Origin of the sequence: Ruegeria meonggei (assembly GCF_900172215.1) — a bacterium.
Lineage (GTDB): Bacteria > Pseudomonadota > Alphaproteobacteria > Rhodobacterales > Rhodobacteraceae > Ruegeria > Ruegeria meonggei.
This window is the reverse complement of the sequence record NZ_FWFP01000001.1, coordinates 57,378-113,273: the sequence shown is the minus strand read 5'-3', so window position 1 is coordinate 113,273 and position 55,896 is coordinate 57,378. Positions and strand designations below refer to the sequence as shown.

Below are 55,896 nucleotides of genomic sequence, written 5' to 3'. Positions count from 1 at the left end.
CATCATCGGCAGCATGGCGTTGGTCAGAATCAACACTTCGTAGCCGCGCTCCAGCGCGGCACGGGTCATGTCGATCATCTCGGGGTTCATGAACGGCTCGCCGCCGGTGAATCCGATTTCGCGAATGGGCCAATTGCGAGTTTCAATCTGATCCAGATAATCGCGCACCTCATCCGCCGAGATATAGACCAGCGCATCATTGGTCGGGCTGCTGGCAATATAGCAATTGACGCATTCGATATTGCACAGGGTTCCGGTATTGAACCACAATGTCTCGGGGTTGCTCAGCGCCACGGAGGCCCGCGTTTGCCCGTCAGCTGTTACTGATTTGTCCTGAAATTTGCCGATATTGGCGCTCTGAGGGGCGTTGTCTTTCATTCCGGTATCCGGTTCTTTGAAGTCGTCAAACTGACTTAGCCCTTCGATACAGGATAGTTAAGTGGGTCCGCGGCGACCTGACAGAGTTTTGATGAGGGGAAATCCGCTTGATTGATTGCGCTAACATTGGACATGTCTCTGGGGGCAAGGTAAGGAAAACGCATGGTTTCTCGTGTTATACCCGTTGATCCGTTCGATCTGGTCATCTTTGGCGGCACCGGAGATCTTGCGCAGCGCAAGATCCTTCCGGCGCTGTTTCGGCGTTTTTGCGCAGGACAGTGGCCCCAACAGGTGCAGATCATTGGTGCAGCGCGGGCCGGTCTGGACCGGCAGGGCTTTCTTGGCATGGTCACCGAATCGTTGCGTACCTATGCCGAAAACCAGTGTCGGGACGCCAGTGCACTGAGTGCGTTTTTGCAGCGGGTCGACTATGTCGCGCTGGATGGGCTGTCGGATGAAGGCTGGGATCAGCTTGCCGGCAAGCTGACCGCCGACCGCGTACGCGCGTTTTATTTCTCGGTTGGGCCCAGCTTGTTCGGGCCGCTGGCCGAGCGGATCAAATCCCACGATCTGGCAACCCAGGAAACGCGGATTGTTGTCGAAAAACCCTTTGGACACGATCTCGACAGCGCAAGGGCATTGAACGCCACGCTGGCTGCGCATTTCTCAGAAAGCCAGATCTACCGGATTGATCATTATCTGGGGAAAGAAACGGTTCAGAACCTGATGGCGGTTCGGTTCGGGAACATGCTGTTCGAGCCGCTTTGGAACAGCCAATACGTCGATCACATCCAGATCACGGTGGCTGAATCCGTCGGTATCGACGGGCGCGAAGAGTATTATGAGCGCGCAGGTGCCATGCGCGACATGATGCAAAACCACCTGATGCAGCTACTGTGCCTGATCGCGATGGAGCCGCCAGCCAAGTTTGACCCCGACGCGGTGCGGGACGAAAAGCTCAAGGTTATCCGCGCGCTGGATCCGGTAAAGCCGCATCATATCGTGCGCGGCCAGTTCGAAGGCGGGGCTGGCAATCCCGGTTATCGCGAAGTAGTGGGCAACCGGCGCTCGACCACGGAAAGTTATGTGGCCCTGCGCGCCCATGTCAGCAACTGGCGATGGGCGGGAACACCGTTTTACTTGCGCACCGGGAAACGTTTGGTGGCGCGGTCTTCGGTGATCAACGTGATGTTCAAGGACGCGCCGCATTCGATCTTTGGCGCCGATGCCGGGCGGCATGCCAACGCGCTTTCGATCCGTCTGCAACCCAACGAAGGCATCACCTTGAAAGTAACAATCAAAGAACCAGGGCAGGGCGGTATGCGTCTGGTTGATGTGCCGCTGGACATGAGTTTTGCCGAGGCGCTGGGGCCCGAAAGTCAAGACCCGCCGGACGCCTATGAACGGCTGGTGATGGATGTGATCCGCGGCAATCAGACCCTGTTCATGCGTGGGGACGAGGTTGAGGCCGCCTGGGCATGGACCGACCCCATCATTGCAGGCTGGCACGCGCGCGGTGACGTGCCCAAACCCTATGATATTGGCAGCACAGGCCCGGGCGACGCCGAGCTGCTGATGAAACGTGACGGTCGCCGTTGGCAAGGAATAAACCCATGAACATTCAAGAATACGCCGACCGGGACATGCTGGCCATCGACGTCGCAAACGTACTGGCCGGAGATCTTGAGGCAGCTTTGCTGCACCATGATACGGTCTCGTTAGCGGTTCCGGGCGGCACCACGCCGGGGCCGGTATTTGACGGGTTGTGTGCGGCGGATCTGGAATGGGACCGGGTGCACGTTCTGCCAACGGATGAACGCTGTGTGCCGGGTGACCACGACCGCTCGAACGAGCGTCTAATCCGTGAACGCCTGCTGACCAACCGCGCTGCGGTAGCGCAGTACCTTCCTTTGTATGTCGCGGGCAAAGCGCCCGAGGACGTGCTGCCCGAGGTTGAAAGCCTGATCAATCCGGTGCTGCCTTTGTCGGTTCTTGTGCTTGGCATGGGCGAGGATATGCACACCGCCTCGCTGTTTCCCGGGATGGACGGGTTAGAGGCCGCGCTAGACAGTCACGCGCCTACCTTGGCGGTGGCGCGCACCGATGTTCAACCTGAGGCGCGGATCACGCTCAGCGCTCAGGTGTTGGATGGTGCCTTGTCGAAACATCTGATCATCTTTGGCACAGCAAAGCGCGACGCGCTGGAACGGGCCATGTCTTTGCCACCCGAAGACGCCCCGATTGCGGCGGTTCTGGGTGGCATGACAGTACATTGGGCGGAGTGATGACGATGAACCTGGAAACGCTCAATAAGCTTGCCCTGGAACGCAATGACCAAACCATTCTTGGGTTGTTTGATACAGACACGGACCGTGCACAGGGTTTTTCGATCTCGACCGGCGATCTGCTGTTTGATTACTCCAAAACTCAGATCGACGCCGATATTCGGAACGCCCTGATCCGCTTGTGTGACGAGGCCGGGTTGGCCGACCGTCGCACCGCGATGTTCGATGGGGCGAAGATCAATGAGACCGAAGGACGTTCGGTGTTGCACACCGCGTTGCGCAATCTGGATGGCGGTCCGGTTGAAGTCGACGGACTGGACGTCATGCCCGATGTTCTGGACACGCTGCACCGCATGCGCGTCTTTGCCGAAGAGGTACGCGGCGGCGCGGTGATCGGGGCAGGGGGCAGCTTAACCGATGTGGTCAACATAGGGATCGGCGGCTCTGATCTGGGCCCGGTGATGGCCACCCACGCGCTGGCTCCGTATCATGACGGCCCACGGTTGCACTATGTGTCCAACGTGGACGGTGCACATATCGCCGACACTCTTCGCCAGCTTGATCCGACGCGGACGCTGGTGATCGTGGCCTCTAAGACCTTTACTACTATCGAAACCATGACCAATGCCCGCACGGCCCGGGCCTGGATGGCGGATGGTGGTGGTGATCCGGCCAAACAATTCGCCGCAGTGTCCAGTGCGCTGGACAAGACCCAGGCCTTTGGCATCCCGTCAGAGCACGTATTTGGCTTTGCGGACTGGGTCGGTGGGCGTTACTCGGTCTGGGGGCCGGTGGGATTGCCGGTCATGATCGCGGTCGGTTCCAACGCCTTTGATGCGTTTCTGCGGGGTGGTCAGGCGATGGATGTGCATTTCCAGGCCGCCGCTTGGTTCGAGAACATGCCGGTGCTGCTGGCGTTGGTCGGCATCTGGCACCGTCAGGTTCTGGGCCATTCCAGCCGGGCCGTTTTGCCCTATGATCAGCGATTGCTGCGACTTCCGGCCTATTTCCAGCAGTTGGAAATGGAATCGAACGGCAAATCCGTGGCGATGGATGGCAGCCCGTTGACTGGCCCGTCCGGCCCTGTTGTATGGGGCGAGCCCGGCACTAATGGTCAGCACGCCTTTTACCAGCTGATCCATCAAGGCACCGACGTGATCCCCTGCGAGTTCATGGTTGCCGCCGAGGGTCATGAGCCCGAGCTTGTCCACCATCACCGTCTGTTGCTGGCCAATTGCTTTGCCCAATCCGAGGCCCTGATGCGAGGGCGTGGGTTGGATGAGGCGCGGCAACTTATGGCTGACAAGGGTTTGCAAGGCGAAGAACTGGAACGTCAGGCCCGTCACCGGGTGTTTCCGGGCAACCGCCCATCTTCGACCTTGATCTATCCGATGCTTACACCGTTTGTGTTGGGCCAGATCATCGCGCTGTATGAGCACCGCGTGTTTGTCGAAGGTGTTTTACTGGGGATCAACTCGTTCGACCAATGGGGGGTTGAGCTTGGTAAGGAACTGGCGACCTCGCTGGGCCCAGTCGTCGACGGTGAGATCAGCGCTGATGGCAAGGACGGCTCGACCGCGGCGCTGGTCGCTTATGCGCTGCGCCACCGGGACTAAATCCATGCGGAAACCGTGCCCTGCCGTGGCGGCAGGCCGCATTCTCTTATTGTCAGACAATTAAATGATTGGCAGGGTTCTTCCTGAGGAGAAGCAGCGAAACCGCGCCAGATCGGTCCGCGTTACGCTGCAATAAAATGGTACGGTCACTCAGAAACCGTGCTGACATAGGGAGGATGCCCATGCTGGGACAGATGATGACGCAGCCATTGCTGATCTCGTCGCTGATTGAACACGCCGATCGCTATCATGGCGAGACTGAGATATTCTCGGTCGAAACCGATGGCTCAGTGACAGAGACCAGCTGGTCGCAAGTGGCAGAGAACGCGCGAAAACTGGCATCAGCCTTGAGCAAGCTGGGGCTCGACCCGCAGGACCGGATCGGGACATTGGCCTGGAACAATCGCCGCCATCTTGAGATCTATTTTGCGGCCTCCGGCGCAGGGTTCGTTTGCCACACGATCAATCCGCGCCTGTTTCCCGAACAGCTGACTTACATCATCAACCACGCGCAGGACCGGGTTCTGTTTTTCGACGCGACCTTCATTCCGCTGGTCGCAGCACTGCGGGAGCATCTCACTGAGGTTCAGCATTTCGTGTTTATGGGGCCACGCAATGACGATGCAACCGCCCAGATTCCTGGTGTTCAGTTTTATGATGAGATGATCGAGGCCGGAGATCCCGATTTCCAATGGCCCAGTTTCGACGAAAACACCGCCTCGAGCCTGTGTTACACGTCCGGCACGACTGGCAATCCCAAAGGCGTGCTGTATTCCCATCGCTCTACAGTTCTGCACAGTTTTGGATCGAACACGCGCGATGTCATTGGGTTTTCAGCCATGGATGTGGTGATGCCCGTTGTGCCGATGTTCCATGTGAATGCCTGGGGATCACCTTACGCCTGTGCCATGTCGGGGTCTCGTATGGTGATGCCTGGGCCGGACCTGCATGGCGAGGCCCTGGTGAAACTGATCGACAATTATGGGGTCACTTTGGCGTTGGGGGTGCCGACAATCTGGCAGGGGTTGTTGGCTCATGCCGAGCAGTCCGGCAGTAAACTGGCAAGCCTGGAGCGCACCGTAATTGGCGGGGCGGCTTGCCCCCCATCGATGATCGAAACCTTCCGAGAAACTTATGGTGTCGATACCGTTCATGCCTGGGGCATGAGTGAAATGAGCCCGCTGGGAACTGCCAACCATCCCTTGGCCAAGCACCGGGCGCTGCCGACTGAGGAACAGCACAGAGTGCGAGAAAGCCAAGGTCGCCCCTGTTATGGTGTTGAGCTAAAGATCGTGGATGACGATGGCAACGAGTTACCGCGCGATGGCGAAGCGCAGGGCGATCTCATGGTGCGGGGGTATTGGGTTCTGGACAGCTATTTCCAGATGCAGGATCAAGATCTGCTGCAGGATGGTTGGTTCGCCACCGGTGATGTCGCGACGCTGGATGCGGATGGGTACATGACGATCCGGGACCGCTCGAAAGACATCATCAAATCTGGTGGTGAGTGGATCAGTTCGGTCGAACTTGAAAATATTGCCGTAGCGCATCCCAAACTGGCAACCGCAGCCGTTGTTGGGGTGCCTCATCCAAAGTGGGATGAGCGCCCGATCCTGGTTGCGGTAAAGGCCGAAGGCGAAGACCCGACCGAGGAGGAATTGTTGGCCTTCTTCGATGACAAGATCGCCAAGTGGCAGGTGCCCGACAAGGTTGTCTTCGTGGATGCTCTGCCGTTGAATGCAACAGGCAAAATCCTCAAGCGTACTTTGCGGGCAGAGTTCGAGGGCGTCCTGACCCGTTAACGACCCTTTTGACGTCAGGTTCAGGCCCTTGGAGTTTTGGGCAGGCTACTTGCGCCAAAACTGATGCTCGCGTAATGCAGCGATCACGCTCATTCTGGCCTAAGGCCTGTGGGCGACATTCATTTATACTGGCGTCCTGAAGTAAGTGGACTGGCCGAAAAAGCTGATTAAGAAGGCGGAGTTATTGTGAAGGGCCAGGGGCAGTATTTCAAACATATCGATGGTCTGCGCGCGGTCGCCGTGTTGGGTGTTCTTCTGGCTCACTACGGGATTCCCGGCGTGCCGGGCGGATTTTTGGGTGTAGATGTCTTCTTTGTCATCAGCGGTTACCTGATCACAAGATTGATCATTCAGGAAAAAGGTCGTACCGGAACCTTCAGCTATCGCCGTTTTTATATCCGCAGATTTCGCAGGCTTCTACCCGCCGCGCTGTTTCTTATCGGATTGTGTTTTCTAGTGTTCTACCCGGTGCTTGGAACTGCGAATCTGAGCAGCTTTTTGAGGTCGATACCTCTTTCTATCCTGTCTCTTGCCAATATCGGGTTCTATCGGGAGGTCGGCTATTTCGACACGGCGGCCGAATTCAAACCGCTCCTTCATATGTGGTCGCTCAGCGTGGAAGAACAGTTTTACCTGATCTGGCCGACCGTTCTTTTGGCCGTCCTGTGGGTGCGCCGGTTTGGAACGGGTGTTTTGATTGCTTTGTTTGTGGTCGGGGTACTGGTGGCGCAGATCACGGTGAACAAGGACCCTAGTGCAGCCTATTTCCTGCTTCCCGCCCGCGCGTTTGAATTGCTCGCCGGTGCTTTGTTGGCCGCTTTCCTGGCGCCTTTGTCCCCTTATGCCCGGCCTAGCACATTGTCCGAAAAAACACGAGGCTATCTCGCTCTTGCGGGTATTGTGATGATCGGATTGTCCTTTGCCCTAATGACTGAAGAAAGCCGGCTTCCGGGCCTTCTCAGTTTGGTTCCTGTATTGGGCACGGTTCTGGTCATTGCCTTTGGCGCAAGTGGGGTTGTTGGGAAAGTGCTTAGCCTTCGGCCAGTGGTTTGGATCGGTTTGATCAGCTATTCCCTGTACCTGTTTCACTGGCCGGTTCAGGTGTATTTCGCTTACCGCATGCCGATTGAGCCTTCTATATGGCTGCGCCTTTCGTTCTTCCCGATCTCTATCGCGTTGGCGGCGATCAGCTACTATCTGGTCGAGGAACGATTTCGCAAACCTGCGCCAGGGGACAGTCGATTTGGCAATATTCCCTTCCTGGCGACGACCGCCGGTTTTGCCGCACTGGTTGGCTTTTCTACGTACTCTCTGTTTCTGTCCACACCTCCCAGTGCGGTGCTACCCAAAGGCACAAAGGTGACCAATGTCAGTTATGCAAAGTTGCCTTATCCCGGTGAACCCGAGCACGTGATTTATCGGTTCGAACCAACGGACAGGCCTGTTTCCCGAAAGATTCTTCTGTTGGGTGACAGTCACGCGCACCATCTGCACATTGGGTTCATACAGGAAATTGTCAGCCGTGGCGCACTAGTTGACAGTGCAGAGCTTCCAGCATGCCCCCCGCTTTTTGGGGTGTCGCGCTTTTACGTGGGCGAGAAGATCAGAAAAGACCGTCAGCAGAACTGTTTGAACAACATTCAGAACAAAGAGGCCTTGGCGCTTCAACCCGAATATGACGCTGTGGTTATATCGGCACGCTGGTACTCCATGCTGGAAGAGCCCCCTACAAGCCGGTTCGAAAGGGACAAGCTGACAACCCGTGCCCAGGACGAAATCCCGAGCCTTGAGGACACTCGCGACCTGTTCGAATCGTCTTTGGCCGAAACCGTTTCCAAACTGAAACGGGCTGGAAAACGCGTGGTAATCTTTTCCCAGGTTCCGTCACTGGGGTCCGATCTGACGCAATGCCAAAGCTTGTTTCCGGGGTCTGACACAACCACGATCAGGAAGAATCGGTGTTACAGCCTGACTGCGGAAGAAATGCAAAAACGCGCCGCATACACGGATGGCGTGTTGGCAGAATTCGGAAAGAAGGAAGGTGTTCTTACCGTTCTGCCGATGGACTTATTCTGTGATGAAAATACCTGTCACTTTACAGATCCCGATACAGGCATTGCGCTGTACCAGGATGACAATCATTTGTCAGAGTTTGGCAGCCACAAGCTGATTAAGTGGGCAATTGAACAACGAGATTTGCTTGAGTTCCTGGAGGTGCCCAACCTTGAAAAGGGCATGGCAAAGATCAACTGACCCTGTCGGGGTCAGGCTTGAGACCCCGTGAATCCACTAACGTGGCCCAGAATTTGGTCGGTTTGGAGGAATTGGCTCCGGCGGTAGGGATCGAACCTACGACCAATTGATTAACAGTCAACTGCTCTACCGCTGAGCTACGCCGGAACGGTTCGCGCCGTATAGCAACCCGTTTCTGCGGCGTCCAGAGGGGGGAAGTGATTTTTCGTCGAAAACTCTGACTGTGAGACACAGGCCAATACCCACGTGATGATAGTATGCATACTGTGGGAAAATTGGCTCCGGCGGTAGGGATCGAACCTACGACCAATTGATTAACAGTCAACTGCTCTACCGCTGAGCTACGCCGGAACTGAGGGGCGTATAACAACCCGGATTTTCGCCGTCCAGAGGGGAACGACACGAATTCGCAAAAAACTTCGGGTCGCTTAGGTCTGCCTGAAAAACCGGGCATTGGCAGAGAGTTCTCCGTCAAATTCAACCTTTGATTTCCCCGACAGATCAACAAGATGGGCGAATACGTTCCGCTCGGCTGCAGGCAATAGTGCGGCTGGCGTGTCGGTGTATATGCGCGTGGCCAGGTCCCGGGCCGTGCCCGGCTGATCCTCAAGCGCCGCCAGAATCTGGGCCTCGCGGGCAAGGCGGTGATTGATCAGCCAGTCCAGCCGACCCGCAGGGTCAGTTATTGGTGCGCCGTGACCCGCGTGGAACACTGACCAGTCGCGTGCACGCAGACGGTGACAGGCCTGCATGAAATCTGTCAGATCTCCGTCCGGGGGGGAGACCAGCGAACTGGCCCACCCCATGACGTGATCAGCCGTGAAACACACATCCCCCCAACCCAGTGCGATGTGATTGCCCAGATGGCCCGGCGTGTGGATGACCTCAAGCTGCCAACCATCTCCGGCGATCCGCGCGCCGTCCGCCACTTCAATATCTGGGCGAAAACCTGTGTCGATGCCTTCACCGCCGCCCGCAAGCCCCTGTTGCGCCAGCTCAGACATGATCGCGCTGCGCCCTGCCTGAGGGCCGCCAAAGGCCAGAACCGGCGCGCGAGTGCGCGCGGCCAAAGGGGCGGCGAGGGGCGAATGATCCAGATGGGTATGGGTCACAATGATATGGTTGATGCGCTGATCCGGCTGCACCGCGTTTAGAATCGCCTCGAGATGCGGCGCGCTTTGGGGGCCGGGGTCGATCACGGCGATGTCACGGATGCCCAATAGATAGGTATTGGTGCCGCGATAGGTCATGGGTGAAGGGTTCGGTGCCACTATGCGTCGCAGACCGGGCTGCAATTCAACAGCTTGACCGGGGATTGGGTTGAAATCGTCTGGGGCCTGCATTCTGCACTCTTTCTCTTGTCGTAACAGCCCGTTAGGTTTAGCGCATGTCCGCACAATGGCTCAAACCCTATATGCCGCGCAGCCTGTATGCCCGTTCCGCGCTGATACTGGTCCTGCCAGTGATTGTCCTGCTGTTGGTGGTGGGCATCGCCTTCCTTCAAAAGCACCTCGAAGATGTCACGGCGCAGATGACCCGCGCAGCCTCGCGCGAGGTGACGTTGATTACCGATGTCGTGGCAGTGATGGAAACGCAACAACAGGCTTTGGCGGCCGTGCGCCCCGATCTGGTGGCGCTGGATATGAAGGCTCGGTTTCTGGGTATCAACGAAGAGCCCGTGATCGGCTCTCGCCGGTGGTATGATTTCATCGCGCCACAGGTCGAGTTCGAGCTGCGCGCCTTGTTGCCGGATCTTGAAATGGTTGCTTTGCCTAGTACACATGAGGCGCGGTTGTACCTGAATACAAAGCTTGGCCTGTTGCAACTGACCTTTGATCGCCGCCGCCTGTCGCCGGTGGCGCCGCACCAGTTGATCGTGACGATGTTGTTTTTTGCCGTCGTCATGACCACGATCTCGTTTCTTTACATGCGTAATCAGCTGCGCCCGATAACCCGACTGGCCGAGGCCGCTCAGGCCTTTGGTCGCGGACGCGTGGTGCCGTACTCTCCGGGTGGTGCGATCGAAGTGCGTGCCGCCGGCAGTGCGTTTCTGGACATGCGCGCCCGCATCGAACGCCAGATGGAGCAGCGCACGATGATGTTGTCCGGGGTCAGCCACGATTTGCGGACACCGCTGACCCGGCTGAAACTGGGCCTGTCGATGCTGCCCGAAGATGACGCCGCCCCGCTGCAGCAGGATGTGGACGAGATGCAGTTGCTGTTGGATGCTTTCCTGGAGTTTTCCCGTGGCGCAGCCGAGGGGACACCGGAAGCTGTGAACCCGGAGGTGTTGCTGCAGCAGATCGTCAAGGATGCGAAACGGGCAGGTCACGCGGCGGATCTTGTCTTGGTCGAGGGGGCAGGCACCACCATGCTGCGGCCCACAGCCATTCGTCGGGCGGTGGAAAATCTGATCGGAAATGCGGTTAGATATGGTGCGCATGCCGATGTCAGTTTGACGATCACACCGAAATCTATCCGTATCCGGGTTGAGGATGATGGGCCGGGCATTCCCCCCGAGCAGCGTACTGAGGCGGTCAAACCGTTTTCCCGTCTGGACCCGGCGCGCAACCAAAATCAGGGCAGCGGCGTGGGGCTGGGGCTAGCCATCGTGGCGGATATCGCCCGCGCGCATGGGGGCGTGTTACGCTTGGGCAAAAGTGAGCGGCTGGGCGGGCTGTGTGCCGACATCATCATTGGCCGGTAGGCTTTGGCCCGCGTTGGTATAGCCACCGCATGACCAAGGGCGTCAGGTACATCGGAATCTGATACGCGCCGATGAACACCATGATCGGTGCGGTGACGTCCGGCGGCAACGCCACGAAAAACAGCGCGATATTCCGGTTTGCAGAGATCACAGAAACCGCCGTGGCGCTTGCAGGGGGCAAACGAAATTGTGTCAGCTTGAAAAAGACCACCTGCGCGCCAAAATTCACAACGCAGACAAAGACGATCCAGAACAGGGCCTGCCCGGTGTCCATCAAAAGGGACTCGCTGACCGAAGGCATCAGGCCCACCACAAAGACAGCCAGAGTGATGTTTGCAAGACCTTCCAGGCTAAGCTCGGTGTCTTCTGAGGGGGTCCGGAGCATGGTTTTCCGGAGGGTGATCGCAACTGCCGTTGCAAGTGAGATAGTGATCAGCAGCTTCCCGGCCGCCCAAAGTACGGCACTGAAACTGCCAAGTTCCGGTGCCAGCCAGAACACAGGCGCCATGGTCAACGGCAACAGCGCAGTGCCGACCACCAGCAGACGCAGGGCAAATTCTGGCGAATGCCCCATCATCCGGCACAGGTTCGGGCTGCCGGCGATGGATGGAGCAGCCGTCATGACCAGCAACGCAAACAACACCGGACTGCCGATCCACGCGCCTGCCGCGCCGCCAGCCAGAACCAACAACGGCAGAGCCAATTGCAACGCGACAACAATAGCGATGACCTGGGGCAGGTGCCTGATCGAACCCAGAATGCTCTCGGGCTGCATACGCAACACTGTGACGAACAGCAAAAGTACCACCATCGGCGGTAGCAGGGGGCGCATGGGTTGCGCCAGACCGGGCAACAACAGTCCGGCAATCAAGCCCGCCAACAATACATAAGGTCCGTGGCGAGCGGCGATGTGCAGCGGGTTCAAAGGCGGGCTACCCGGATGGGCTTTGACGCAGGTTTTCCGGTAGCCACGTGGCCAGCTCCGGGAACCAGATCAACACGAACACCATCACAACCATGATCAGGAACATCGGGATCGCAGCGCGCGCGATATAGCCCATCTCGTGGTTGGTCATGCCTTGCATGACAAACAGGTTAAATCCGATGGGTGGCGTGATCTGCGCCATCTCGACCACAACAACGATGAAGATGCCAAACCAGATCAGGTCAATCCCTGCGTCACGGATCATCGGCTCGACCACCGCCATTGTCAGCACGACCGACGAGATGCCGTCCAGAAAACACCCCAAAATGATGTAGAAAACCAGCAGCACCATCAGCAGCTCGAACCGGGTCAGATCCCATCCGGCGATCAGGTCGGCCAGACCACGGGGCAAGCCGGTGAAACCCATCGACAAGGACAGGAACGCAGCACCCGCAAGGATCAGAGCGATCATCGCACTGGTGCGAGTTGCGCCCATCAGGCTTTCAGTGAAGGTCTTCCAGCTGAGCGATCCTTGGCCCGCAGCCAGCAGCAGCCCTCCGATCACGCCAAATGCGGCGGCCTCGGTGGCAGTGGCATAGCCCAGATACATCGACCCGATCACCACGAGGATCAGCAGAATTACGGGCAGTAGGAACCGCGAATTCCTGATCTTCTCAGCAAAGCTCAGCTTAGCTTCCTGGTTTGGGTTCCAATCCTTGCCCATCTTGGAATAGATCGCGACATAGCCCATGAACATGGCCGCCAAAAACAACCCCGGCATGATACCGGCAAAGAACAGTTTGGTGATCGATTCATTGATGGTGACGCCGTACACAATCAGCGTCAATGAGGGCGGAATCATCAGCCCCAGCGTTGCCGCACCCGTCAGAGTGCCGATGATCATACGTTCGGGATAGTTGCGTTTGCGCAGCTCTGGGATCGACATCTTGCCGACCGTGGTAAGTGTCGCGGCGGACGACCCGGACACAGCGGCGAACACCGTGCAGCCCACGATGTTGGTGTGCACCAGACCGCCGGGCAAGGGGACCATCCAGGGTGAGAGGCCCTTGAACATATCCTCGGATAATCGCGTTCGGTACAGGATTTCTCCCATCCAGATGAACATCGGCAACGCCGTCAGGGTCCATGAAGACGAGGCTGACCAGATCGTGGTTATCATGACGTCGCCGACCGGGCGCGTCGTAAACAGCTCCATCCCGACCCATGCGACGCCCATCAGGGCAAGGCCGACCCAGATGCCAGAGCCCAGTAGCGTGAACAGAACAAAGAGAAAGAGGATAATGATTGATGCGTTTTCCATGCGCTCACTCTCCGTGGCTTTGATCGGCAAGATCGCGGGTGATGCGGTGGTCACCTTTGAAGAGCACGTGGAACAGGTGATCAGTCAACGCGATGGCCAGAATGATGGCTCCGATCAGCATTGCCGATTGTGGAATCCACAGGGGCGTTCTGTCCTGCCCCTGGCTGATATCGTTGAACTTCCAGCTCCAATAAACAAAGCGATATGCGTACCAGCAGAAATACCACATCACTGCGGCACCAATGGTAAAGCACCAGATCTCTAGAATTCTGCGGGCCTTGTCCGGAACCGCATTCAACAGAATCGACACACGGATATGGCTGCCCCGGTTCAGTGCGTTGGCAAAGGCCAGAAACGAAGCCGCAGCCATCGCATAGCCAGCGTAATCGGGCGCGCCGGGAAAAACCTCTCCCGTCCAGCGGGCCAGCATCTGCACAACGATCAGCACCAGAATGGCGATCAGGCTCAGCGCCGCCAGGACGCCCGCCGCTTGGTAGATGAAATCCAGTACGGACCGAAGCCCTCGCAATGCCGCCATGCTGTCCCCGCTTTGTTATTATTTGATGGAAAGCGGGCGGCAATTCACACTGCCGCCCCTGTCAGCAAAACTACTGAGCCGAGTTGAAGGTGTCGACGATGGCTTTACCTTCATCGCCAGAGGCTTCGAGCCATTCGTTGGTCATGGTGACGCCGATCTCTTTAAGTTCGTTCGTCATCTGCTCGGACGCGGGGCCCACAGTCATACCGCCGTCCCGTAGACCTTGCAGGGTAAACCCGGTGTATTCCTTGGCCCTCCAGTTGCCCGCGTATTCTGCAAGTTCGGCGCAAGCCTTGATCACGTTCTTGTTGGCATCAGACACGCCGGACCAGATGTCCGAATTGACCATCACATAATTGCGCGGCAGCCAGGCATCGACTTCGTAGAAATAATCTAGGCTTTCCCAGACCTTGCGGTCGTACCCCGTTGATCCAGAGGACACCATGGAATCCGCAACACCGGTGGCGAATGCCTGACTGATTTCTGCAGCTTCGATGGTCACCGGTAGCATTCCGGTCAGTTCGGCCAAACGCGATGTGGCGTTGTTGTACGACCGGAACTTGATGCCCTTCATATCTGCGACCGAGTTCACCTCGTCTTTGAAATACAGGCCCTGCGGTGGCCACGGTACGGCATACAGCAGCGTCAGGTTCTGTTCGGCCAGCAGGTTCTCAATCGACGGCCTTGCAGCGTCCCACAGCTTGGCGCTGTCGTCGAATGAGGTGGCCAGGAACGGGATCGAGTCAAATCCGAACAGCGCGTTTTCGTTCTGGTGGCCGGACAGCAGACGCTCACCAATCGGGGCTTGCCCAGTCTGGATCGCACGCTTGATATCGGCGCCTTTGAACAGCGAGCCTGATGGGTGGGTCACAATCTCAATCTCGCCGCCGGTGCCGGTGGTGACGCATTTGGCGAACTCGGCACCAGTTGCGGAATGGAAATTCGACGCCGAATAGGCCATCGGCATATCCCATTTTTCCGCTGTTGCCGGAACAGCCGCAGCTGCGGTCAGCGCAGTTGCTGCCAAAAGGCTTGTCAGTTTTTTCATCTTTAGTCTCCCTGGTTTAATAAGATGGGCCGGTTTGAGCACCGGCTTTGTTATGTTTTGTATCGTGACGGCGCATAGACGGTCATATCCGTATTGGGTGTTCTTCCTGCGATCATCTGCGCCAAAAGGCGTCCAGTTTTTGGCCCTCCCGTCAGGCCGATATGGTGGTGCCCAAAGCCCATGTAGGCACCTTCCGCTCCGGGGACTTCTCCGATCACCGGGATCGAATCCACCGGGGCGGGCCGGTGCCCCATCCATTCCACTTCGTCCTTCCACGTGATCCCCGGTAACACAGACTGGGCATTCTTGCGCAACAACTCGAACGGAGCCCGCGATGGCGGCGCGTCCAGCCCACCGAATTCGACAATCCCCGCGAGCCGGATGCGGCCCTCCATCGGGGTGGCAACAAATTTGCCTGAGGCCACCATAACCGGGCTTTTGGGCATTGCGGAAGGTTCCACCAATTCAAGATGATACCCGCGTTCGCTTTCCAGTGGAACAGCAACACCCAGTTTGCGGGCCAATGGGCCGGACCAGACGCCTGCGGTGACGATCGCGGTGTCGCAGGCAATGGTGTGGCCGCCAGCGCGCACGCCGGTCACCTTGCCGTTTTCGCGCGCCACATCATCGACCGCAGCCTGGATGATCCGGCCGCCGTTGGCTTCGACATGCGCAGCCAGATCTTTGACATAACGCCCCGGATCGCGGATATGCCCGTGATCGCCCAGGCGTGCGGCAAAGCTGATGTCCTTGCTGAACACCGGGTCATAGTCGTGAAAGGCTTGGCCTTCCAGTTCGTCCCAAGTGAACCCGTTTTTGCGCCGGATATCCCAGCCAAAGGCGTCGCCTTCGAAATGTTGCCTGTTTTCATATAGGAACAAATAGTCCGACGGGGTGATCCATTTCTCAGCCCCGGTTCCTTGGGCCAGCGCTTGATGGTCGTTCAGGCTGTCACCCACGATAGGGGTCAGGGCGGCGGCAATATGGTTTACGTCATCAGTGTTGGCATGTTTCAAATAGCGCAGCAGCCACGGCAGTAACTTGGGGATGTACCCCCATTTCATGAACAAGGGCTGCGAGCGGTCGAACAGCATTCGAGGCGCCTTGCCCAGCAGCCCCGGCACTGTGACCGGCACAACGGAACACGAAGCCAAAACCCCGCCATTGCCGTGTGAGGTCCCTTCGCCGGGCCCGGCCTTGTCGATCAGGATCACTTCGTGCCCGTCGCGTTGCAGCCATACAGCTGCGGACACGCCGACAATCCCGGCGCCGATGATGGCGATGGTTTTTTTCTCGCTCATGCCGCCACCGCCTTGGCTAAAGCGTAGTGGTCCAGCTTGTCCAGATCAGGGCGTCCTCCCAAACCGGGGCTGTCCGGTACGATGACCTTGCCATTCTGCACAAGAAACGGCTCTTCCAGAATGTCCTCCTTCAGGAAGTACGAAGCCTGATAGAACTCGCACCCGAGTGTGATTTCGGGGGTCGCCGCAATCATATGGGTTCCGGCCAGATGGGCCAGGCCAGCCTCGAACATGTCCCCGCCATAAGCGCTGAGCCCATGCGCCGCCGCAATCCGCGCGACGGTCTGCCCGCGGCTCAGCCCGCCGGATTTCATGATCTTGACCGAGACACCGTCACAAATCCCCTCGCGCGCGGCGCGTTCCATCTCTTCGGGGCCAAACACGCTTTCATCGGCCAGAAGGGGCACATCGATCTGACCGCGCAGGGTGGCCATCATTCCGTAATGATGCGCGCGCACCGGTTGTTCGATGAAATCCGGTTTGAACTGCGCGACATCGCGCACCTGCTCTGACGCGTCCTCAACGGTCAGCCCCTGATTATAGTCCACGCGGACCGAGAATTCGGGGCAATTCTGGGCTAAATGCTCTAGCCGCAGAATATCAAAGGCATGATCTCGGAACCCGGTTTTCAGCTTTACGATCCGCACGCCGTCTACCTGCAATTGCTCCAACAGCGCCACATCCTGCGCGAAGTCCGGGTTGGCAATTGAGCAACTGAGCGGGATCGTGTCGCGGCACTTGCCACCTAACAGCGCCCAAACGGGCACGGCGCTGACGCGACCGGCAAGGTCCAGCAGCGCGGTTTCCAGGGCTGCCTTGGCCTCGGTGCAATGGGCAACCGCAAAGGCTGTTTTAGCCATGATGGCGGCACGATCTGCAACGCGTGATCCGACAACCAGCGGTCGCAGATACCGATCCAGCGCCGCATATGTCGCCTCGGGCGTGCCGGTGAAAACCGACCAGGGCGAGGCCTCGCCAAACCCTTGAGTTCCGTCCTCGGATGTCAGGCGCAGGATGACGACCTCGCAGCTTCCTTCAACTGATCCGATTCCATGATCGCGCCGCGAGGTGACGGGCAGTTCAAGATGCCACAGGTCAAAGCCCGTGATGGTCTGGTGCAGGTCGGTCATCGTTACTCCGGTCTGGTAAAAGAACCGTGCCGTGGCAAGTGTATCATTTCAAATACTATGTTATGGCAAGATCATCAGAAAAAATGATGAGTTAGGCCAATGTCTCTTCGGTTTCGGCAATTGCAGGCGTTTCATGCGATCATGGAGACTGGAACGGTGACGGGTGCGGCCTCGGTTCTGGGGATTTCGCAGCCGGGGATCAGCAACCTTCTGGCCCAATTGGAGCGCGAAGCCCGCCTGCCGCTGTTTGAGCGTAACAAAGGCAGGCTGTTACCAACCCCCGAAGCCGAGCTGCTGTTTCGTGAAGTAGACACTGTTGTTCGCGGGCTAGACCACGTGGCACAGGCGGTGACCGATTTGCAGAACAAGCATCCCGGTCAGTTGCAGGTGGCGGCCCCGCATCTGCTGTCTTTTGGCTTTATGCCACAGGAAATCGCCCGGTTCGCTGCCAGCCGGCCCAACCTGTCGGTTAGTTTTCAATCGCAATATTCGTCAAAAATTCAGGAATGGGTGATTTCGGGCCTGTTCGAGGTGGGGGTTGTTGAGATGCCGATCCTGCACGACACGCTCAACTATCAGGAATTCCATTTCGAAACGCTGGCCACATTTCCCGAAGGCAGCCCCTTAACCCAATACGATGTCCTGACCGCGGAATTGCTGGAGGATGAGCCCTTTATCGTCATGGGCCCGGAACATCAGACCCATCGCCGAACCCGCGATATATTTCAGGCGGAGGGTCGCACGTGGCGGACCAAGATTCACACGCACCTGTCCGAAAATTTGCTGAGCTTTGTCAAACAGGGCATGGGCGTTGCAGTGATCGACCCATTTACCGTGACGTTTGACGCGGAAGGCGGCTATCAAACCCGCCCGTTCCGGCCTGCGGTTATGCTGGATCTGGCCATCATCACCGCCAAGGGGCGTCCACTATCTGCAATCGCACAAGAGTTTCTGGCCCAGCTGACACCTTCAATCGCGTCCTACGCCACCCACTCGGACACAGGCGCGGCTGCTTCGTGAAGGGGTTGCGAGTGGATGTCCACCAGGGTGGGACCATCATGTTCGATGGCTTCTTTCAGGACACGGCGCAAATCGTCAGGGTCCTTGACCGTCCATGATTTGACGCCAAAGGCCGAGGCGACGGCCGCGTGGTCCGTTCGATTGAAATCGACATTGTAATATCGCTGCCCGAACCCGGCATCCTGACCGGCCTTGATCCAGCCGAACACGGCGTTCGAGAACACGATTGACGTGATCGGCATGTTGTGCCGAACCATGGTCTCAAACTCGCCACAGGCAAAGCCAAAAGATCCGTCACCCATCACCGCCAATGTCTTGACCGAAGGGCGACCGACATGTGCGCCCATCGCAGCACCCAGCGCATAGCCAAGCGCGCCATGGGCCCGATTGGTAATGAAATGCCGTCCCGGCTTTTGCCAGCGGTAGTGCGCGCTGAAATAGGGGCAGGGGGTGCCCGGATCAGCTACCACAATGGCGTCGTCGTCCAGAATATCCATGAGAGAGGCCATGACGGCCTCGGGCCGGATCGGCGCTTCACGGCTGGCGGCCAGTGGGGCATAGGCCGCCAGTTTGGCGTCCCACGCGGTTTTCGCCTTGGCCGCGCCGCCCTGGGCAGGCAGGTCACCCCGTTCGCCGAGTGTGTTCACCAACGCCTCAAGCGCCAGCCGCGCATCAGCGCAGATAGCCACCTCGGTTTGATAGTTGGCGCCGATGACCATCGGATCGCTGTCGATATGGATCACGGTGACGTCGCGTGTCGGACTGCGCCAACGTTCGGTGGTAACCGATCCGGCGCGGCATCCGATGAACAGAACAACATCTGCCGCGTCCACAACCGAGCGCGTTGCCGGGACCCCGCCATTCGATCCCACGACGCCCAAAGCCAGTGCGTCTCTTTCCGCAATCGATCCCTGACCAGACACAGTTGTCGCCACCGGCATATCCAGCAGCGCGGCCAAATTGTGCAACGCATCCGTTGCGCCTGACAGAACCGGACCTCCGCCGCAGATCGCCACGGCTGAGCTCGCCCCGGCCAGAATGTCGGCCGCAGTTTCAATTGCGGCTTGATCCGGGGCCGCGCGTTCTGCGGGATAGGTTTGGTGCCTTGCGTCGGCCCAAATTTCGGCCTCGTCCACCTGTGCTTTCTGTGTGTCAAACGGCAAGGCCAGATGTGTCGCGCCAGGGGTGCCTGTGGTCATCGCCCGAAAGGCAGCCCGCACCATGGCGGGCAGGCGGGTTGCATCATCTAATGAGGCGTTCCACTTGGACAACGGCCTGAACAGAGCTTCCTGATCCAGCTCGGTCAGCGGGTATTTTCCCCGGCTGGTGGTCGCCACATCAGAAGTGATGGCCAGGATCGGGACCGAGCTTTCATTGGCCTCGATCACACCGGGCAGGATGTATGTCGCGCCGCCGCCAGACGGGCCCTCGCACACGCCGGGCTTGCCGGTCACACGGGCATAGCCGTCGGCCATATAGGCTGCATGCCGTTCGTCGCGGGTCAGGATATGTTCGATCCCATGATCCATCTGCGCCAACGCGTCATAAAAGGGCAGTGTCGTATCCCCGCACAGGCCAAACATGTGTTTCACACCATGCGCGTTCAGCATGTGCACCATCGCCTCGGCTCCGGTCAGATAATTTGTTCCCGACATCTTTTGCCTCGCTTTCAAATTGTGTTCAGAGCTGTATACAGTTTTGTATATTGATTTCAAGCCCCACCTGTGGCAGCTGTGCGGAAAGACAAAAGGCGGTGTTATGGCGGGTCCACGGGTTGATGACATTTATGAGCGCGTCAAAGAGATGGCGGTTTCGTTTCGCCTACGCCCCGGCGATCGCCTGAACGAGGTTGCGCTGTCGAAAGAGCTTGGCGTCAGCCGCACGCCGCTGCGCGAGGCGCTGAACCGGTTGGTAGCCGAAAAGATGTTTGATTTCCGCCCAGGGCAGGGGTTTTTCTGCCGCGCTTTGGACGCCAAAAGTGTGTTCGACCTGTTCGAGCTGCGCCAGATTATCGAAGTTGCCGCTGTGCGGTCAGCTTGCGCCACGGCAACCGATGACGAATTGCAGGCCATGCAGGATGAGCTTTACGCCACCGGAATTGATATCACCGGTCTTACCGTAGAAGAGGCGGTGAATCGGGATGAAGCGTTCCACCTGGGCATCGCCCGCCTGTCGGGCAACTCGGAACTGTTTGAAACGCTGTGCCGCATCAACGAACGTATCCGGTACATCCGTTGGATTTCCATGAGCCTGGACCGGGTGCAGCGGTCGAAAGACGAACATAAACGAGTCATGCAAGCGTTGCTGGAGCGCGACGAGAACAGCGCGGCAGAGGTTCTGAGCCGACATATTGCCAAACGGATGGATCAGGTCCAGGACGCTGTGCGTCATGGTATCTCGAACATCTATATGGAAGGGTCTGAAGACATCTCGGCCCGCATCATTGAAAAGGCCTGAGGAATGATCGCGACTGGTGGAAAATCGATATACGGCGCGTCGGTTGGGATACTGATGCTGGATGCCCGGTTTCCCCGTATTCCGGGTGACATGGGCAACGCGCTGACATGGCCGTTCCCGGTGCATTACCGCATCGTGCGGAACGCCTCGCCCGATCTGGTCGTGCGACGCAGGGCCGAGGGTTTGCTGGATGCCTTTGTGGACGCAGCGCGTGGTCTGGTCGAAGACGGGGTGGACGGTATCACCACAAATTGCGGGTTTCTGTCCCTCTTCCAAAAGGAACTGTCCGAGGCGGTTCCGGTGCCCGTTGTCACCTCATCCCTGATGCAGGTCGAGATGGTGAATCGGCTGTTGCCCACAGGCAAACGCGCCGGGGTGTTGACGATCTCAGCCTCAACCCTCACCACCGAGCATTTGCGCAGCGCTCTGGTACCAGATGGGACGCCCATCGGATCGACCGAAGGCGGACAGGAATTCACGCGGGCGATTCTGGGCAACGAACTGGTGCTGGATATTGAAAAGGCTCGCGCCGACAATGTCGAGGCCGCGCTGGCGATGAAACAAAACCACCCTGAACTGGGCGCGCTGGTGTTGGAGTGCACGAATATGTGCCCCTATGCTGCCGACATTCAAAAGGCGACCGACCTGCCGGTCTATTCCATCGTCTCTCTGGTCAGCTGGTTTCAGGCCGGGCTCAGGCCGCCCGAGTTTTAATGGGCAGGGCTAGCGCAGGCCTGACATCGATTTCTGCATCGCCACAATCAGCGCGTCGCGCGTTTGCGCCAACTCGGCAGTGGACATGCCGCCTGCTTCGGATTTAACGCCTTGAACCAGGGTCTGCGTGACTTCGTCGGTCAGGTGAACCTGCCCCAGATCGTCCCACCAGCCATTGAATGTCTCGGTGAAGTGATCGCAGAACGCCTGCAACCCGCCTTCTCCGGCACCGAGGTTGAACAGCATGGTCGGTCCCATTGCCGCCCAGCGCAGGCCAGGACCTGCCCATACGGCCTTGTCCACATCCTCGACCGAGGCAACGCCGGACATGATAAGGCTAACCGCCTCGCGCCAGATCGCGGCCTGAAGGCGGTTGGCGACATGGCCGGGCACTTCTTTTTGGACACGGATCGTGGTTTTACCGACGGCCTTGTAGAACCGTTGCGCGGCTGCGACCACCCCATCTTCGGTTTGTTCATTTCCCAGAACCTCGACCAGGGGGATCAAGTGCGGAGGGTTGAAGGGATGCCCAAGTACAAAGCGGGACGGATCGGTCCATCCGGGCTGCATCTGGCTGAGTGTCAGGCCAGAGGCTGAACTGGCGACGATGGCATCCGGTGCAAGGGCAGGTTCGATTTGCGCGAAAGTTGCGTGTTTGATGGGCAGCCGCTCGGGGACGTTTTCCTGCACAAAAGCAGCGCCTTCAACCGCGCTGGCTGCGCTGGTGTGGAATGTGATCGCGTCAGGTGCGCCATTGCGGGTCAACCCCAGCTCGGTCATCGCGGGCCAGGCGGTGTCGATGTAGCTACGTACTTTGCGTTCCACTTCCGGGTCTGGATCAAACAGCGCCACCGAACGTCCCGAGGCCAGAAACAGCGCCGCCCAGCTGGCCCCAATCACGCCGCCGCCTAGGCAGGCTGTGTGCTGAAATTCCATCAGAACAGTCCCGGATTGAGAGGCGAGGCCGCGGTCATACCACCATCCACAGTGAACAACTGCCCGGTTGCAAAACCGGCCTCATCTGAGGCCAGCCAAACTGCCATGCTGGCGATATCTTCGGGCTTGCCAAACCGGCGCGTGGCGTGGCGGTTCAGGGCATCCCGCCGTGCGGCAGTGGGGTTGTCCGCAAGTTCAAACGCGGCGTCCAGCATACCTGTTTCGATCCAGCCCGGACAAATCGCGTTGCAACGGATTTTGGGGCCGTGATCAACGGCGATTGATCGCGTCAGCCCGTGCACAAAGGCTTTGGACGCATTATAGAGCGCCATCGACGGGTCTGCGGCGGTGCCCGAAATCGACCCGATATTGATGATCGATCCGCCCCCGGGCATTCGCGGAATAAAGGCGCGGCAGAGGTTGAAGACCCCCCGGCAATTGGTGCCGATCACCGCATCCCAATCCGCGTCCACGCTTTCGGTGACAGTCTTTTCGACCTGTACACCGGCGTTGTTCACCAAAATATCCGTACCGTCTGTGGTCGATGCCAGCTCATTGACCGCGTCCGCATTTGTCACGTCCAGAGTGTACCAGATAAATTGCGCGGGCAGGTCCTCTGGCCTGGGTCCGCGGCCGCAGATTGTGACAGTCGCACCCTCATTCGCAAAGGACTCGGCGATTGCGCGGCCGATCCCTTGGCGACCACCCGTAACCAACGCTCTTTTTCCAGCCAGCCGCATCAGTGAACCTCCAATCCAATTCGCATAGGTGATAATGGCAGGTTTGCTTATAGCTTCATCTGCTGAACCTGCGCGCTCAGACCTCCGTCCAGAACCCATAGCTGGCCGCTGGCATAGCGTGCCTCATCCGAGGCCAGCCAGTTGACCAGATTGGCGATGTCTTCGGGCGTGCCAAAGGTGCGCATCGGGTGAACATCGCGGACAGCTTGCTGCAGTTGATCGATGGATTTACCGGCTGCACCTGACCCCTCACCGGTGAAAAAGCTCTGCAACATCGGGGTATCGACATAGCCCGGACAGATCGCGTTGACGCGGATGCCTTCGGGTCCATGGTCGCAGGCCATTGCCCGCGTCAACGCATGCACCGCACCCTTGGTGGCGCAATAGGCCGCAAGGCCGGGATCGGCGATAAACCCGTCATAGCTGCCGAAGTTGATGATCGAGGCGGTGGTTCCCGCACGTGCGGCCTTGCGCATCAGCGGCAATGCATGTTTCGAGGTCAGGAACGTGCCAGTCACATTTACGGCAAACGAAAGGTTCCATTCCTCAAGCGAGGTCTCTTCGATGGTCTTCTCAATCTCGATCCCGGCGGCGTTCACCAGGATATCCAACTGACCAGCATCTGCGTTGACCTGCGCCATTGCTGCTACGGCATCCACCTCTTGGGTGACATCCAGTTTGACAAAGTGACTGCCGTCGTCGTCATGGGCCGCCAAAGATCCGTGCGGTGTCAGATCAGCGGCATAAACCCGTGCGCCTTCGCGCAAAAAGCGGGCCACGATTGCCCGTCCGATCCCACCGCGCCCACCCGTGACCAGCGCGGTTTTTCCTTGCAACATCATTCGGTTTCCTTCTTCAGCGGCGGATAGCGATAGCGGGTCGCGGCGACGGTCCAGTCCATGTGGTTGCGCACGTATTCCTGCGTGGCGTCCCGGGGCGGTGTATAGTCCCAGGGCTCGCCAGCCCCGGCCTCCATCGCGGCATGTAAAGCGCGCCGGGATTTCTGAGTTGCGATGACATCGGCGCGCAGGGTTTCACTGTCCCATCTTTGTGCGACCTCAGCCGCAAACCCTGCGGCTTGCTCGGCATAGGCCGGGTCGAGGGCGAGATTGACCTTTTCCAGCGGATCATCCGACAGGTCATACAGCTGTGGCGGATCGGGGTCGCAGTGGATGTATTTCAACGACCCACGCCGGATCATGAAAACGGGGTAGGGTGTCATTTCGGCGCAGTATTCACCGATGGCTTCGTCCACCGGATCGAGTTCTCCGCGTGCCAGGGGCATCAGTGACCGGCCATCCACGGGCTCTCCAAACAGGTCGTCTGTGCCTCCGGCTGCATCCACGAAGGTCGGCAGCAGATCGACAAGGGAACAGGCGTTGGGGGCAGTGCCCGAGACCACACCCGGACCAGCCATGATCAAGGGCACACGGGCAGAGTGTTCGAAAAAGTTCATCTTGTACCACAGCCCGCGCTCGCCCAGCATATCGCCATGATCGGCGGTAAGGATGACGAGTGTGTTGTCCAGCTCTCCGATCTCCACCAGCGCCTTGACCATCGCACCCAGCTTGCTGTCGAAATAGCTGACATTGGCCAGATATGCGCGGCGGGCACGGCGGATTTCCTGTTCGGTCAAAGGAACATAGCTGGCCTCAATCCCGTCCATCACCCGGCGCGAGAACGGGTCTTGTTGTTCGGGCCTCAGGGGGAATTCCGGCATCGGCACGTCCGCATCGGAGTAGAGGTTCCACCATTCGGGCTTGGCCACATAGGGATCATGCGGATGGATAAAGCTGGCCACCAGACAGAACGGCGCGGCATCCCCCGCAGCCCGGTCGCGGCCCCGGTCGATCAGCCAGCGGCGGGCGGCAAATTCGACCTCGTCATCATAGTCGGTCTGAAAAGTCGCGACAGCCTCGCCGCTTTCCTTGACCGTTTGCATGTTGTGATACCACTTGTCGATCCGCTCATCCGGGGCCTCCCAATCCGGGGTCCAGGCGAAATCGGCGGGGTAGATGTCGGTGGTCACGCGGTCCTGAAAGCCGTGTTTCTGATCAGGGCCGACAAAGTGCATCTTGCCCGACAGACAGGTGCGATACCCCAATGCTTTCAGGTAATGCGCGAAGGTCGGCACCGAAGCTCGGAACTCACTGGCGTTGTCATAGGCGGCAATGCGACTGATCAATTGCCCCGACATGAATGCAAAGCGCGACGGGGCGCACAGGGGTGAGTTGCAATAGGCTGCATCAAACCGCATTCCGCGCGCCGCCAGCGCATCTATATTGGGTGTCTTCACGGTTGGATGGCCGTATGTCCCGCAAAAATGGGGTGCCAATTGGTCGGCCATAACCACAACAATATTGGGCCGATTCAAGGCGCGGCCTTTGCATAGGCGTCCAGCACCAGCCCGTGGAAATGATGCACTGCGTGTTCCGATTTGCCCGAGCCGTTGGGGTCGTGCACAATCCGCCCCTGGGTAAAGGCGGGCGTGCTCATGCCGCGCTGAACGCTTTCGACAATGTCGATATCCTCGCGCTGCAGTATCTCGTCCAGATAGCGGATTGCTTCCAGTTCTGCGGCGTCAGGCTCGGGAGTTTCAAGATAGAAATCATAGGTCTCCAACGTCCGGTCCGGACCGATGGGGATCACGTTCAGCACGATCATCGAAGACCGGCCCGGATAGCGCATCAGACAGGTCGTCGGCCAAAGCCACCACACCGCATGGGTGCGCACCGAGGCGTTCGAGACGTCGTAAGCAGTGTTTGCGCCATTGCCCGCCTCGGCCATGTGGCTGGAGTAGATGCCGTATGTGGTCACTTTGTAGGTGTCCATGTCGACCAGATCGCAGAAATCCTTATGTGCGGTCGGGCAGTGGTAGCACTCCAGAAAATTGTCGACGACGTTCTTCCAGTTTGACTTGATGTCATAGGTAAGGCGGTGACCGAAAGTCAGGTTTTCGATATCCGGGGCCCAGTGTTGGATCTCGGCCTTCAGGTTGCCGGACACCGCGTGCAAAGGCTGTGCCTTGGAATCGAGATTGACGTAAATGAACCCCGCGAATTCTTCGACCTGAACCTGGTCGAGGCAGATTTCCTTGGTGTTGAAGTTGTCCAGGTTTTCCGTTTCGGGGGCTCGTACCAACTGGCCGTCCAGCTTGTAGACCCAGGCGTGATAGGGGCACATGATGCGGGTTGTTTCGCCGGCACCAGTCAGCAGCTGATGGGCACGGTGTTTGCAGACGTTATAGAACGCGCGCAATCTGCCTTCGCGGTCGCGCACCACGGCGATCGGACTGCCGGCGATGTCGACCGTTACATAAGACCCGGGCGACCGCAGCTTTTCCACGTGGCACACCCATTGCCAGGTCTTAGCCAGGATTTCGTTCAGATCAACCTGATGCCATGCGGGATCGACATAGGCCTCGGCTTTTAACGAGTGTGTGTTGAACGGGTCGGTGCTGAACCCGTCGGAAATCCGGTCGAATTGTTCTTTGGACGGCAGCGCGCTCATGAAGGGCTCCAACTATGACTGGCTTGCTTAGAGCAGTGTGCGTCGAAACGCAGCTCTGCGCTTAACTTTTTACGCCATCAGCTAAACCAAAAGCGCCATGTGGCAGAGTCATGCTTTTGGTTTGCGGTGCATGGGCCACGCCCGGTATTCAAAGGGAACCCGGCCTTCGATCCGGTCCCGGCTGGGTGTAAGGCCGAATCTTTCCTTGTAGGAGCGGCTGAAATGGACCTGACTGGCAAACCCTGATGCTACCGCGACTTGTGCTATGGGCAGCTCGGTCTGGGTGACCAGCCCGCGGGCCCGATCCAATCGAATGTCCCGATAGTAAAGCGCAGGTGTCTTCTTGATGAATGTCGCAAACAGCCGGTCAAGCTGGCGATGCGATACGCCCGCCTGTTTGCAGATATCGGGGATAGGCAGGGGGTCTTCCAGATGCAACTCCATCACCTGGATGGCCGTTTTAAGGGTGGCCGGCACGACAGCTCCCAACGGCTCACTGCCCTCGGGGTGTTGCATGGCGGCAGGACCGCGCAGCCGGTCGTGAAAGATATAGCGCGCGGCCGCATTTGCCAGCGCGCTGCCGTGGATGCCCTGCAGGATCTGCAGCGCGAAATCCACCGACGCCCCGCCACCACAACAGGTGATGCGATTCCCGTCCAACGCGTAGAGGTTTTCGATCACCTCCACATCAGGGTACAGCTCTTGAAATGCGTCGATATGCTCGTAATGCACGGTTGCGTGCCGACCGGTCAGCAGCCCGGCTTGCGCCAGAACAAACGCGCCAGTGTCCAAAGCGCCCAGCGTTGCGCCAGCGCGGGCCCATTGCCGCAAGGCGTTGCCCACCCCTTCGGTCATGTGCCGTTCGGGTGTCCAACTGGTCGACACCACCGCGATGTCAGGTCTGGTTGGTTCAAGTTCGGCCAGTGCCACGGTGTTGATTCCAGCACCGTTACTAGAGACACAGAAACCACCGACCTCGGACATAAACGTCCAGCTGAAATATGATTTTCCGTCCAGATAATTGGCCGCGCGAAACGGATCGATGAAACCCATCGTGGCCGCCATATTGAAACTGGGCGCTACGATGATTGCAAGATGGGTAACAGTGTCGGGTTTGTTGACCATGCCTTCTGACCTTAGCTAAGACCTCTGTGTTTCAGAGAAAAGTCAAATTGGGTTGACACACAAGTTTGCGGTTGAACACTGTGTTGGCGCGGGAAGGCGTGGATTGTCCAGTAATAGTGGACTTCTGGTAGGCCCGGAGGGACTCGAACCCCCAACCAAAGCGTTATGAGCGCTCTGCTCTAACCAATTGAGCTACAGGCCCGCCTGAGCGCTTTGCCTATCACGGTGAACGCCCGCGTCAAGCCTGACCGTTGCAACATGTCCAACAATCGAATAACCCGCGCGGGAACCATTCAAAAGAGGTTGGCCATGACAGCGGGCAAGAACGGAATCACCTATGCCGATGCAGGCGTCGATATTGATGCGGGGAACGCTTTGGTCGACCGGATCAAACCCGCTGCCAAGCGAACCAACCGGTCCGGTGTGATGAGCGGTCTGGGTGGGTTTGGCGCTTTGTTTGACCTCAAAGCTGCTGGATATCAGGACCCGATACTTGTGGGGGCGACCGATGGTGTCGGTACCAAGTTGAGGATCGCCATTGATACCGGCGTGGTCGACGGGGTTGGCATCGACCTGGTGGCGATGTGCGTCAACGACCTGATCTGTCAGGGGGCCGAGCCTCTGTTCTTCCTCGACTACTTTGCCACGGGCAAGCTGGACACCGACACGGCCGCGCGGATCATCGAAGGTATTGCCGAGGGCTGCGTGCAGTCCGGTTGTGCGCTGATCGGTGGAGAAACCGCCGAAATGCCGGGCATGTACCCGGATGGAGAATTCGATCTGGCCGGGTTCTCGGTCGGGGCCATGGAACGGGGCGCACATTTGCCAGCCGAGGTTCAGGTGGGGGATGTGCTGCTGGGTCTGGCCTCGAACGGGGTGCACTCCAACGGCTATTCGCTGGTGCGCAAACTGGTTGAGATATCGGGCCTGGGTTGGGACGCAGCATCGCCATTCAGTGACGGCTCGTTGGGTGAGGCGCTGCTGACGCCCACGCGGCTTTATGTGAAATCGGCATTGCAGGCGATCCGAGCCGGGGGCGTGCATGCGTTGGCCCATATCACCGGTGGCGGATTGACCGAAAACCTGCCGCGCGTCTTGTCCGAGGGGCAGGGCGCTGAGGTTGACCTGAATGCCTGGGACTTGCCTCCTGTCTTTCGTTGGATGGCCGAAACCGGTGGTATTGCCGAATCCGAGATGCTGAAGACGTTCAACTGTGGGCTTGGCATGATCGTTGTTTGCGCAGCAGACCGGGCTGAAGATCTGACAACGTTGCTGGCCGAGGCGGGCGAGACCGTGTCGCGGATCGGCACTGTCACTGACACAGCCGGTATGACCTATTCAGGCAAGCTGTTGTGAGTCACAAGCGCGTCGCCATCCTGATCTCGGGGGGCGGGTCCAACATGGTGTCGCTGGTCGATAGCATGACCGGTAACCACCCGGCGCGCCCTTGTCTGGTTTTGTCCAACGACCCGCAGGCGAGCGGGCTGGTCAAGGCCGCAGATCGCGGCATTCCGACAGCCGCCGTGGATCATCGCCCCTTTGCCGGGGACCGGGCCGCGTTTGAGGCCGAACTGCTAAAACCGTTGGAACAGGCGCAGCCTGATATCGTTTGTCTGGCTGGGTTCATGCGGGTGCTGACCGGCGACTTTGTCTCGCGTTTTCAGGGGCGGATGCTGAACATTCACCCGTCGCTGTTGCCGAAATACAAGGGCCTCAATACCCATGCCCGGGCGATCGAGGCCGGGGATGCCGAGCATGGGTGTTCGGTTCATGAAGTCACGGCCGAGCTGGATGACGGCCCAATTTTGGGGCAGGCGCGGCTTGCGATTGAGGCTGGTGACACGGCCGCTTCTCTGGCCGCGCGGGTGCTGGTTTTTGAGCACAAGCTCTATCCGGCAGTGTTGCGCCGTTACGCCAGTGGGGACCGTAACCCGGTGTTGCTATCCTGAACACCTCAGGGTGATTTACACATGCCTGTCATTCAGCTTATGGTTCGCACTACGGCTCGGTACGGCAAAGAACTGACGGGCAGATACTAAGAACAAGAGCAAGAATAGCACCGCGTATGAAAACCCTCACGACGACGCAAGAGCTGGCCGACTTCTGCAAGGCCGCTGCGCAATACGACTATGTCACTTTAGACACCGAGTTTCTGCGCGAACGAACCTATTACTCAAAACTCTGTCTGCTGCAAATTGCAGTCCCGTCTACCGATGAGGACAGTGCTGTCCTGGTCGACCCGCTGGCCGACGGCATGTCGCTGGACCCGCTTTACGAGCTGTTTGGCAATGAAGATGTGGTCAAGGTATTCCATGCCGCGCGCCAGGACCTCGAGATCTTCTGGGTCGAGGCGGGCGTGTTTCCCAACCCTCTGTTTGACACACAGGTCGCGGCGATGGTCTGCGGATTTGGTGAGCAGGTCGGTTATGAAACGCTGGTGCGTAAGATTTGCAAACAGGGTGTCGACAAGACCTCGAGGTTCACCGACTGGTCACGACGCCCGCTGTCCGAGGCACAAAAGACCTATGCGTTGGCCGACGTGACCCATCTGCGACAGATCTACGAATACCTCGCTGCTGAACTGAAGAAATCGCAGCGTAGCCACTGGGTTTCGGAAGAGCTGCGCATTCTGACCCGACCCACAACCTATGACATCCGGCCCGAAGACGCCTGGAAACGCGTCAAGACACGGACAAACTCTGCCAAGTTTCTGGCGGTCGTTCGTGAACTGGCAAAGTTTCGTGAAGGCTACGCACAGGACAACAATGTTCCCCGCAGTCGGGTTTTTAAAGATGACGCGCTGATCGAGCTCGCCTCGACCAAGCCAAAATCGCCATCTGATCTAGGCGGCTCGCGGCTGTTGCTGCGCGAGGCGCGCAAAGGTGCCATTTCCGAAGGTATTCTTGCTGCCGTGAAGGCTGGTGTAAATTGCCCAGCGGATCAAATGCCCGAAGTCGACAACAGCCGGGACAAGTTGAAGGTCAACCCGGCGCTGTCGGATTTGCTGCGCGTCTTGCTGAAGTCCAAGACCGAAAGTTCGGGCGTTGCTGCCAAGCTGATTGCAACCAGCTCTGAACTGGATCAGATCGCTGCGGGTGAACGGGATGTGCCAGCCATGTCAGGCTGGCGGTTCGAAGTCTTTGGCGAAGATGCTCTCAAACTGTGTGAGGGTAAGATTGCGCTGGCCGCAAAGGGCCAAACGGTCAAGGTTGTCGCGATCTAATCCAGATCAGCGTCGCCGGGACTCCAATGTGTTCTGCTGACCGACAACCCGGACAAGGCGGATGCCTTGCAAATCCTGCTGGCTCACATTGGCTGCGTCAGACACCATACGGGACCGCTCAGTGCCCTGATTGGTGGCATAGTTCGGGTAGTTGACCTTGAACGTGTATTCCAGAACGCCGTTTTTCTGGTTTTCTTCTGAGTTGACGCGCACAAGTTGGGCGTTATAGGCCCCTTGGCGCGCCGCAGTACCACTGACATAGACAATCGCCCCGCCAGGGGTCGGATCCAACCGCAGCTCATCAATTTTGGCGATTGCGACGCTTGTATCTTCTGGATCTGGTCGGGCAAACAGGCCCGAGCCTTCTTTTTCCTGCGGCACAAGCGCGTTGGCGTCATCCGGCGAGGTCTCGGCCACCGATGGTGTGCTGGGGCCAAACCAGTTGGACGGGTTCACCCGCGACTCGCGCCAGCTGGTGCAGGCAGACAAGGTCAAGGCGGTGACCATCAGAATCGAAAGAGGTTTTAGCATGGTCTCAAAGTCCAGAGCATTAATTCCTGCAATGGGTTACCGCAATTTCCTCTGTTTGAAAAGCCACGCAGGGGGGTGGACAGGCACAGATCGGCGGCTTAGGTCACAATTGTGATCGCAACAAAAGGACCGTCGCGAAATGGCAACGCCTGCCTTTGAGGAAATCGTCGAGGATTTCGAATTTCTGGAAGACTGGGAAGACCGGTATCGTCATGTCATTGAACAGGGCAAAGCGATGGAGCCGCTGAATGACGCGCTGAAAGTTCCGGCCACAAAGGTGCATGGCTGTGCCAGTCAGGTCTGGCTGCATCCCATCGTCGAAAACGGCGCGTTCCGGTTTGATGGTGACAGCGACGCACTGATTGTGCGCGGTCTGATTGCAGTGCTGCGGTCCCTGTATAACGGTCTTCCGGTTGGTGACGTGCCAAAGGTGGATGCGGGCGGAGAGCTGGCGCGACTGGGTCTGAACGATCATCTTTCCGCGCAACGTTCGAACGGGTTGCGGGCGATGATCGAGCGCATCCGCGACGTGGCGCAGGAAAACGTCTGACTAACCAGGTTAAACGGGCGGTGCCCGGTTGGCCCAATCCATCAGCGTCGTTTCAAGATCACCAAAGCCGGTGAAACGGCGCTCGAATTCCAGCCCCATGCGCTCGGCACACTCACGGGCGCGGGCCGTCAGATTCGGGTCGTCTGTCTGCGCCTGATAGACCACCTTAGTGTAATTGCCGAAATACATATCCCGCAGCTCGGGGTGACGATCTAGACCAAGTGGTTTCCACACAAACGCATCGAACTGACGGGCCAGAAAATCGGTCAGGTAAAAAGAGGTGATTTCATCTTCGCCGCGGTCTTCAAAGACCTGATTTCCCTCAAAAAAAGAATAACAATGAGGGCCCTTGATCATCTCGACGCCCAGCTCGTCGCAGGCGGTTTGCAGCAGGCCACCTGTGCCGCAATCGGCGTAGACGACAAAGATCTGGTCATAGTCATCCTGGTGTTTCGCAACCGCGTCCTGCACGGCCTGGGTGATTTTGTCGGGATGGATATGCAGGATTGCAGGCAGGCAGGTCAGCTCCATGTGATCCCAGCCATTGCGGCGTTTCAAATCCAGAATTTCGCGTGCCAGCGCGCCGCAGGCCAACAGCAAGATGCGGCCCCGTTCCGTCGACTGGTACCCTTTGTTTGTCAGGCTGGCATCGTCTGGCAATTCATCCTGCTGCATTGGGGTGCTCCTCGGAATTTGTACGACGGAATTTGAACGGTTGACCGTTCTGGCCCAAAGAAACAAATCGGGCCGCCCGCATAACCGGACGGCCCTCAAACAGTCTTTCGGGTCCGATCAGCCGGCCAGTTGGTTGTGCTTGCGCGACATGAAATCCTTGGCGGTTTCCACAGCAACGGCTGCGTCGCGGCAATAGGCGTCGGCACCGATGGCCTTGCCGAACTCTTCGTTGAGCGGCGCGCCTCCGACAAGAACAATGTAGTCTTCGCGCAGACCCTGCTCGGTCAGCGTATCGATGACAACTTTCATGTATGGCATGGTCGTGGTCAAAAGGGCCGACATTCCCAGAATATCAGGGCTTTCGGTTTCCAGCGCCTCTAGATAGTTTTCGACCGGGTTGTTGATGCCAAGGTCAACCACTTCGAAACCCGCGCCTTCCATCATCATCGAAACAAGGTTTTTGCCGATGTCGTGAATGTCGCCCTTTACGGTGCCGATGACCATCTTGCCCACACGGGGCGCGCCGGTTTCGGCTAGCAAGGGTTTGAGGATGAACATGCCACCCTTCATCGCGTTGGCGGCCAGCAGAACCTCGGGTACAAACAGGATGCCGTCGCGGAAATCATGTCCCACGATAGTCATGCCACCGACCAATGCTTTGGTCAGAATGTCATAAGGTGTCCATCCGCGTTCCAGCAGGATGTTCACACCTTCTTCGATTTCTTCTTTCAGGCCGTCATAAAGATCGTCGAACATCTGTTCGACAAGTTCGTCGTCATTCAGTTCGGACAGGACGATGTCTTCTTCTTCAGACATGGGGCGTTTCCCTGAGCTGTGCGGACCTGAGGCCCGTGGTGGCATTTTTCTCGTTTTGGCCAAAACGTCGCAGTTTTACTGTGACGATTGCGACCTTGGCGGTTTCGAGACCGACCTATAGGCCAGATTTTCGCGTCTCTCGATAGAATTCTTTGCAAGATCATCCTGCGTTTCGTTCACACCAAGGTCCGTTTGGGCGTGATTTAAACCGTGCACAAGTCTCTGAAATTACTGGAATCAGCGCGAGTGTGTCTGCCCTCTTGTCGGCGCGGGTTTGATGCTTTATACCTCACAAATAGAACAAAGAGAGAACAAATAGATGGTTTCGTCCAATATTCGGGGCCGGGGCGTGGCCACAAACGCCGCCGGACGGTTCGAACAGTTCGAAACCGTTGACTGTGACGACGGGTGGGAAGGTGACGAAGATCTGCCGCCGTTGCGCACCGAAATCAGCGAAGAAATCGCGCGCAGTGTGATTAGCTATAACCGCTCACCAGACCTGCCGTTTGATCGCTCGATCAATCCCTATCGCGGGTGCGAGCACGGATGCGTTTATTGTTTCGCCCGTCCAACCCACGCCTATCTAGGGCTGTCGGCCGGACTGGATTTTGAAACCCGGTTGATTGCTCGCCCAAACGCCGCCGAGGTTCTAAGAAAAGAGCTGTCGTCCAAGTCTTATAAGCTGGCTACCATCGCGTTGGGCACCAATACCGATCCGTATCAACCGATCGAGAAAAGTCACCGGATTACAAGGTCGTGCCTGTCGGTATTGTCCGAGTTTCGGCACCCCGTGGGCATCGTGACCAAAGGCGCTCTGATCGAGAGGGACCTGGATATTCTGGCTCCAATGGCCCGGGACGGGCTGGTACGTGTCGGGATATCGCTGACAACGCTGGATGCGGATTTGTCCCGCCGAATGGAACCACGCGCGCCGTCACCCAAACGACGTCTGGCGATGATACGGCGCCTGAGCGAAGCAGGCGTGCCCGTTCGGGTCATGACGTCACCGGTGGTGCCGGGGCTGACGGATCATGAGCTGGAAAACCTGCTTGAGGCGGGCAGGGATGCGGGGGCTGATGCGGCCAGCTGGATCATGCTGCGCCTGCCGCGCGAGGTGTCTGGGCTGTGGCAGGAGTGGCTGAGGGATCATGAGCCTGCCCGCGCTGAGAAGATCATGTCAAAGCTGCGCGAAATGCACGAGGGCAGGGATTACGACCCCCGTTGGGGGCACCGGATGCGCGGTGAAGGTGAATACGCCGCGCTGATCGCCAAACGTTTTGCCCTGGCCGTCAAGCGGCTGGGTCTTGCCACACGCACGCCGCCCTTGCGGTGTGATTTGTTCCAAATACCGGCGCAAGTCGGCGATCAGCTGGCCCTGTTCTGACACAAAGCCCCGAACTTGCGTTCGGGGCTTTGTGTGTGCGTCAGCGATTAACGCTTTTCGATATCCACATAGTCGCGCGTGGTTTCGCCCAGGTACAGCTGGCGCGGACGGCCGATCTTGTTCTGAGGATCGGCAATCATTTCTTTCCACTGGCTGACCCAACCAACGGTACGTGACAGAGCGAAAATCGGTGTGAACATCGAGGTTGGAAAGCCCATCGCCTCGAGGATAATGCCCGAATAGAAATCGACGTTCGGGAACAGTTTCTTCTCGGCGAAATACGGATCTTCCAAAGCTTGCTTTTCCAGCGCCTTGGCGACCTGCAGTTTCGGGTTGTCTTCGATTCCAAGCAGATCCAGAACTTCGTCCGCGGATTGCTTCATCACTTTGGCGCGCGGGTCAAAGTTTTTGTAAACGCGGTGGCCAAAGCCCATCAGGCGGAAAGGATCGGCCTTGTCCTTGGCGCGGTCGATATACTCGGGAATACGGTCAACCGAGCCAATTTCCTCAAGCATTTCAAGGCACGCCTGGTTGGCACCACCATGGGCCGGGCCCCACAAACAGGCAATACCGGCCGCAATACATGCAAACGGGTTCGCGCCCGAGGACGACGCCAGACGTACGGTCGAAGTCGAGGCGTTCTGCTCGTGATCAGCATGCAGGGTAAAGATACGGTCCATCGCACGGCTGAGGATCGGGTTGACCTCATAATCCTCGGCGGGGACAGCAAAGCACATGCGCAGGAAGTTCGACGCATAGTCCAGGTCGTTGCGTGGATACACGAATGGCTGACCGATGTGGTACTTATAAGCCCAGGCCGCGATGGTCGGCATTTTGGCGATCAGGCGGTGCGAGGCGACTTCGCGCTGATGCGGATCGGCAATATCGGTCGAGTCGTGGTAGAACGCCGACATAGCGCCCACAACGCCCACCATGATGGCCATCGGATGCGCATCGCGGCGGAACCCGCGGTAGAAATACTGCATCTGTTCGTGCAGCATTGTGTGGCGGGTGATTGTGGTTTCGAACTTTTCCAGTACGGCAGCGGTCGGAAGCTCTCCGTACAAAAGCAGATAGCATACTTCCAGAAAATGCGATTTCCCGGCCAGTTGGTCGATTGGATAGCCACGGTGCAGCAGCTCACCCTTGTCACCATCGATAAAGGTGATGGTGCTGTCGCAGCTGGCGGTCGACGTAAATCCCGGATCGTAAGTGAAAACGCCTGCCTGACCATAAAGCTTGCGGATGTCGATCACGTCTGGCCCGGCGGTCGGAGAATGAACCGGCAACTCGTATGTTTCGCCATGGACTGTCAGAGTGGCTGTTTTGTTGCTGTCGGTCATAGTGTCCCTTCCTCATTCATACGTAAGCGGATCGCGGTGCGACCCTGCAGGCGGCGGGCGCGCGCAAGCGCACTGTCCCGGTGTTAGCGGAGCAGCGTTACCCAATTGTGAACCTTTGGTTACACCGCTGCGTCAGAAAGCCGGGCCAGGGATTCGTCGCGCCCCAACACCAGCATCATGTCAAAAACCGAAGGCGTAACGGCCCGACCTGCCAAAGCAGCGCGCAATGGCCCTGCAAGCTTGCCGAACTTCAATCCTTTTGCGTCCGCAAAAGAATTCAGAGCTTCCTCCAGTTCGCTTCGCGTCCAGCTAGCATTTTGCACGTGCGGCGTCAATTCACTCAGTATACCATCGGATACAGAGTTAAGCGCTTTCGCAGCTTTCTCGTCGGGATCTATTGGGCGGGATGCCAGTGCAAAGTGAGCTTTTTCAAGCAGTTCCGGAAAAGTCCGAGCCCGATCCTTGAGGCAATACATCGCACGTTCCAGATCACCAGATTGTGTGTTCGTCAGGGCCGGCAGGTCGGCCGCAGCCAGATACTCCTCGATCTCCTGCCGCAATGCGGCATCGTCCGAGACTGCAATGTGCTGTCCGCACAGATTCTCGAGCTTTTTCAAATCAAATCGGGCAGGGCTTTTGCCGATTCCAGCCAAATCGAACCACTCCTTGGCCTGATCATCTGTAAAGAATTCATCATCGCCATGGCTCCAGCCCAGTCGCGCCAGATAGTTGCGCATACCGGCAGCGGGGTACCCCATGGCCTGGTATTCCTGCGCGCCCAATGCGCCGTGACGCTTGGACAGCTTTTTGCCGTCCGGCCCATGGATCAACGGGATATGGGCCCAGACCGGAACGTCCCAGCCCATGGCCTCGTAAATCATCATCTGACGGGCGGCGTTGTTCAGGTGGTCGTCGCCTCGGATCACATGGGTCACACCCATATCGTGGTCGTCGACGACGACGGCCAGCATGTAAACCGGCGTCCCGTCCGACCGCAGCAGGACCATGTCATCCAACTGGTCATTGCGGATGCTCACATCGCCCTGCACCTGATCCCGAATAACTGTCGTACCCTCCAGCGGGGCCTTGATGCGGATGACAAAAGGCAAATCTGGATGGGTCGCGGTATCGGCCTCGCGCCATGGGCTGCGGAACAGGGTTGATTTGCCATCAGTCCGGGCCTGTTCGCGGAAAGCCGCGATCTCGTCCTGGGTCGAGTAGCACTTATAAGCCTTGCCCTCGGCCAACAGCTGGTGCGCGACCTCTGCGTGACGCTGGGCGCTTTCGAATTGACTGATGACTTCCCCGTCGTGATCCAGACCCAGCCACGCCATGCCTTGCAGAATGGCGGCTGTTGCCTCAGGGGTTGAACGCTCGCGATCCGTGTCTTCAATCCGCAGCAGGAACTTGCCACCACGACCCCGAGCGTAAAGCCAGTTGAACAGCGCGGTGCGTGCACCGCCGATATGCAGAAAACCGGTGGGCGAAGGGGCGAAACGGGTGACGACCTGATCGGACATTGTGTGGATTAACCTTTTGGTAACCGTGTCTGGCATAGTTTGGCGCCTGTCTAACGAGCCCGAAGGACGGGGGCAACCATGCGTGTTCTGGCACGGGTCGAGGCCGCGTTACTGAACCAGACAGGGTACATGTTTCAGTGGTCTCCGGTGTGCCTGTCAGTTGGTATCGGCCTATACTTCAGCCTCCGGTTCGAGCCGGAGTGGCAGGTCTATGCCTGCCTAGGTGTTCTGGCTGCCGCCACCGCCTGGGTTGGCCGCGCTGCACCGTCTGGCTGGGCGTCGTTGGCAACGGGGGGTGCGCTGATCGCTGCCGGGTTCATCCTGGCAGGGGCGCGGGCCCATACGGTGGCAGAGCCGGTTCTGTCATGGCGCTATTACGGCCCGGTCGAGGGGCGGGTTGTAGCCATGGACCGGTCTGCATCGGACGCGCTGCGGGTGACGCTGGACCAGGTACGGATTGGGGATGTGCCATTGGACCGCAGACCGCAGCGCGTCCGGCTTTCCTTGCATGGCGGGCCGGTCTCTCTGACGCCTGGTCAGCGGATTATGACAACTGGACATCTATCGCCGCCGCAAGGCCCGGTTGAACCCGGAGGGTTTGATTTTCGCCGACACGCCTGGTTTCAGCGTTTGGGTGCGGTCGGGTACACACGTGTCCCGGTGGTGACAATTGCATCGGCGCAGGGTGAAACGCAGGGGGTTCGGATTACGGCCTGGCGGATGGCGATCTCGGACCGGGTACGGGCGATCCTGCCTGGAGAGGTCGGTGGCTTTGCTGCCTCCGTCACAACAGGTGACCGCAGCGGCATGGGGCAGGAGACGCTGACATCTCTGCGAGCGTCCAACCTTGCACATTTGCTGGCGATTTCCGGGCTGCATATGGGGCTGCTGACAGGGTTCGTCTATCTGACCTGCAGGCTGGTCCTATCCGCCTTTCCCGCGGTTGCGTTGCGCATGCCGGTGCGCAAACTGGCGGCGCTGTGCGCCTTGGGGGCCGCGGTCATCTATCTTTTGCTTTCTGGCGGGAACGTCGCGACAGAACGTGCCTTTGTGATGGCCAGCGTTATGTTGGGCGCTATCCTGATCGACCGAAGGGCGATATCCCTGCGCGCGGTCGCTGTTGCCGCGCTGATCGTATTGATTTTGCGACCAGAATCTCTGTTAAGCCCCGGATTTCAGATGTCATTTGCAGCTACAACTGCGCTCGTCGCGGTGTTTGGGGCGCTGCGCGAGTTTGGGCCAATGCCCGGGCCGAAATGGTTGAAGCCTGTGACCGGATTGCTAATGTCCTCGGCCATTGCCGGGCTGGCGACCGCACCGATCGGGGCGGCACATTTCAACACGATGTCCCATTACGGGTTGCTGGCCAATATGCTTTCAGTACCGGTGATGGGCGCTGTGGTGGTGCCATCCGCCGTGGTGGCCGCGCTTTTGGCACCCTTCGGTTTAGAGGCGTTGGCGTTGAACGTCATGGGCCTCGGGTTGAAATGGATCCTAGGCGTTTCGGAATGGGTGGCCGGGCTGAACGGTGCTCAGGGTTACGTGGTCAGCCCGCCGCATATGGTCTTGCCCCTATTCGCGCTTGGTGCCTTGTGGTTGGCGCTGTGGCGGGGACGGGCGAAGTGGATCGGCCTTGCACCGGTTGTGGCAGCTTTCTTGCTGTGGGGGCAGGGACAGCGTCCTGAGGTTCTGATCGCGGATTCGGGCGGGTTGGTAGGTGTCATGACGGACAAGGGCCGGGCGCTCAGCAAGAAAAAGGGCAGCGGGTTCATTGCCACCGTCTGGCTGGAAAATGACGGTGACGGGGTAGATCAGATCAAGGCGGCAGGTCGATGGCCGCAGGGTTCGGACTTTGTTCAACGGTATGTCTGGCAGGGGAAAGAATTGATTCACATCACTGGAAAACGTGCCGCCAACGGCTTTGACGAATGCCGTGCCGATCAGATCGTCGTCTCTGCGGTTGCGTTGGAATTACGCGGGGAATGCGGTGTATTCGACCCTGATCTGCTTATGAAAACCGGAAGTCTGGCTTTGACCGATGGGCGCGTAACAACCAGTCGGGAGACTATCGGCAACAGATTATGGTCCCCGGTTTCCCCCGCGGACCACAAATTCAAACGGGATCAATAGCTGCGGATCAAACCAACCAGTTTGCCCTGCACTTTGACCTGGTCTTCTGGCAGTACTCGGGTTTCATAGGCGGGGTTGGCGGCCTCAAGCGCGATGGCATTGCCGCGGCGGAAAAATCGCTTGAGCGTGGCTTCTTGGTCTTCGACCAGCGCGACAACGATGTCTCCGTTATCTGCGACCTTGGTTTCACGGATCACCACAACATCGCCGTCATTGATGCCCGCATCGATCATCGAATCGCCGCGTACCTCAAGCGCATAGTGATCCCCTCGGCCAGAGACCATGCTACCCGGCACTGCAACGCGGTGCGATACGTGGCTGATCGCCTCGATCGGAACCCCAGCGGCGATGCGGCCCATCACCGGCAATTCCAGCGCATCCACTGTAACCGGGTCAAAGTTGGCAGGTCGCGGTCCTTCGGGCTTATCGCCGTCGATTACACGCGGTTTGAACGCAACCGTGGGCTCACCCCCCAGACTTTCAGGCAGTTTGACAATCTCAATCGCGCGGGCGCGGTGAGCTAGGCGGCGGATAAAGCCGCGCTCTTCCAGCGCGGTGATCAGGCGATGGATGCCAGACTTAGAGCGCAGATCCAACGCTGCCTTCATTTCGTCGAAACTGGGCGGAACACCGTCCGCCTGCACGCGTTTGTGGATGAATTCCAACAAATCCAACTGTTTCTTGGTCAGCATTGCTCACACCTCGTCGGTTATGCGTTTTCTTTTGTTCTACGCATGTTCACGTTTTGTGTCAATGGATTTGCGCCGGACCTAAATCGGCAAATACTGCACTTCATCCCCGGCAAGGCGCGCAGGGTCGTTGGGTTCCCGCACCAATAGCGCGTTGGCCTGTGCCAGAACACTGAGCAATGAGCTGTCCTGATCGTCGCATACACGAATGCCCGTATCATTCAGAATGGCGCGCATGTAATGTTCACGCGGCCCGTTCTTGTCGATGGGCTCGGCCAGTCGGGCACGTTGTAAAGGCGTCAGAGCCTGCGCAATCCCCAGCATCCGTCGCACCATAGGCACCAGGAAGAGATAGCCGCAAACCATTGCACTGACAGGGTTTCCTGGTAAGCCGACCATCGCCGTCTTACCCAAACGCCCAGCCATCAAGGGTTTTCCCGGGCGCATCCTGATTTTGTAAAAGGACCGCTCCATCCCCAGTCCCTGCGACACCTCCGAGACCAGATCATAGTCTCCGACCGACGCCCCCCCGATGGTAACCACCAGATCGGCGCCCTCGGCCAGTCCAAATGCCGTTTCCAGCGACGCGACAGTATCTTGGGCAATGGGAAGGACGCGAACCTTGGCACCAGCTTTTTCAAGCAAAGCCTTGAGGCCAAAGGTATTTGAAGCAATGATCTGATCCGGGCCAGGGGTTTCACCCGGTAAAACCAATTCATCCCCGGTTGAGATCAGAGCGATCACCGGCTGCCGCGCCACCGGCACTTTGGGAATGTTCATTGCTGCTATCAGCGCAACATCCTCGGGTCGCAGGCAGCGGGGGGCGGTGATCTTGGTACCGCTGACAAAGTCAACACCAGCCGAGCGAATATTGGATTTGGGGCCGGGCGTATCGGTGATCGTCAACAGATCACTACGTTGCTCGGTATCTTCTTGAATAACAACAAAATCTGCACCTTCTGGCACTGGCGCGCCAGTAAAGATCCGAACAGCCTGACCGGGGCCGACTAAACCTTCAAACCGGCGACCTGCGGCGGCCTCGCCGATGACCTTGAACATGGCGTGCGGCTCAACTTCGGAGGATTTGACGGCATATCCATCCATGGATGAGGCCGCAAAAGGCGGTTGATCCCTGGTCGCAACAATATCCTGTGCCAGAATTCGTCCAGCGGCGTCGGCCAGCCTGATCGCCTCGGATTCCAGCGGTGAGACGAGATCAAACAGCAGAGCACGGGCGTCTTCGACGGTTATCATTTCGCCTCGTAACGCCCTGATTTTCCGCCGTCTTTCAGAAGGACGCGGATGCCACCGATTTCCATGCCTTTGTCTACAGCCTTGGTCATGTCATAGACTGTCAGAGCAGCGGTAGAGACCGCAGTCAGCGCCTCCATTTCAACACCGGTCTGCCCCGAGGTCTTGACGGTGGCCTCGATCCGAACACCGGGCAAATCGGGATCCAAGGACAATTCCACCGCAATTTTAGTAACCGGCAGAGGGTGGCAGAGCGGGATCAGATCAGGCGTCTTCTTGGCCCCCATAATGCCCGCAAGGCGCGCAACACCCAGAACATCGCCCTTTTTGGCACCACCTTCTGAAATTAAATCAAGGGTTTCCTGTGCCATCTTGATGTAACCGGTAGCCACGGCCACGCGGTCCGTTACGGCCTTGCCCGAAACGTCGACCATATGGGCCTGACCCTGAGAGTCAAAATGGGTCAGCGGCATCACATCACTCCGGGGATCAGCGGATTGGCCAGCAATTGGCGTGTGGCTGCTGCCACATCATCCTGACGCATCAGGCTTTCGCCAATAAGGAAACACCGCGCGCCATAGCGGGCGATGTCGGCCAGGTCCTCGGGGGCGCTCAACCCGCTTTCACAGACAATCGTCCGGTCGCCAGGCACGAGTTTGGACAGCCGGCGCGTTGTATCAAGTGAGGTCTCGAACGTTTTCAGATTGCGGTTGTTTATTCCGATCAAAGGACTTTTTAGCTGTGTTGCGCGGTGCAGCTCGTCCTCGTCGTGAACTTCGATCAGAACATCCATTCCCCATTCAAACGCCGTGTGTTCCAGCTCTGCCGCCTGGCTGTCTTCGACAGAGGCCATGATGATCAGAATGCAATCCGCGCCCAACGCGCGCGCTTCGACCACCTGATAGGGGTCGTACATGAAATCCTTGCGCAAGACCGGTAGCGAACAGGCGGCGCGGGCTGCAATTAGGTAATCCTTGGCCCCCTGAAAGCTGGGAGTGTCGGTTAGCACAGAAAGGCAGGCGGCTCCGCCTTCTTCATACGCCTTGGCCAGCATCGGCGGATCGAAATCCGGACGGATCAAGCCTTTGGACGGGCTGGCTTTTTTAACCTCAGCGATCAGGCCGTACCCGCGGCGTGTCGCTGCCTGCAGAGATTGCGCAAAGCCGCGCAACTCTGGGGCGTTGCGGGCTTCATTCTCCAACGTTTCCAGAGATTTCTGCGTCTTATCTGCCGCAACTTCTTCCAGCTTATAGGCTTTGATCTTGTCCAGTACCGTCTCGGTCATGCGGCCTCCTGCGTAATTCGGGCCAGTGCGGCGATTTTGTCTTTGGCGTTGCCGCTGTCGATGCTTTCGGCGGCTCTGGCGACGCCGTCTTTGAGGTCGCTGGCCACATCTGCAACCACCAGGGCGGCCGCAGCATTCAGCAACACCGCGTCACGATAGGCCGACGCTTGGCCGTCCAGCAGGGCGCGAAAGGCCACGGCGTTTTCTTCTGGTGTGCCGCCGATGATATCTTCGAACGGGTGAACCGGAAGCCCGGCATCTTCGGGGTGCAACTCAACTTCTTTCACCGCGCTGTCTTCCAGCGCCGCGATCCAGCTGACGCCGGTAATGGTCAGCTCATCTGTTCCGTCTGATCCGTGCACCAGCCAGGCGTGTTCGGCTCCAAGCAGGCCCAATGTCTCGGCCATGGGGCGGATCAGATCACGGCTAAATGCACCGGTCAGCTGACGCTTGACGCTTGCGGGATTGGTCAACGGGCCGAGGATGTTGAAAATCGTGCGAGTCCCAAGCTCTTGTCGGGAGGGCATAACATGCGCAATGGCCGGGTGGTGCATCGGAGCCATCATAAAGCCGATCCCCACTTCTTTCAGTGCTTTTTCAACAGTTTGCGGGCCGACCATTACGTTGATACCCAACTGTCCCAGCGCGTCAGCGGCACCGGATTTTGAGCTGAGATTGCGGTTGCCGTGCTTGGCAACGGTAACGCCTGCGCCTGCGACAACAAAGGCCGTAGCGGTCGAGATGTTCAGTGTACCCTTGCCGTCGCCGCCGGTTCCGACAATGTCCATCGCACCTGTCGGGGCCTGAACAGCATTGCACTTTGCGCGCATCACGGCGGCGGCGGCGGCGTATTCGTCGACCGTTTCACCCCGGGTCCGCATCGCCATCAACAGCCCGCCGATCTGGCTGGGCGTGGCTTCGCCGTCAAAGAGAATTCCAAAGGCCTGTTCGGCCTCGGCGCGGGTCAGCGGCCGGTCGGCAGCGGCTCCAATCAGCGGTTTCAGAGCGTCGCTCATGCGGGGACTTTCATTTCGGACAGGAAGTTTTTGAGCAGGGCGTGACCATGCTCGGAGGCGATGGATTCTGGATGGAACTGAACGCCGTGAATCGGAAGCTCTTTATGCTGCAGGCCCATAATCGTGCCATCTTCCAGCTCAGCCGTGATCTCAAGGCAATCGGGCAGGGTGTCACGATTGACGATCAAAGAGTGATAGCGCGTCGCCTCGAACGGTGAGGGCAGGCCGGCGAAAACGCCCTTACCGGTGTGGTTCATGGTTCCCATCTTGCCATGGACAATCTCGTGGCAGCGGATGACGTCACCACCAAACGCCTGCCCGATGGCCTGATGCCCAAGGCAGACCCCCATCAAAGGCGTTTTCGTTTCAGCCGCAGCTTCGGTTAGGGCGAGGCAAATCCCGGCCTGATCCGGATCACAGGGGCCGGGGCTGAGCAGGATACCCGCCGGGTTCATGGCCATGGCTTCCTGAACATCTAAGGCGTCATTCCGCCGAATGACCATTTCGGCGCCAAGTTCGCCTAAGTAATGCACCAGGTTGTAGGTAAACGAGTCGTAGTTGTCGATCAGCAGCAGCATTTGGGCACTTGTCTCGGCTTGGGCATTTCGGGCTGGCGATGCAGCCCCGAGCCACGGTATAATGTCGGGACATACATGCTCAGGCTTGCACGGCAGCGTCAAGAGGACATCCCATTCTTGGTGCTGCAGCAAGGGAATACCGCGAAAGACGGCGTGCGAGCGATCGAAGCAGGGCTTAGACGAGAGGCAAAAGTGATGGGCGGATTTCTTGGTGGAATGATCGTGGGGGCGGTCGTTGTGGTCGCGGTGGGAATTGTGCTGTCCTTGAGCGCGCCATTGACCAACACGCCAGAGGTTGCGGTTTCAGCTCCTGAACCTGCGCCGCTTGAGGTGCCGGAAGTGGCCAATGACGCCAAAGATATGGGCAAGGACGCCGATCTGGTCGAACTGGCGCCGCGGGCTCCGGATCCTTCAGATGAAAAGACGGATACGCTGGCTGAACTCGCGGACGTCGAAATCAAGGCAGATGCGCAGCCGGAAATCAACGAGGCTTTAGCGCAGGTTGATACCCCGGACGTTGCCAGTGAGACTCAGGTGACTGTGTCGACAGAAGCCCCTGTCGCGCCGCAGCCCCCCGCGCTGTTGCAGGGTGAAGCGAACGCAGAATCCTTGCCGGAGGTCGCCTTGAACGTGCCCCAGCCCGCCGAGGTAGAGCCCGAGCCGGTGGAGGCGGACCCGACGGCCGAAGTTGCAGAACCTCAGCCCGCGCCCGAGGCGGACACTACCGACGTGTCGGTGGCCGAAGAAAACCCCTTTGAAGACAGCCCGATTGCGGTTGAAGGTGACGAAGATACAGCTCCGCGCAACCTACCCGGTATTGCGGCAGTGCCACAGATCGGGGGCGAAGCAGAGCCCGCCGAAAACCAGACCGTTGGCCAGCGAGTCGTGCCACTGACTGAGCGGGACGACGCTCTGGTCATTGGCGCTGCCGTTGTGCCCGGCAAACCGATCGAAGCCTTCGCGGCCAAGTTTGAGAACCCCGAGGCCAAGCCGCTGATGTCGATTATTCTGATCGACGACGAAGGCGCATTTGGTGCCGAAGCGCTGCAGGATTTCCCGTACCCGCTGAGCTTTGCGGTCAGCCCGTCTGATCCCGCAGCCTCGGAAAAGATGGCCCGGCACCGGGACGCGGGGTTTGAGGTTCTGGCCCTGGCCGATCTGCCCGAAGCCGCCAGCGCGCAGGATGCCGAGGTGTCACTGGCCGTTTGGTTGGAGACCCTGCCAGAAACCGTTGGTATCCTCGAAGGCGTGGATTCGGGAATTCAGGGCAACCGAAAGCTGGCCGATCAGGTCGCCGCAATTGCCGGGGGAACCGGTCGTGGGTTGATCACGCAAGATAACGGCTTGAACACGACGCAAAAATTGGCGGCGCGCAACGGCGTTCCTTCCAGTGTTATCTTCCGCGATATCGACGGCGCCCGTCAGGATCCCAAGATTATGCGGCGGTTTTTGGATCAGGCGGCGTTCCGCGCCGGTCAGGAAGGCACTGTCGTCATGTTGGGACGGTTGCGCCCCGATACGATCTCGGCGCTGCTGTTGTGGGGGCTTGAGGATCGCGGCGGCCGCGTGGCCATGGCGCCGATATCGGCCGTCATGATGCAAGAGGTTCAGTAAAATCTGAACAACGAATATGGCAGCCCCGCTGTGGGCAGCTCCCTTACTAGCTATTCCCAGAGCCCGTGAAACGCGCCGCATCTGCTGCGGCCCGCCGGATGGCGTTCGATTTATGCACGGTTTCCATGTATTCGGCTTCGGGGTTGCTGTCGTAGACAACGCCGCCGCCTGCCTGAATATAGAGCTTGTGATCCTTCACAATGGCAGTGCGCAGGGCGATACACATATCCATGTCCCCGCCTGCGCTGAAATAACCGACACCACCGCCATAGACGCCGCGCTTTTCCGGCTCTAGCTCGTCGATAATTTCCATCGCACGGACCTTGGGCGCACCCGAGACGGTGCCCGCAGGCATTCCGGCAAAGAACGCATCCAGCGCGTCCTTGTCTTCGGCCAATTCGCCGACCACGTTGGACACGATATGCATCACGTGGCTGTAGCGTTCGATGATGAACTCTTCGGTCGGGCGCACGGTGCCGATCTTGGCGACACGCCCGGTGTCGTTGCGGCCCAGATCCAGCAGCATCAGATGTTCAGCCAGTTCTTTTTGGTCGGCCAGCAGATCGACTTCGTTGGCCTTATCCTCTTCGGGTGTTGCTCCACGCGGGCGGGTGCCGGCGATGGGTCGGATCGTGACTTCGTGGCCAAAGACGCGCACCAGAATCTCGGGGCTGGCGCCAACCACCTGAAAGCCGCCGAAGTTGAAGTAGAACATGAACGGCGAAGGGTTGGTACGCCGCAGTGACCGATAGAGTGCAAAGGGTGGCAGCGGGAAGTCGTGCGTCCAGCGCTGTGCCGGGACCACCTGAAAAATGTCGCCCGCGCGGATATAGTCTTTGGCTTTTTCAACCGCTTCCATATAGCCGGATTTGGTAAAGTTCGACACCGGAGGCGCAACCTCGGAGGCGTCACCCAAATCGCGGGTTTCAGCGGGCATGGCGCGTTCCAGATCGCGGACCGCGTCCATCACACGTTCGGCAGCCTGCGCATAGGCGGCCTTGGCGGATTGGCCATCACTGACCCAAGCGGGGGAAACGACCGTCACCTCTCCCTTCACGCCATCCAGAACCGCGATGACCGAAGGCCGCAGCATGATCGCATCCGGCAGGCCCAGAGGGTCGGGGTTCACGTCGGGCAAGTATTCCACCAGCCGCACCATGTCATAGCCCAAATAGCCAAAAAGACCCGCCGCCGCCTGTGGCAGATCGTCGGGCAATTCAATCCGGCTTTCGGCCAGCAGTGCCCGCAGATTAACCATTGGGTTGCCGTCCTGCGCCGAGAACGCTTCGGGGTCGAACCGGGCTGAGCGATTCAACTCGGACACTTCACCCCGGCAGCGCCAAATCAGGTCCGGCTTCATTCCGATGATGGAATAACGCCCCCGGACTTCGCCGCCGGTGACTGATTCCAGCATGAATGCGTCTTTTTGCGCGCCCGTCAGCTTGAGCATTAGCGACACCGGCGTGTCCAGGTCTGCGGCAAGTCGGGTATAGACAACCTGGTTTTCGCCCGCTTCATACGCGCGAGCGAAACTGTCAAAATCGGGGGTCAGGGCCATTTCAGCTCTCGTTCAATAGCTCGACTGCACAGCGTTCAGAGCCCGCTGATCAATCTCGGGGCGGGCGCGGGTCTGGGCGTCGCGCACATAGGCGTCAAATATGTTCTGGGCCAGTGCCTGGTTCAACTGTACCTCAAGCGCTGCCTGGGCCTGACGCAACTCATCAGTCTCGGCTGGGGGCAGTTCTTCGTCCATTCGGACAACAAAGGCCGAGCCAACGCCGGGAATTACGCGTAACTCGCCGGGTTCCATTTCGAACACCTGAGCCATGAAATTCGCAGGCACGTCATCCAGAAACGCCGTGCGGGTCAACGCGTTTTCAACCCGGAAGGGCAGTCCTGTTGCGCTGAAGTCTCCATCTGTCTTCAATTGCGCCAACGTGGTGTTGGCCTGTTTTTCCAGCGCGGTGTTGGTTTCAGCCAGCGTCCAGGCCGCAGCAACACGATCACGCGCGGTGTCCAAAGGTTCGGGGCGACGCGGCAGCACCTCATTCAGGCGCAGGGCAAAGATCGAGCCGTCTTCAAGGAAGGCCACTTCGGGGAAATCCCCTTCGTTTACAGCTTGGGCCGCGGTGCGGAAGCCGTCATAAGCCGCCACGCCGTCTTGGCTTTGGCGGGACCAGTCGATCTGGCCAAGCTCCATATCGGTTTCGCCAACCAGTTCCTCCAGCGTGGCACCGCCAGCAAGCAGGTCGTTGATATCTTCGGCCTGCGCTTCGATCTGGCGGCGGGCGCGAACAGCGGCAAGCTCTTCGCGCAGGGCAGGGGCTGCATCTTCAAACGTGGTGTTGCTTTCAGCCAGCGAGCCATTGATGCGGAACAGGGCAGGCCCAAAGGTCGAAGGCAACGGCCCAACCACAGCGTCCAGATCGGCGTCAAAGACAGCATCGGCCGCCTCGCCCAAATCTTCGCGCGTCACATCGCCCAAGTCGATATCCCGCAATTCCAGCTCGCGATCTCGCACCAGCTGTTCAAAGGTGGTGCCGCCAACTTCAAGCTGCGCCATTGCGCTTTTCGCTTCTTCCTCGTTGGGGTAGGTCAGGCGTTCAACCAGACGACGCTCGGGCTGTTGGAACTCAGCCGCACGCTGGTCGTACAGGCTTCGCACGGCTTCTTCGTCAACCTCAACACTGTCCAGCAGCATCTCGGGTGACAGGATCGCATAGGTCAACTGTTTGGTGCGGGGCAGAGTGAACCGGTCAGAGTTGTCGTCGTAATAGGTTTGAATCTGCTCCTCCGTCGGTGCCGGTACCGGGGCGGGCAGGGCGTCAGGGGACAACGTGGCCACGGTAAAGCTGCGCCGCGCGCCTACGTAATCCGTCAGAACCTGAACCAGAGTATCAGGCATCTCGACCCCGCTGACCACGGCGTTTTGCACGATGGTCCGGGACGATTCCTTACGCAGATCCGATTCGAACTGAGAATCCGTCATCCCGATCTGTTCCAGCTGAAATTGATAGGCCTCACGGTCGAAAGTGCCGTTTACACCCTGAAACGCCGGGATGGCGACGATTTCGCGTTGCAGGTTTTCGTCACCGATCGAAATGCCCAGCTCTCCGACCTCATTGTCCAGCGCGGCCAGAGCAGTTAGGCGCGACAAGGCCAACTGGTCCAGTCCGAACTCATGCGCCTGCGACATTTGCAGCGGCTGACCTGTCTGGCTTTCGACCGCCCGGATTTCACGCTGCAGTTCACGAACATAGGCGTCGATCGAGATCGTTTCATTCCCGACATGCGCGACCGTGCGGACGGTGCCGGACAGGCTGGTGGCGCCGAACCCGGCAAGGCCGAGCATCAATAGGCCCATGAGAATCCAGACAAAGGTCTTTGATAGCTTTTTCATGCCTGCGGCCATGGTGCCCTCTTGATTTTATGGCAGGTGACTGCCCTGTCGGTTGCGGCCCTGAATACGATGCACACAGCCGGGGGGCAAGCTTAGAAGGGTAGCGCCTGCAAGCGATCGAACAATTGCCCGATACCGGCACGGTCAAGGTTGGCAAATGCGACCCGAACCTGACGTTTGCCGGCCGGATCATCCGCCGGCATGAACATGGTTCCGGGCAGCAGCAGAACACCGGCCTCGGGCACCATTCGGCGGGCCAGCTGATCCGAAGGGATATCGAACGGGTGTTCGAGATAAGCGAAATAAGCACCCAACCCCAACAACCGCCAGCCCTTGTCTGTCAGACGCGGCAATTGCTCGGAAATTGCGGCGCGGCGGTCCAGGATTTCATCGCGTTCCCCTGACACCCATTGCGACAGGTTTTGCATTCCCCAAAGGGCCGCGAACTGTCCGATCTGACCCGGGCAGATCGCCACCGTGTCCAGGAACTTTTCGACCTCGGACAACAATGCAGCGCTGGTCGCAATGGCGCCAACCCGGTGGCCTGTCAGCCGGTAGGACTTTGAGAAGGAATAGAGGTGGACCAGCGTATCTTCCCAGCCGGGTTGGCTGAACAGATCATGCGGCGGGCCGCCACGGCTGTCGAAATCGCGATAGGTCTCATCAACCAACAAGCGAAGGCCGGTTTCACGGGCCAGCTCATAAAAGGCGCGCACCAGGGCTGCGGGGTACTCGACACCGCCCGGATTATTCGGGGTGACCAGGGAAATGGCGCGGGTTTTGTCGGTGATTAGTGCCCGGGCCGCTTCGGGATCGGGCAACAGATCATCACCGGTTTTCAGGTCCACAGCGTGAACGCCCGCCATATCCAGCCACATTTTATGGTTGAAGTACCACGGCGTCGGCAGGATGACCTCGTCCCCTTGGTCGGTGATCGCAGAAATCGCCGCAGCAAAAGCCTGATTGCAACCCGAAGTGATTGCAACATTTTCCGGTGCAAGGATCGCGTCGTAGTGCTGCCCGATCTGTTCTGCCAGCTCTGCCCGCAGGTTGGGATTGCCCAGAACCGGCCCATAAAGATGCGCTGCATCTTCGGTCACAGCAAACTCTGCAATGGCTTTCCGTAAGGCCAGTGGCGGCGGATCAACCGGCGCAGCCTGGCTGACATTGATCAAAGGCCGGTCGGTTGGAAAAGCCACACCCTCCAACCAGCGCCGCGCCTCCATCACCGGAGGGGCGAAGGTGGCGGCAGTGCGTGTTTGGCTCATGCGTGATCTCTGATTTGAGGTAAAGGCGCGTCAGTCCGTGCCGCGATAGGGTTCGACGTATTGCAGAGCCATGTCCCACGGGAAGAAAATCCACGTGTCTTGACTGACCTCTGTGATGAAAGTGTTGACCATCGGGCGGCCTTTTGGTTTCGCATAGACCGTCGCGAAATGTGCCTTGGGATACATCGCGCGCACCAGTTCCAGCGTTTTGCCGCTGTCTACCAGATCGTCGATGATCAGAATGCCCGTGCCATCGCCCATCAGATCCGCATCGGGAGCTTTAAGAACTTCGGCTTCGCCTTGATCCTGATGGTGGTAGGACCGGACGCTGATCGTGTCGACGGTGCGAATATCCAACTCGCGGCTGACGATCATTGCCGGGGCCATACCACCGCGTGTGATGGCAACAACCCCACGCCAAGCGCCGTCCTCCGGGCCCTGACCGTCAAGCCGCCAGGCCAGAGCGCGGGAATCACGGTGGATCTGATCCCAGCTGATGTGAAAGCCTTTTTCATGGGGCAGGCGGTCTTTGGCGCTCATTGATTAACCCTTTTCAACGTCTGGTGCGTCGACGGCTTTCATGCCGACGATGTGATACCCCGAATCGACGTGCAGGTTCTCACCCGTGACGCCGCTGCTGAGGTCGGACAGAAGATAAAGCGCTGACTTGCCCACTTCATCAATGGTCACGTTGCGGCGCAGGGGCGAGTTATACTCGTTCCACTTCATGATATAGCGGAAATCGCCGATGCCGCTGGCGGCCAGCGTCTTGATCGGACCCGCCGAGATCGAGTTCACGCGGATGCCATCCTTGCCCAGATCCTCGGCCAAATATTTGACCGATGCCTCAAGCGCCGCCTTTGCAACGCCCATGACATTGTAATGCGGCATGACCTGTTCGGCACCGTAATAGGTCAGGGTGACAGCACTGCCGCCTTCCGACATCATCTTCTCGGCGCGCTGCATGACGGCCGTGAAGGAATAGACCGACACATCCATGGTCAGTTTGAAATTGGCACGGCTGGTGTCAACATAGCGTCCGCGCAATTCGTTCTTGTCGGAAAAGCCAATGGCGTGAACGACAAAATCCAGCGTGCCCCATTTTTCTTCCAGCGATGTGAACAGTGCGTCTACTGACGCCTCGTCGCTGACATCGCAGGGCAGAACAATCTCACTGCCCAATTGGGCGGCTAGGGGATCAACCCGTTTCTTCAGCGCATCGCCCTGATAAGAAAAGGCAAGTTCGGCCCCGGCCTCGGACAAGGCGCGGGCGATTCCCCATGCGATTGATTTGTCATTGGCCAGTCCCATGATGAGGCCGCGTTTGCCGGCCATCAACTGATTTGACATGTTTGGTTCTCCGCCTGTCTTCGCATAACGTTGCGTTGGTTTATGCCATTGAATGCGCTGCATCAAGGCCGCGCGGTCTTGCCCGTAGCGGGTTCTCGCCTTAGTGTGGTTAACAAAAGTTTCCAGGGGATGGAAATGAGCGAGCGTGACGGCATTTTCGCCGGCACCGATCCGTTCGTTATTGCGGGGCGGTGGCTGGACGAGGCCAGGGAAAGTGAATCGAATGATCCGAACGCGATCGCTTTGGCGACCGTAGACTCGGACGGTATGCCAAACGCCCGAATGGTCCTGTTGAAAGAGATCGAAGGCGGAGCTTTCGTATTCTATACAAACTATGAAAGTGCCAAGGCTGGCGAACTTGATGCAGCTGGAAAAGCGGCATTTGTCATGCATTGGAAATCATTGCGGCGACAAATCCGTGTTCGTGGTATAATCAAGCGGGAAAATGGGCCGCAGGCTGATGAATATTATGCGTCCCGTTCGCTGAAAAGCCGCCTTGGGGCTTGGGCGTCAAAGCAATCCCAGCCCCTCAGCAGTCGGTCCGCATTGATGGCCGAGGTTGCGAAAGTGACGGCGAAACTTGGGCCGAATCCACCGCGCCCTCCGTTTTGGGGAGGGTACAGGTTAGAGCCTACCGAAATCGAGTTTTGGGCCGATGGGGCGTTCAGGCTTCATGACAGGTTCAGATGGCGGCGGGATCAGGCGGGGTCTGAGTGGCAAGTGCAAAGGCTGAATCCATGACTCTCACGTATCGTGAAATGCAACACGAAGAAAACAAAGGCTTTTTTCAGCTTGAATTTGCGAGCCATTTCCATACACATCGGGGCGTTAACGAATTGGTAATTTTCGTGATGGGAACACCGTGCCAGAAGATCTGAACAACATGTACCGCGTCCATGGACACGTAAAATGGTTCGACCCTGCCAAAGGGTACGGGTTCGTTGTGTCTGACGAAGGCGGCCCAGATATTCTGTTGCATGTGAACGTGTTGCGCAATTTTGGCCAAAGCTCAGTGGCGGATGGTGCGGGCATCGAGATCATGACCCATCGCACGGACCGAGGTGTTCAGGCGGTCGAGGTTATCAGTGTAGACCCGCCTGCACGAGCCGACGCTATGATGCTGGCAGATTTTGCAGAGCTCGACCCGGTTGTGATCGCTGCGGCCCCGCTGGAAGCAGCGCGCGTTAAGTGGTTCGACAAGGGCAAAGGCTTTGGCTTTGCAAATGTTTTTGGTCGTGGAGAAGACGTGTTCTTGCACATCGAGGTTCTGCGTCGCTCCGGCCTTGCAGACCTGCAACCCGGTGAGGCGCTTGCGATGCGCGTGATCGACGGCAAACGCGGGCGCATGGCAGCTCAGGTCATGGCCTGGGAAGCCGCTTTGGACGACTGATTCCTCATGATCCGACTCATTGCAGGTCTTGTTTTTGCAACGATGCTGTGGACCGGACACGTTCAGGCGGCGTGCCTGTTAGATCGCGTCGGGCTTCGCAACGAAACAACGCAGGTAAACTTCGATATCGAACTGGCCGTGGCACCGCAGGATCGGGCGCGTGGTCTGATGTTCCGAGAATCGCTGCCGAAGCGCGCAGGCATGCTGTTCATCTTTGATCCACCGCAGCCGGTGGTGTTCTGGATGAAGAATACCCTGATTCCCCTGGACATCATTTTTGTGGACAGGACGGGCACGGTGACCAGCATCCATGAAAACGCGATTCCCGGTGATCTGACCCCGATTGAAGGCGGCGATTCGGTTTATGCAGTGCTGGAAATCAACGCCGGACTCGCTGCTCGCTATCTGATCACCCCTGGAACGCAGATGCGGCACGAAGTTTTTTCACAAGGTCCCGCAATTTGGCCCTGTTAGGGCTTTTCAAATCAGAACAGCCCCGTTAGGAAGGCGCACGGTTCGGGGCGTGGCGCAGTCTGGTAGCGCACCTGTTTTGGGTACAGGGGGTCGTAGGTTCGAATCCTGCCGCCCCGACCACTTTTCTCCTCACGTAGGTGATCCACCCATATCTCGGTAAAGCGCGCTCAGCGCCTTATCGAGTGTTTTACTCTCGACCGGAACCCGGATCGCCGGGCCGGTTCGCTGAGGGACATTGAAGAACAACTCGGCGTCTACTCGGTAACCTGATCTGGTCTTTGTCGACGTCAGCCTCATGACACTTTCGGGAAGGTCCTGCGGATAGCCATCATAAGTCAGAATCAGAAACGCGGTGGCGTTGGGCGGCAACAACTCTGAACATTCGAAAACCCGATTTCCGGTCTTCTCAAAGCGTTCCGCAGGGCCGTTACAATCCGTCTCAAACGTTTCGAACAGGCGTTTGGGGTAGGTTTCGAACTGGGCACTGCGCGACGGAGGGGGCACATCTTGTGGTGTGCAGGCCACGATAAGGGCCAATACGGGAAGCAAGCGAAACGCATACATTATTCCTGGTACCCTTGATCTATGGCGCCGCACCCGCTGACCTAATTTGGTCGCCCGATGGATGCCGCGTCGATTCTTATCCAGCCTAGCCATCTTAAAGCAGGATTACCAAATTCCGATAACTATGCCGACAAACACAGTTAATCGTTCTCGTGCTTTTTGGAACCAGTTGCAGGGCGCAGTGGATGAACCTGTGGAGGAATCGGAACCTAAACTCAGCAGGTTCATGATCACGTCTCGGTCAATACAAAAGATTCCAAAAATGACTGAAAAAGGCCGTTGACGTCATATGGTTGAATACGCCAAGTTGTATAGGCCGAAAGAAATGCCACAAAATCTGGTAGCCAAACCAGAGTAGGGCATAGGGCGAGGGTCGGAAAGCACATCATTTACCGTGCAGCCGTTTGGGCGGTTTCGCGCTGTTAACAGCAGCGCCCGGTCTTTTACGCCCAATTTTTCTGGCACGGCTGCGGGGACACTAACGCGACCTCAATGCCATCGGACAAGTTGATTGAATCTAGGGCGGCGGACATGAAGATTGACAGGAATTTTACCAAACCGGGACAGGATGCATACGCAGATCTGGACTTTGTGACGGCCACGTCCGAGATCCGGAACCCGGACGGCACCATTGTTTTCCGTCTCGATGATATCGAAATTCCTGCCCGTTGGAGCCAGGTCGCAAGCGACGTCATTGCGCAAAAGTATTTCCGCAAGGCAGGCGTCCCGACCAAGCTGAAGAAAGTCAAAGAAAAAGACGTCCCTGAGTTTCTGTGGCGCTCTGTCCCTGCGGAAGGTGCCGAGTTTGATGGCGAAACCTCGGCCAAGCAGGTGTTTGACCGTTTGGCCGGTGCCTGGGCCTATTGGGGATGGAAGGGCGGCTATTTCTCGACCGAGGAAGACGCGCGCGCCTACTTCGACGAGATGCGCTATATGCTGGCGACTCAGCGCGCCGCGCCGAACAGCCCGCAATGGTTCAATACCGGTTTGCACTGGGCTTATGGTATTGATGGCCCGGCACAGGGGCACCACTATGTCG

At 58.4% G+C, this 55,896-nt stretch carries 52 protein-coding genes and 4 tRNA genes (2 of these 56 running past the window's edge); 21 read left to right on the top strand and 35 right to left on the bottom strand.

Annotated elements, in window-relative coordinates:
- On the bottom strand, positions 1 to 378 hold the 5' end (the start) of the coding sequence (locus tag RUM8411_RS00540; RefSeq protein WP_085820692.1) for a radical SAM protein. It extends 576 nt beyond the left edge of the window; only the first 378 of its 954 coding nucleotides appear in the window; the start codon lies at positions 376 to 378; its stop codon lies off the left edge, out of view.
- Positions 379 to 540: 162 nt separating this feature from the next.
- On the opposite strand from RUM8411_RS00540, the gene zwf reads away from it, so the two are divergent.
- The 5 genes from zwf to RUM8411_RS00515 all read left to right on the top strand — a co-directional run bounded on the left by zwf (position 541) and on the right by RUM8411_RS00515 (position 8,334).
- Complete coding sequence (gene zwf / locus RUM8411_RS00535) at positions 541 to 1,995, top strand: glucose-6-phosphate dehydrogenase (protein ID WP_085820691.1); 1,455 nt, start codon at positions 541 to 543, stop codon at positions 1,993 to 1,995.
- Complete coding sequence (pgl, locus tag RUM8411_RS00530; RefSeq protein ID WP_085820690.1) at positions 1,992 to 2,663, top strand: 6-phosphogluconolactonase; 672 nt, start codon at positions 1,992 to 1,994, stop codon at positions 2,661 to 2,663. The genes zwf and pgl overlap by 4 nt, the downstream gene beginning before the upstream one ends.
- A gap of 5 nt (positions 2,664 to 2,668) precedes the next feature.
- Entirely contained in the window at positions 2,669 to 4,279 is a 1,611-nt protein-coding gene (pgi, locus tag RUM8411_RS00525; RefSeq protein WP_143534796.1) for a glucose-6-phosphate isomerase, read from the top strand.
- A gap of 182 nt (positions 4,280 to 4,461) precedes the next feature.
- Positions 4,462 to 6,081 (top strand): long-chain-fatty-acid--CoA ligase, encoded by a 1,620-nt coding sequence (locus RUM8411_RS00520; protein ID WP_085820688.1) that lies wholly within the window; start codon positions 4,462 to 4,464, stop codon positions 6,079 to 6,081.
- 186 nt (positions 6,082 to 6,267) lie between these two features.
- Positions 6,268 to 8,334: an acyltransferase family protein gene (locus RUM8411_RS00515; RefSeq protein WP_159453844.1), complete on the top strand. Its 2,067-nt coding sequence runs from the start codon at positions 6,268 to 6,270 to the stop codon at positions 8,332 to 8,334.
- A gap of 72 nt (positions 8,335 to 8,406) precedes the next feature.
- On the opposite strand, the gene RUM8411_RS00510 is transcribed toward RUM8411_RS00515, so the two are convergent.
- From RUM8411_RS00510 to RUM8411_RS00500, 3 genes are all read right to left on the bottom strand, one after another.
- Positions 8,407 to 8,481, bottom strand: a tRNA-Asn gene (locus RUM8411_RS00510).
- Between the two features lie 129 nt (positions 8,482 to 8,610).
- A tRNA-Asn gene (locus tag RUM8411_RS00505) sits at positions 8,611 to 8,685 on the bottom strand.
- A 77-nt stretch (positions 8,686 to 8,762) separates the two neighbouring features.
- Positions 8,763 to 9,677 (bottom strand): MBL fold metallo-hydrolase, encoded by a 915-nt coding sequence (locus RUM8411_RS00500; RefSeq protein WP_085820686.1) that lies wholly within the window; start codon positions 9,675 to 9,677, stop codon positions 8,763 to 8,765.
- A gap of 44 nt (positions 9,678 to 9,721) precedes the next feature.
- Here RUM8411_RS00500 and RUM8411_RS00495 point away from each other — a divergent pair, with 44 nt between their 5' ends.
- The gene (locus RUM8411_RS00495; protein ID WP_085820685.1) at positions 9,722 to 11,041 is read left to right on the top strand and encodes an ATP-binding protein; all 1,320 of its coding nucleotides are present in this window, start codon (positions 9,722 to 9,724) and stop codon (positions 11,039 to 11,041) included.
- Here the strand turns inward: RUM8411_RS00495 and RUM8411_RS00490 are convergent.
- From RUM8411_RS00490 to RUM8411_RS00465, 6 genes are all read right to left on the bottom strand, one after another.
- Positions 11,028 to 11,966, bottom strand: a complete 939-nt coding sequence (locus RUM8411_RS00490) for a hypothetical protein (protein WP_085820684.1) — start codon at positions 11,964 to 11,966, stop codon at positions 11,028 to 11,030. The two genes, RUM8411_RS00495 and RUM8411_RS00490, sit on opposite strands and share 14 nt — an antisense overlap.
- A 7-nt stretch (positions 11,967 to 11,973) precedes the next feature.
- Entirely contained in the window at positions 11,974 to 13,287 is a 1,314-nt protein-coding gene (locus RUM8411_RS00485) for a TRAP transporter large permease (protein WP_085820683.1), read from the bottom strand.
- Between the two features lie 4 nt (positions 13,288 to 13,291).
- On the bottom strand, positions 13,292 to 13,825 hold the full coding sequence (locus RUM8411_RS00480; protein WP_085820682.1) for a TRAP transporter small permease: 534 nt from the start codon (positions 13,823 to 13,825) through the stop codon (positions 13,292 to 13,294).
- 70 nt (positions 13,826 to 13,895) lie between these two features.
- On the bottom strand, positions 13,896 to 14,873 hold the full coding sequence (locus RUM8411_RS00475; protein WP_085820681.1) for a TRAP transporter substrate-binding protein: 978 nt from the start codon (positions 14,871 to 14,873) through the stop codon (positions 13,896 to 13,898).
- Between the two features lie 50 nt (positions 14,874 to 14,923).
- On the bottom strand, positions 14,924 to 16,174 hold the full coding sequence (locus tag RUM8411_RS00470; protein ID WP_085820680.1) for an NAD(P)/FAD-dependent oxidoreductase: 1,251 nt from the start codon (positions 16,172 to 16,174) through the stop codon (positions 14,924 to 14,926).
- A complete protein-coding gene (locus tag RUM8411_RS00465) occupies positions 16,171 to 17,304 on the bottom strand; it encodes an enolase C-terminal domain-like protein (protein WP_085820679.1) in 1,134 nt (377 codons plus the stop codon). Before RUM8411_RS00465 ends, RUM8411_RS00470 begins: the two co-directional genes overlap by 4 nt.
- A 99-nt stretch (positions 17,305 to 17,403) precedes the next feature.
- On the opposite strand from RUM8411_RS00465, the gene RUM8411_RS00460 reads away from it, so the two are divergent.
- The gene (locus RUM8411_RS00460) at positions 17,404 to 18,324 is read left to right on the top strand and encodes a LysR family transcriptional regulator (protein WP_085820678.1); all 921 of its coding nucleotides are present in this window, start codon (positions 17,404 to 17,406) and stop codon (positions 18,322 to 18,324) included.
- On the opposite strand, the gene RUM8411_RS00455 is transcribed toward RUM8411_RS00460, so the two are convergent.
- Complete coding sequence (locus RUM8411_RS00455) at positions 18,285 to 19,979, bottom strand: thiamine pyrophosphate-binding protein (RefSeq protein WP_085820677.1); 1,695 nt, start codon at positions 19,977 to 19,979, stop codon at positions 18,285 to 18,287. The genes RUM8411_RS00460 and RUM8411_RS00455 overlap by 40 nt on opposite strands.
- 103 nt (positions 19,980 to 20,082) lie before the next feature.
- Between RUM8411_RS00455 and RUM8411_RS00450 the strand changes: the two genes are divergently transcribed.
- Complete coding sequence (locus tag RUM8411_RS00450; RefSeq protein ID WP_085821061.1) at positions 20,083 to 20,781, top strand: GntR family transcriptional regulator; 699 nt, start codon at positions 20,083 to 20,085, stop codon at positions 20,779 to 20,781.
- A gap of 3 nt (positions 20,782 to 20,784) precedes the next feature.
- Positions 20,785 to 21,495, top strand: coding sequence for an aspartate/glutamate racemase family protein (locus tag RUM8411_RS00445; protein ID WP_085820676.1), 711 nt, complete (start codon positions 20,785 to 20,787; stop codon positions 21,493 to 21,495).
- Between the two features lie 9 nt (positions 21,496 to 21,504).
- Here the strand turns inward: RUM8411_RS00445 and RUM8411_RS00440 are convergent, their stop codons facing one another.
- The 7 genes from RUM8411_RS00440 to RUM8411_RS00410 form a co-directional block, all read right to left on the bottom strand.
- Positions 21,505 to 22,431 carry a 3-hydroxyacyl-CoA dehydrogenase NAD-binding domain-containing protein gene (locus RUM8411_RS00440; protein ID WP_085820675.1) on the bottom strand — a complete coding sequence of 309 codons (927 nt, stop codon included), beginning with the start codon at positions 22,429 to 22,431 and terminating at the stop codon, positions 21,505 to 21,507.
- Positions 22,431 to 23,171 carry an SDR family NAD(P)-dependent oxidoreductase gene (locus RUM8411_RS00435; protein ID WP_085820674.1) on the bottom strand — a complete coding sequence of 247 codons (741 nt, stop codon included), beginning with the start codon at positions 23,169 to 23,171 and terminating at the stop codon, positions 22,431 to 22,433. The genes RUM8411_RS00440 and RUM8411_RS00435 overlap by 1 nt, the downstream gene beginning before the upstream one ends.
- A 47-nt stretch (positions 23,172 to 23,218) precedes the next feature.
- The gene (locus RUM8411_RS00430; RefSeq protein ID WP_085820673.1) at positions 23,219 to 24,013 is read right to left on the bottom strand and encodes an SDR family NAD(P)-dependent oxidoreductase; all 795 of its coding nucleotides are present in this window, start codon (positions 24,011 to 24,013) and stop codon (positions 23,219 to 23,221) included.
- Positions 24,010 to 25,545, bottom strand: coding sequence for a choline-sulfatase (gene betC, locus RUM8411_RS00425; RefSeq protein WP_085820672.1), 1,536 nt, complete (start codon positions 25,543 to 25,545; stop codon positions 24,010 to 24,012). The genes RUM8411_RS00430 and betC overlap by 4 nt, the downstream gene beginning before the upstream one ends.
- Positions 25,542 to 26,681 carry an aromatic ring-hydroxylating oxygenase subunit alpha gene (locus RUM8411_RS00420; RefSeq protein WP_085820671.1) on the bottom strand — a complete coding sequence of 380 codons (1,140 nt, stop codon included), beginning with the start codon at positions 26,679 to 26,681 and terminating at the stop codon, positions 25,542 to 25,544. Before RUM8411_RS00420 ends, betC begins: the two co-directional genes overlap by 4 nt.
- Before the next feature lie 108 nt (positions 26,682 to 26,789).
- Positions 26,790 to 27,806 carry a GlxA family transcriptional regulator gene (locus RUM8411_RS00415; protein WP_085820670.1) on the bottom strand — a complete coding sequence of 339 codons (1,017 nt, stop codon included), beginning with the start codon at positions 27,804 to 27,806 and terminating at the stop codon, positions 26,790 to 26,792.
- A 125-nt stretch (positions 27,807 to 27,931) separates the two neighbouring features.
- Positions 27,932 to 28,008 (bottom strand) — tRNA-Ile (locus tag RUM8411_RS00410).
- A gap of 107 nt (positions 28,009 to 28,115) precedes the next feature.
- On the opposite strand from RUM8411_RS00410, the gene purM reads away from it, so the two are divergent.
- The 3 genes from purM to rnd all read left to right on the top strand — a co-directional run bounded on the left by purM (position 28,116) and on the right by rnd (position 31,029).
- Positions 28,116 to 29,162, top strand: coding sequence for a phosphoribosylformylglycinamidine cyclo-ligase (purM, locus tag RUM8411_RS00405; protein ID WP_085820669.1), 1,047 nt, complete (start codon positions 28,116 to 28,118; stop codon positions 29,160 to 29,162).
- Positions 29,159 to 29,755 (top strand): phosphoribosylglycinamide formyltransferase, encoded by a 597-nt coding sequence (gene purN, locus RUM8411_RS00400; protein ID WP_085820668.1) that lies wholly within the window; start codon positions 29,159 to 29,161, stop codon positions 29,753 to 29,755. Before purM ends, purN begins: the two co-directional genes overlap by 4 nt.
- A gap of 116 nt (positions 29,756 to 29,871) precedes the next feature.
- Positions 29,872 to 31,029, top strand: a complete 1,158-nt coding sequence (rnd, locus tag RUM8411_RS00395; RefSeq protein ID WP_085820667.1) for a ribonuclease D — start codon at positions 29,872 to 29,874, stop codon at positions 31,027 to 31,029.
- 6 nt (positions 31,030 to 31,035) lie between these two features.
- On the opposite strand, the gene RUM8411_RS00390 is transcribed toward rnd, so the two are convergent.
- Positions 31,036 to 31,560 (bottom strand): hypothetical protein, encoded by a 525-nt coding sequence (locus RUM8411_RS00390; RefSeq protein WP_085820666.1) that lies wholly within the window; start codon positions 31,558 to 31,560, stop codon positions 31,036 to 31,038.
- Positions 31,561 to 31,699: 139 nt separating this feature from the next.
- Between RUM8411_RS00390 and RUM8411_RS00385 the strand changes: the two genes are divergently transcribed.
- On the top strand, positions 31,700 to 32,110 hold the full coding sequence (locus tag RUM8411_RS00385) for a SufE family protein (protein WP_085820665.1): 411 nt from the start codon (positions 31,700 to 31,702) through the stop codon (positions 32,108 to 32,110).
- A 9-nt stretch (positions 32,111 to 32,119) separates the two neighbouring features.
- Here RUM8411_RS00385 and RUM8411_RS00380 read toward each other — a convergent pair whose 3' ends face one another.
- On the bottom strand, positions 32,120 to 32,785 hold the full coding sequence (locus RUM8411_RS00380) for a DUF1638 domain-containing protein (RefSeq protein ID WP_085820664.1): 666 nt from the start codon (positions 32,783 to 32,785) through the stop codon (positions 32,120 to 32,122).
- Positions 32,786 to 32,902: 117 nt separating this feature from the next.
- Positions 32,903 to 33,601, bottom strand: coding sequence for a cobalamin B12-binding domain-containing protein (locus RUM8411_RS00375; protein WP_085820663.1), 699 nt, complete (start codon positions 33,599 to 33,601; stop codon positions 32,903 to 32,905).
- A 319-nt stretch (positions 33,602 to 33,920) separates the two neighbouring features.
- Between RUM8411_RS00375 and RUM8411_RS00370 the strand changes: the two genes are divergently transcribed.
- A complete protein-coding gene (locus tag RUM8411_RS00370; protein ID WP_085820662.1) occupies positions 33,921 to 34,985 on the top strand; it encodes a PA0069 family radical SAM protein in 1,065 nt (354 codons plus the stop codon).
- Positions 34,986 to 35,032: 47 nt separating this feature from the next.
- On the opposite strand, the gene gltA is transcribed toward RUM8411_RS00370, so the two are convergent.
- Positions 35,033 to 36,328, bottom strand: coding sequence for a citrate synthase (gene gltA, locus RUM8411_RS00365; protein WP_085820661.1), 1,296 nt, complete (start codon positions 36,326 to 36,328; stop codon positions 35,033 to 35,035).
- 119 nt (positions 36,329 to 36,447) lie between these two features.
- Positions 36,448 to 37,848: a glutamate--tRNA ligase gene (gltX, locus tag RUM8411_RS00360; RefSeq protein WP_085820660.1), complete on the bottom strand. Its 1,401-nt coding sequence runs from the start codon at positions 37,846 to 37,848 to the stop codon at positions 36,448 to 36,450.
- Positions 37,849 to 37,926: 78 nt separating this feature from the next.
- On the opposite strand from gltX, the gene RUM8411_RS00355 reads away from it, so the two are divergent.
- Positions 37,927 to 39,978: a ComEC/Rec2 family competence protein gene (locus RUM8411_RS00355; protein WP_085820659.1), complete on the top strand. Its 2,052-nt coding sequence runs from the start codon at positions 37,927 to 37,929 to the stop codon at positions 39,976 to 39,978.
- Here the strand turns inward: RUM8411_RS00355 and lexA are convergent.
- The 6 genes from lexA to RUM8411_RS00325 all read right to left on the bottom strand — a co-directional run bounded on the left by lexA (position 39,972) and on the right by RUM8411_RS00325 (position 44,797).
- Positions 39,972 to 40,670 (bottom strand): transcriptional repressor LexA, encoded by a 699-nt coding sequence (gene lexA, locus RUM8411_RS00350; RefSeq protein ID WP_085820658.1) that lies wholly within the window; start codon positions 40,668 to 40,670, stop codon positions 39,972 to 39,974. The genes RUM8411_RS00355 and lexA overlap by 7 nt on opposite strands.
- Positions 40,671 to 40,748: 78 nt before the next feature.
- A complete protein-coding gene (locus RUM8411_RS00345; protein ID WP_085820657.1) occupies positions 40,749 to 41,921 on the bottom strand; it encodes a molybdopterin molybdotransferase MoeA in 1,173 nt (390 codons plus the stop codon).
- The gene (gene moaC / locus RUM8411_RS00340; RefSeq protein WP_085820656.1) at positions 41,918 to 42,391 is read right to left on the bottom strand and encodes a cyclic pyranopterin monophosphate synthase MoaC; all 474 of its coding nucleotides are present in this window, start codon (positions 42,389 to 42,391) and stop codon (positions 41,918 to 41,920) included. The genes RUM8411_RS00345 and moaC overlap by 4 nt, the downstream gene beginning before the upstream one ends.
- Positions 42,391 to 43,203, bottom strand: a complete 813-nt coding sequence (gene trpC / locus RUM8411_RS00335; RefSeq protein WP_085820655.1) for an indole-3-glycerol phosphate synthase TrpC — start codon at positions 43,201 to 43,203, stop codon at positions 42,391 to 42,393. The genes moaC and trpC overlap by 1 nt, the downstream gene beginning before the upstream one ends.
- Entirely contained in the window at positions 43,200 to 44,219 is a 1,020-nt protein-coding gene (trpD, locus tag RUM8411_RS00330) for an anthranilate phosphoribosyltransferase (RefSeq protein WP_085820654.1), read from the bottom strand. Before trpD ends, trpC begins: the two co-directional genes overlap by 4 nt.
- Positions 44,216 to 44,797: an anthranilate synthase component II gene (locus tag RUM8411_RS00325; RefSeq protein ID WP_085820653.1), complete on the bottom strand. Its 582-nt coding sequence runs from the start codon at positions 44,795 to 44,797 to the stop codon at positions 44,216 to 44,218. The genes trpD and RUM8411_RS00325 overlap by 4 nt, the downstream gene beginning before the upstream one ends.
- A gap of 195 nt (positions 44,798 to 44,992) precedes the next feature.
- Here RUM8411_RS00325 and RUM8411_RS00320 point away from each other — a divergent pair, with 195 nt between their 5' ends.
- A complete protein-coding gene (locus RUM8411_RS00320) occupies positions 44,993 to 46,411 on the top strand; it encodes a divergent polysaccharide deacetylase family protein (protein WP_085820652.1) in 1,419 nt (472 codons plus the stop codon).
- A gap of 46 nt (positions 46,412 to 46,457) precedes the next feature.
- Here the strand turns inward: RUM8411_RS00320 and trpE are convergent, their stop codons facing one another.
- The 5 genes from trpE to fabI form a co-directional block, all read right to left on the bottom strand.
- Entirely contained in the window at positions 46,458 to 47,969 is a 1,512-nt protein-coding gene (gene trpE / locus RUM8411_RS00315) for an anthranilate synthase component I (protein ID WP_085820651.1), read from the bottom strand.
- Between the two features lie 12 nt (positions 47,970 to 47,981).
- Complete coding sequence (locus tag RUM8411_RS00310; RefSeq protein ID WP_085820650.1) at positions 47,982 to 49,823, bottom strand: peptidyl-prolyl cis-trans isomerase; 1,842 nt, start codon at positions 49,821 to 49,823, stop codon at positions 47,982 to 47,984.
- An 80-nt stretch (positions 49,824 to 49,903) separates the two neighbouring features.
- A complete protein-coding gene (locus RUM8411_RS00305; protein ID WP_085820649.1) occupies positions 49,904 to 51,079 on the bottom strand; it encodes an aminotransferase in 1,176 nt (391 codons plus the stop codon).
- Between the two features lie 30 nt (positions 51,080 to 51,109).
- On the bottom strand, positions 51,110 to 51,619 hold the full coding sequence (gene gpt, locus RUM8411_RS00300; RefSeq protein WP_085820648.1) for a xanthine phosphoribosyltransferase: 510 nt from the start codon (positions 51,617 to 51,619) through the stop codon (positions 51,110 to 51,112).
- Between the two features lie 3 nt (positions 51,620 to 51,622).
- Positions 51,623 to 52,429 carry an enoyl-ACP reductase FabI gene (gene fabI, locus RUM8411_RS00295; protein ID WP_085820647.1) on the bottom strand — a complete coding sequence of 269 codons (807 nt, stop codon included), beginning with the start codon at positions 52,427 to 52,429 and terminating at the stop codon, positions 51,623 to 51,625.
- A gap of 135 nt (positions 52,430 to 52,564) precedes the next feature.
- Here fabI and pdxH point away from each other — a divergent pair, with 135 nt between their 5' ends.
- The 4 genes from pdxH to RUM8411_RS00275 all read left to right on the top strand — a co-directional run bounded on the left by pdxH (position 52,565) and on the right by RUM8411_RS00275 (position 54,413).
- Complete coding sequence (gene pdxH / locus RUM8411_RS00290; RefSeq protein ID WP_085821060.1) at positions 52,565 to 53,170, top strand: pyridoxamine 5'-phosphate oxidase; 606 nt, start codon at positions 52,565 to 52,567, stop codon at positions 53,168 to 53,170.
- Between the two features lie 121 nt (positions 53,171 to 53,291).
- A complete protein-coding gene (locus RUM8411_RS00285) occupies positions 53,292 to 53,819 on the top strand; it encodes a cold-shock protein (RefSeq protein WP_085820646.1) in 528 nt (175 codons plus the stop codon).
- A 6-nt stretch (positions 53,820 to 53,825) separates the two neighbouring features.
- Positions 53,826 to 54,293, top strand: a complete 468-nt coding sequence (locus RUM8411_RS00280; RefSeq protein ID WP_085820645.1) for a DUF192 domain-containing protein — start codon at positions 53,826 to 53,828, stop codon at positions 54,291 to 54,293.
- A gap of 43 nt (positions 54,294 to 54,336) precedes the next feature.
- Positions 54,337 to 54,413, top strand: a tRNA-Pro gene (locus RUM8411_RS00275).
- Positions 54,414 to 54,422: 9 nt separating this feature from the next.
- On the opposite strand, the gene RUM8411_RS00270 is transcribed toward RUM8411_RS00275, so the two are convergent.
- On the bottom strand, positions 54,423 to 54,857 hold the full coding sequence (locus tag RUM8411_RS00270) for a hypothetical protein (protein WP_085820644.1): 435 nt from the start codon (positions 54,855 to 54,857) through the stop codon (positions 54,423 to 54,425).
- Between the two features lie 531 nt (positions 54,858 to 55,388).
- Between RUM8411_RS00270 and RUM8411_RS00265 the strand changes: the two genes are divergently transcribed.
- A protein-coding gene (locus RUM8411_RS00265) for a vitamin B12-dependent ribonucleotide reductase (RefSeq protein WP_085820643.1) crosses the window boundary here: on the top strand, positions 55,389 to 55,896 show its beginning. Its footprint extends 3,113 nt past the window's final position; only the first 508 of its 3,621 coding nucleotides appear in the window; the start codon lies at positions 55,389 to 55,391; its stop codon lies off the right edge, out of view.

What these genes read in the sequence shown, in the direction of transcription:
- zwf (WP_085820691.1), top strand. Translation starts at nt 541, where the DNA reads ATGGTTTCTCGTGTTATACCCGTTGATCCGTTCGATCTGGTCATCTTT.
- pgl (WP_085820690.1), top strand. Translation starts at nt 1,992, where the DNA reads ATGAACATTCAAGAATACGCCGACCGGGACATGCTGGCCATCGACGTC.
- pgi (WP_143534796.1), top strand. Translation starts at nt 2,669, where the DNA reads ATGAACCTGGAAACGCTCAATAAGCTTGCCCTGGAACGCAATGACCAA.
- RUM8411_RS00520 (WP_085820688.1), top strand. Translation starts at nt 4,462, where the DNA reads ATGCTGGGACAGATGATGACGCAGCCATTGCTGATCTCGTCGCTGATT.
- RUM8411_RS00500 (WP_085820686.1), bottom strand. Translation starts at nt 9,677, where the DNA reads ATGCAGGCCCCAGACGATTTCAACCCAATCCCCGGTCAAGCTGTTGAA.
- RUM8411_RS00495 (WP_085820685.1), top strand. Translation starts at nt 9,722, where the DNA reads ATGTCCGCACAATGGCTCAAACCCTATATGCCGCGCAGCCTGTATGCC.
- RUM8411_RS00485 (WP_085820683.1), bottom strand. Translation starts at nt 13,287, where the DNA reads ATGGAAAACGCATCAATCATTATCCTCTTTCTCTTTGTTCTGTTCACG.
- RUM8411_RS00480 (WP_085820682.1), bottom strand. Translation starts at nt 13,825, where the DNA reads ATGGCGGCATTGCGAGGGCTTCGGTCCGTACTGGATTTCATCTACCAA.
- RUM8411_RS00475 (WP_085820681.1), bottom strand. Translation starts at nt 14,873, where the DNA reads ATGAAAAAACTGACAAGCCTTTTGGCAGCAACTGCGCTGACCGCAGCT.
- RUM8411_RS00470 (WP_085820680.1), bottom strand. Translation starts at nt 16,174, where the DNA reads ATGAGCGAGAAAAAAACCATCGCCATCATCGGCGCCGGGATTGTCGGC.
- RUM8411_RS00465 (WP_085820679.1), bottom strand. Translation starts at nt 17,304, where the DNA reads ATGACCGACCTGCACCAGACCATCACGGGCTTTGACCTGTGGCATCTT.
- RUM8411_RS00460 (WP_085820678.1), top strand. Translation starts at nt 17,404, where the DNA reads ATGTCTCTTCGGTTTCGGCAATTGCAGGCGTTTCATGCGATCATGGAG.
- RUM8411_RS00455 (WP_085820677.1), bottom strand. Translation starts at nt 19,979, where the DNA reads ATGTCGGGAACAAATTATCTGACCGGAGCCGAGGCGATGGTGCACATG.
- RUM8411_RS00450 (WP_085821061.1), top strand. Translation starts at nt 20,083, where the DNA reads ATGGCGGGTCCACGGGTTGATGACATTTATGAGCGCGTCAAAGAGATG.
- RUM8411_RS00445 (WP_085820676.1), top strand. Translation starts at nt 20,785, where the DNA reads ATGATCGCGACTGGTGGAAAATCGATATACGGCGCGTCGGTTGGGATA.
- RUM8411_RS00440 (WP_085820675.1), bottom strand. Translation starts at nt 22,431, where the DNA reads ATGGAATTTCAGCACACAGCCTGCCTAGGCGGCGGCGTGATTGGGGCC.
- RUM8411_RS00435 (WP_085820674.1), bottom strand. Translation starts at nt 23,171, where the DNA reads ATGCGGCTGGCTGGAAAAAGAGCGTTGGTTACGGGTGGTCGCCAAGGG.
- RUM8411_RS00430 (WP_085820673.1), bottom strand. Translation starts at nt 24,013, where the DNA reads ATGATGTTGCAAGGAAAAACCGCGCTGGTCACGGGTGGGCGCGGTGGG.
- RUM8411_RS00420 (WP_085820671.1), bottom strand. Translation starts at nt 26,681, where the DNA reads ATGAGCGCGCTGCCGTCCAAAGAACAATTCGACCGGATTTCCGACGGG.
- RUM8411_RS00415 (WP_085820670.1), bottom strand. Translation starts at nt 27,806, where the DNA reads ATGGTCAACAAACCCGACACTGTTACCCATCTTGCAATCATCGTAGCG.
- purM (WP_085820669.1), top strand. Translation starts at nt 28,116, where the DNA reads ATGACAGCGGGCAAGAACGGAATCACCTATGCCGATGCAGGCGTCGAT.
- rnd (WP_085820667.1), top strand. Translation starts at nt 29,872, where the DNA reads ATGAAAACCCTCACGACGACGCAAGAGCTGGCCGACTTCTGCAAGGCC.
- RUM8411_RS00390 (WP_085820666.1), bottom strand. Translation starts at nt 31,560, where the DNA reads ATGCTAAAACCTCTTTCGATTCTGATGGTCACCGCCTTGACCTTGTCT.
- RUM8411_RS00385 (WP_085820665.1), top strand. Translation starts at nt 31,700, where the DNA reads ATGGCAACGCCTGCCTTTGAGGAAATCGTCGAGGATTTCGAATTTCTG.
- RUM8411_RS00380 (WP_085820664.1), bottom strand. Translation starts at nt 32,785, where the DNA reads ATGCAGCAGGATGAATTGCCAGACGATGCCAGCCTGACAAACAAAGGG.
- RUM8411_RS00375 (WP_085820663.1), bottom strand. Translation starts at nt 33,601, where the DNA reads ATGTCTGAAGAAGAAGACATCGTCCTGTCCGAACTGAATGACGACGAA.
- RUM8411_RS00370 (WP_085820662.1), top strand. Translation starts at nt 33,921, where the DNA reads ATGGTTTCGTCCAATATTCGGGGCCGGGGCGTGGCCACAAACGCCGCC.
- gltA (WP_085820661.1), bottom strand. Translation starts at nt 36,328, where the DNA reads ATGACCGACAGCAACAAAACAGCCACTCTGACAGTCCATGGCGAAACA.
- gltX (WP_085820660.1), bottom strand. Translation starts at nt 37,848, where the DNA reads ATGTCCGATCAGGTCGTCACCCGTTTCGCCCCTTCGCCCACCGGTTTT.
- RUM8411_RS00355 (WP_085820659.1), top strand. Translation starts at nt 37,927, where the DNA reads ATGCGTGTTCTGGCACGGGTCGAGGCCGCGTTACTGAACCAGACAGGG.
- lexA (WP_085820658.1), bottom strand. Translation starts at nt 40,670, where the DNA reads ATGCTGACCAAGAAACAGTTGGATTTGTTGGAATTCATCCACAAACGC.
- RUM8411_RS00345 (WP_085820657.1), bottom strand. Translation starts at nt 41,921, where the DNA reads ATGATAACCGTCGAAGACGCCCGTGCTCTGCTGTTTGATCTCGTCTCA.
- moaC (WP_085820656.1), bottom strand. Translation starts at nt 42,391, where the DNA reads ATGCCGCTGACCCATTTTGACTCTCAGGGTCAGGCCCATATGGTCGAC.
- trpC (WP_085820655.1), bottom strand. Translation starts at nt 43,203, where the DNA reads ATGACCGAGACGGTACTGGACAAGATCAAAGCCTATAAGCTGGAAGAA.
- trpD (WP_085820654.1), bottom strand. Translation starts at nt 44,219, where the DNA reads ATGAGCGACGCTCTGAAACCGCTGATTGGAGCCGCTGCCGACCGGCCG.
- RUM8411_RS00325 (WP_085820653.1), bottom strand. Translation starts at nt 44,797, where the DNA reads ATGCTGCTGCTGATCGACAACTACGACTCGTTTACCTACAACCTGGTG.
- RUM8411_RS00320 (WP_085820652.1), top strand. Translation starts at nt 44,993, where the DNA reads ATGGGCGGATTTCTTGGTGGAATGATCGTGGGGGCGGTCGTTGTGGTC.
- trpE (WP_085820651.1), bottom strand. Translation starts at nt 47,969, where the DNA reads ATGGCCCTGACCCCCGATTTTGACAGTTTCGCTCGCGCGTATGAAGCG.
- RUM8411_RS00310 (WP_085820650.1), bottom strand. Translation starts at nt 49,823, where the DNA reads ATGGCCGCAGGCATGAAAAAGCTATCAAAGACCTTTGTCTGGATTCTC.
- RUM8411_RS00305 (WP_085820649.1), bottom strand. Translation starts at nt 51,079, where the DNA reads ATGAGCCAAACACGCACTGCCGCCACCTTCGCCCCTCCGGTGATGGAG.
- gpt (WP_085820648.1), bottom strand. Translation starts at nt 51,619, where the DNA reads ATGAGCGCCAAAGACCGCCTGCCCCATGAAAAAGGCTTTCACATCAGC.
- fabI (WP_085820647.1), bottom strand. Translation starts at nt 52,429, where the DNA reads ATGTCAAATCAGTTGATGGCCGGCAAACGCGGCCTCATCATGGGACTG.
- pdxH (WP_085821060.1), top strand. Translation starts at nt 52,565, where the DNA reads ATGAGCGAGCGTGACGGCATTTTCGCCGGCACCGATCCGTTCGTTATT.
- RUM8411_RS00280 (WP_085820645.1), top strand. Translation starts at nt 53,826, where the DNA reads ATGATCCGACTCATTGCAGGTCTTGTTTTTGCAACGATGCTGTGGACC.
- RUM8411_RS00270 (WP_085820644.1), bottom strand. Translation starts at nt 54,857, where the DNA reads ATGTATGCGTTTCGCTTGCTTCCCGTATTGGCCCTTATCGTGGCCTGC.